This window comes from Oscillatoria nigro-viridis PCC 7112, from assembly GCF_000317475.1.
GTDB classification, from domain to species: Bacteria; Cyanobacteriota; Cyanobacteriia; order Cyanobacteriales; family Microcoleaceae; genus Microcoleus; species Microcoleus nigroviridis.
In genome coordinates this window covers 57672-115342 of sequence record NC_019731.1, presented here as the reverse complement: position 1 = coordinate 115342, position 57671 = coordinate 57672, and the positions used below count along the sequence as shown (strand labels likewise).

Sequence of the window (57671 nt, the reverse complement as noted above, 5' to 3'; positions counted from 1 at the left end):
TGTCCAAGGTGAATACCTGATCGATATCGATTTAAGTGGCTCTGATTTGCACTCAAGTATTTTCCAGGGGTGCGACCTGAGCGGTGCTAATTTAAGTGACACTAATCTAGAAAATGCTAATTTGAGGAGCACTTGCTTAGTGGAGGCAAATTTTAGCAAGGCTAATCTGACTAATGCTCAATTGAAGTATGCTGACCTGAGCGGTGCTAATTTGGAGAATACTAACTTAAACAATGTTAGCCTGGCTGAGACGAACCTAACTGGCACCAATTTTGTCTCGGCTCAATGGCAGAATATTGATACAGAATCTGCGTTGTTTTGTCATACTATTATGCCGGATGGCAGCTATAAAAGCGATCCAGTTAGAGTTCTTGAAACTCAAGAATTGCTACGGCGCTACGCTGCTGGAGAAAGAAGGTTTGAGGGCATAGTCTTGTATCGGGCCGATCTTAGAGGTGTGGATTTGCCTAACATTATTATGCCGAGTGCCCACTTTGCTAATGCTAACTTAAGCGGTGTCAATTTTCAAGAGTCCTGCTTGAAGAGAGTTAATTTTAGGGGGGCAAATTTGAGCGGTGCTAATCTGTGTATTGCTAACTTGAGAGGAGCAAATTTAAGCTATACCAATTTGAAAGATGCCAACTTATATGCAGAAATGTATGGTGTAGATTTTACAGAAGCTAACCTGAGTGGGGCTGAGCTTCTGTTCACGGAATCTGCATTCTTTCGTAACACTACCTTGCCCAACGGAGAAGTTATCATTGGTCCTAGTGAATATGCTTCTAATTGGAAAAGGTAGGGTTCTATTTGCCATCAATTTGATTTCTATAAATCATGGACGTGGCAAGTTTATATTTTGCTTGAGAGAATCTCGAATATCTCCAGGAATATTTGAAAACAGCTTAATATTTTTACCTTTAAGCAAGTTTTCCAGTTCTTCAAGACTAACTAACCAAGTGTTGGGGTCTCGCCATTCAGTCACATTTTTAATGGGAGATAAAACTCGATTTAATTGCAACCGCTCTCCAATTTCATAAAACGGGTGGACTATTCCTTGCTCCCCAGCATTAGCCCAGTCTAGCGCTGATGGTTCGGCTCTGTTAGGTGTAAGAAATGTGTAAATTTTGGTATTGCGATTAACATCAGGCACCCCTTGGCTAGGATGCTCTAAAACTAGATTTTTTTTCCATGTCCAGGTAGGAATGTTAATTCCTTGTTGCCGAAAAGCCTCAGAATTGGTAAGCCCTTGATACCTAGAATCGTTGGGGAGAGCGTTACTCTTTTTCTGTGGTTCCCAATTTGTGCCATAGGTACCCGCAACAACGTAAACTTGTTTACTACTTTCAGCTAAACCTGTTACTAACTGTTCTATATTGTACCATGCAGAGGCTTCGGCGGGATTATTAGGAGCGCTAAAAAACAGATTATTGTCAGCGTTTTGCGGGATTAAGTTGGTTCCTAAAAAAGTGGCTATGTTGTCTTTGGGATATCTTGTCCGATCTCCTGAAGGGATTATATGTCCTTTGTTAAATCCCAGACTTAACCCGTTATTATTTTCATAATTGCTACCACTAATTTGAGGCCAGCCATTAGGTAATGTAGGATCGGCGATGAAATCGTCAGCTTGGCGTTGTCCGCCAATCCATGATTTATTTACCTGCCAGCTTACCCAGTTGGGAGTTTTTGTCGTGCGATTGTAAGATGCTGTGTACTGCGGTTTTTCCAGTAACAAGTTTTCGCGATAGGGATTATTGTTTGGTTCTTCAGGACTGTACCTAGCTTCTGATGGATTGCCAAATTCAAGGTGACTACTCTTAAAGAAAACATCATCTAAATAAACTCTGGTATCTCCCTCAACTTCAAACCTCAATTTAGCGCTCTGACCTCGAAACTGATCTAGCTTACTGCTATCTACATGGAAAGTTTCAAACCCTCCTCTGCCAAAACCAATTTTGTCAATATCGCTTGCATATGTCTCTAGTTTATTTTCTGGATCTGCTGAGAGATTTATCTCTTTGAGAAGGTGACTGCCAGTACCAATAATTGGTTGCCCTTGCGAGTCTGTCTTTGGTGTAGTTTCCAGCCAGACCTTAAGTTTTCCACCACGGTTCTGAAACGGCGCGTGGAGGTTAAATCGCAAATCTCCCCATTCTGGCATCACAAAGTAGTTATGTACGATTTTCTTTGTCCCACCTACTCCCATTCTCAGGGCAAAATTAGGTCGAGCTACATCGTAGCTTATGGCATCTAAGTAACCGCTACCTATTAAGTCTTTTAAGCCGGGTGTGTTGGCTCTATTCTTTGCAACTTCCTCTCCGATGGTATACCAATCTACTAAGTGGGATTGTAAAACATCTTCAGATGAACCATTAAATAAAGACCAACCTGGGATAGTTTGAGCGCTTTTTCTGCCAGCTACAGCATCAAAATTCCCATTAAACAAAGTAGGAACTGCATAATCACCCCGCATCCTATCTGTGTAGGTATTATCCTCGTAAACCGAAACCCGATTCTTCTTCAAATAATCCTCAAAGTCACCCAACTCATTTTTAGTCTTCTTCCCACCATCAAAATAAGGCCGTAATTGAGAACCTCCCCCCAAAACAGAGTCGAACCAACCCGTACCAATTCCTTCCCAAGGAGCTTTAGTATCGCCCTGAGTAAAACTAGCATTAGTGTGCTCAGGAGTGTACCAAGTCTTAGTAACATCAGCAATATTATTTTGCTCCAAATCACCCAAGCGACGGTAAATTGTTTCGCCATTCTCCGAAGGAAACTGACTTTCATTGAGATTAGCAGTCCCCGCATACCAAGCCAAAGCAGCCCGATGGGAAGCACCTTCCCCATCATCCGGCGTAAAACCAGCCAGATTATTGAGTGAAACATTCCAATCAGATTTCCAGTTCGTTCCCGAAAGTTCCCGCCCGTTAATTGTATTCCCAATACCATTAGTTTGGTAGTAATTGTCAGCATAAGTGACATTATTCCAAACCTTAATTTCCGGATCTTGAATATTAAGGAAAGGTCCAGAAAAAGAATTATCATCGTAATCGTAAGGGTCAATAGTCGTCATCTGAAGGTCGCGATTTGCCAGACTCGTACCTCCAGCATTAGGTAAAAACGTACCCAATAAACTTTGGGTTTTTACTGTTTGTAACCAGCTACGTCTGCTCGCAGAGAAACCGTAAATTTTCTTCCCGCACTGAGTTGGTCTTGGGGTACTGCCTACTTGGCTGCTTCGGCTGGTTCATAAACAATTGTATTGTCTTGGTCGGGTAAAGGTTTTGTATGTTCTTTTCCGACGATAATAATTGGTGGAATTCCTTCAGGAAAGGCGCGACAAGTTGGAATACCGTTTATATACACGCGAAGATAGTGACGGCAGCCACGGCATCCTGCATATTCAGCCATTTGATTACTCCTCAACAACAACTACTTGTTTGGGGTCAAAAACTATATAGTATAGCATCATTTCTGGGCTTCTAGTCGCGATCGCATCATACCCCTGAGATTTGAGATCCTCTACATATCTAACCGTCCGCTCTGGTTCTTGTAGACCAGTTTCCTGACCGTAATTAGCTACCCGCTCATCAAATTCAGTTAAATCCTGATAAACTTTGGGGTTTTTTACGTTCAGCATAATCTTTAATATCGGACCCTGCGTTGGATTGCCATTCTCATCACTGCTAAAATCCTTAGCCCTCTCCTCCAGATTTGTCAAATAAAAACCTTCTCCGAAGAAACCTCTTGTGAACCTACCAGGATTTACACCAATATTCGTAATACTACTAGCACCCGCTGGGCTAGTTCCATGATAGAGCGTGCGTCCGCTGTAGTAGCTATTTTTTGTATATTCTTCAGCCTCAGCCAGAGTCATAGAAGGTTCCCACTTCTTGCCAAAAGAAATATCGTCAAGGTAAACAGTGCCGTCATTGATTTCAAACTTGAGTAAAGCTGCCTTACCGCGCAGTTCTTCCGGGAGATTTAGGTAGAAAGTTTCCAAGCCTTCAGTACCATAACCGATCTTGCGAATATTGCTGTCGAGCTCTGGACCAGAGCTATTTATTCCAGATACTCGCTCTAAATCGATAGTTCCTATTGACGTAAACTGTTCGTAACCAGCTACGTCTGCTCTCAGAGAAACCGTAATTTTTCTTCCCGCACCGAGTTGGTCTTCAGGTACGTGCAGGTCGAATTTCAAACTATCGTGTAAGCTGTTTTGATCGGGGACAAGAAATAGATTATGAATTATTTCTTTAGGTCCATCGGTTCCTCCCATCTTCAAGGTATAGTTTTTTCCCGCCAAACCCGGGTTTAATATTCTTTGCTCTTCAGTTAAAAAGGTATCAATCTCATCCCGTTCATGCAGATGTCTTTGCGACACATTAGGATTGTCGGATACACTTAAAGAGTTGTAAAAAGACCAGCCTGGAACACTCTGAGCTGTAAAACGTTTGCTGGCGTCAAAATTACCATTGAAAAGGGTGGGAACTGCATAGTCACCTCGCATCTTGTTACCTATAATTTCGTCTGTGTAGGTATTGTCCTCAGTTACGGGGACACGGTTACTTACGTTAGCATCATAGGGGCGTAATTGAGAGCCACCACCCAGTACCGAGTAAAACCAGCCAGTACCGATACCTTCCCAAGGAGCTTGCTGTTCGCCGTGAGTAAAATTAGCATCAGTATGGTCGGGTGTGTACCACGTAGGTGTAGTTGGATTGCCTGAACTATCTAGTTCCAGATCTCCAAGCCGACGGTAAATCCTCTCTCCATTCCTTGAGGGGAGTTGACTTCCGCTAAGGTTAGCTGTTCCTGCATACCAAGTTAGAGCTTGGTGAGGCCTTCCATCCGTGCTATTTTCAGTAAATCCAATCCGGCTCAAGCCATCAGAACCACCAAGGTGTACGTTCCAATCCGCCTCCGCAATTCGCCGACCAGCAGGGGTATTAATTGCCTGTGTATCTACAGCGGGAACGTCTTGATAATAGTTATCGGCATAGGTAACATTTTCCCAGATTCGCACTTCTGGATCGCGGAAGCTGTTTAAGGAGGTTACCGACTCATTTGGGTCGAAAGCATGAGGATCGATCGTTGTCATCTGGAGGTCGCGGTTTACAAGGCTAGTACCACCACCGAAGGGAAAATAACTCCCCAAACGCTGGACAATTTCATTGTTGATCGCTGCACCCTGACCAAACCCCATAAAGTGCATAGGTGAATTGAAAAGGGTGTTTACCAAATTTTGATTTAAAGCTACCAGTGAAGCAAAAAAGGCATCTGCGGCTGCCTCAGTAAAGCCAGAGTTAAATGCGGTTGCTTCTGGCGACTGTTCCCACCCAGGGATTAGTACCAGTGGTGCGCCCAATTTGTGACTTGGAGGGGAGAAGGTTGTGGAGCCATCAAAATTGAGCCATCCCCATTTGTTAGTGGCGTGATCGTAACGCATGACCAAACCATTTTCTTTAGTCAGGTGAGAAGCCATCTGCTCGAATTGGCGATCTATCAAATTAGGTTGAGATTCTAAGCCCCGCGTTAATACCGTAACGCTACTGAAAGTATTGCTACCAGTCATCGGAGCCGGCAGTAAAGTTTTAAACTGATTGGTAACAACTTTTCTTTCCCCTCCATTCGTCACAGCTTCCACAGCCCAATGATATTCCTGACCCGCCGTCAACATTCGGTCATTAGAAAGAGTAAACTCCTCAGAAGAACCAGCTTTAGTGCCGCCATCCCAAGTCCAGATACCATTGTTCCATTGAGCAGTCAGAACCCGATTCGGATTGTAATCTTGGTCGCCAGCCGAATTTAACCCATCCCACCTATCATCGGGCAACAAGCCCTTCCCTTGCGGAAAAACGCTTACATAAAGATTGACCTCCTCGACATCAGTATCAGGATTAAAACCAGGAAGACCGCATTCTTCACCGTCACCCTTCAAATCCCACTCAAAAGTAGGAGTTAGAGGATTGGTGTCACTTTCGCTAGTACCAATCGGCCCCTCTAATTCCAGCCAATTTTTTGTACTCGCGATTGCCAAACCTTTAGGATTTCCGCCGATACCAATGGGAGCGCGTTTCGTGCCATCCGGGACGCTAAACTCAAAGTTATTAATCCAATTTCCCCCCGTAATTTCGTAGTCGGCCGCAATACTGACAAGAGGGTTGATATCGTCAATGGGCACGCGGGCGAAGTCGGCTTGGGTCGCATTTCGCTCAGTGTCAGTCGCGAAACCAACGGTACCCACTCCCCTGTCTCGTGCGTCAAGCTTGTAATTGCCGGGATTCTCTATAGCCTTAATCATTTCCTGAACATCGAAAACGTAGGAACTTCCTCCCAAATTTGTGGTGGGATAGGAAGCAATCAAATATTTGCCGTCGCTCGAAAGCGCTAGGTTGTTAGTTAAGCTGTCGGGAATCGGTCGAGTCGCAGCCACCAATTGAGGATTGGGTCCCAGCGGGTCTTTGATAATGCCTATATTTCCACCCTCGCGCGTACCTATATTTGCCCTAGAGTTGCGGCCGGCAACAAACGCATATTTCCCGTCTGGCGTTACTGTTACAGCCACTGCCTCGTTGACATCAAAATAGTCATTAGCTAGGCCCAGCGACAGAGGAGCGTAGCTGACTTTAGCACTAAAGTTGAGGGGGTCATCAGACTCAATTTCGAGTACCCCAAAGCCCTGGCCGTCATTCTGAAGCTTGATCTGCTCCCCATTACTTATGGTGAGGACACTAGCAAATCCGTTGGTGAACACCATTTTCTTGGGGTCGGGAGTAGCAGCTATGCCCTCTGTCTCTGATGCGGTGGGAATTACTCCAATCTGCTGCTGCCACTTGCGATCGTTAGAACCCTCAGCCTTCGGTTTGTCGGCGGGGTCAATGTTGACAGCGTAAATGCGGCGGTTAGGTGTTTGTTCGTTATTGTCGGAACCTGTGGCAAACAGTCGCCGCCCGTCGCTGCTGATAGCCAACTGGCTCAATCCCAGCGGCGATGAGACGTTAACTGTCTGAACAACGGTATGATAAGTTGCCGAATTCGGATTGATGTCGAGAACGTAGATGTTGGGGCGATTTTGGTCGGCAATGTAAGCATAATTGTCTTTGGGGTCGATAACAATAGCTTGCGGTCTGGCTCCAGAGGGCAAGCTAATCGCATCTACAGTCGCCGTTTCAGGAGTAGTGTCTATCTCTCGCAGGGCTATCAAATCCACCACAGACACGCGGCCGGTGTCGCGCAGAGTCACGTAGCCGCGGGTAGCATTGTTGGTAGGCGCGATCGACTCCGGTCGGTCTGATGGGATATTGGGATTACCCACAGGAATGTTAATAGCAACCGCCAATTTATCGCTGGTCTGGGTTTCAACAGTTGATAAAGGGTCTTTGAGATTAATAACGTTGATTTTGTCGCCCGTGCGTTCGGTAACCAGCGCCAATTCAACGCAGGTAGGAGCGAGGCGGATATTTTCTTCACTTTCTAGTTCGACAATTTCGTAATCTCCAACGCCCAGTCCGAAGCGCTTTTTCTGCTTTCTCGACACTACAATACTGGATTCGCCGACGGGTACGGTAATCGGAATTTTGACAGCAATTTTGTAGCGATTTTCTCCTAAATCGGTGTTTTTCTCCGGCATCAAAATGGCGGGATAAGTTTTGTCGCCGACGCGGAAGCTGACAGTTAAATCCTCAAATTCACCGCCCAAATCATTGGAGTTATTCAGGAAATTGCTGCCTGTCAGGACGACGGTTGGGTCGCCATTTTCCAACTTAAATTCAGCGGATTGAAGCACTGGAGGTGCGAAGGGGTCTGCGGGGAATAATGTCGGTACATTTACAGTCGCTGTGACGCTGGGAATCCCTTCTGGGTCGAGTTCGACGCCTGCATCCGTGACTACAGGTAAACCGACTTGTGGAATGGCGATGACTTTCAATCCAGATTGCAGGTATTTAGCCAAGTAACCGAGGAGCAAGATTGTAGCGGCGAATTGGGCTCCAACGGCAGCAATACCGATTAAACCAACACTTGCTGCTAAAAAGCTGCTTTGGACACCGAAATTAGTTGCGAGGTTAATTGCCCGTGCGATTGTAGCCAGCGATCCCTTGCCTGCTTGCGATATACCGAGCTCGGTCAACTCTCCAACTGTAAGAGTCGAAACACCCGATTCCAGCGCGGTTGGCCATGCAAACATCGCATATTCGCCACTTGCCAAAACACCAGGAAATGGTGGGGAATTGGTTCGGATAATGCCGTTGGCATCGACTACTCCGGATTCTTGAATCAGCCAAGTTGGGTTTTCAATATTGTTAGCATCCGGCAGCGAACCTTTTCGCATGAATAAAATTTCGGTACCGGGAGATAAGCCGGCGGGGGCTGGAATTGCTAATTGAGCGGGCAATTTCAGAGATTCATCACCCAAGTCTAAATTGAAGCCTCCGGCAAACTGCAAACCGTCGGGAAGTTGTAGGGATAGAGCATTGCTGCTTAGAGATGTCAAGCTAATAGCTGTATTTTCGGCAAGAGCACCGGGCGGCACCATCACAATTGAACCGTCACTGCCAGAAACTGCACCGCCATTTACTCCTAAAATTGTTCCGGCGGCGGCAAGCAGGGAGACTCGTACTGGCACGACTTGTTCGGCTGCTCCGTGAATGACGGTGACGTTAGTAACTCCTTCTTCTAGGGCAGTAATAATGCCGTCTGAATTCACTTGCAATAAGTTGGAGTTTCCGGGGAAATAGCGAGTTCCTACTGAGCCGAATTTCAAATCGGGGGATTGGATGATATTTTCAATTCCGACTAACAGCGCTCGCCCCATTCCGGCTGTCATGGTGACTGCTTTGGGATAGACATTCAAACCGTTAATCTCGGCTAGTGCTCCATTGAATTCTGCATCGTTGGTGGGGGCTGGCAATTTTCCTACTCGCACCGCTGTTACTGCTTGCAGGTTGTTGCGACTCGCGCTCAAAATTGAAGTGCCGTTGACCAAACCTGTCACTTTCCCTGTTGGATCAATTGGTGCTACTTCTGGATTGAATGAAGTGTAAGTTAGATAAGAATCTGGCAGCACTACACCTTTTTGGTCGGCAAAATCTCCGAGCACAATCAATTCCGTATTTTCTCCTGCATTGAGGCTCGGATTTCGCTTCACAAAATCTAGATTCAGCAGGGGAACATCGCTGACGTTGACTGTCACCCGCGCGGGCGTTGAACTCCCAAAAGCGTCGCTGGCAAGGAAATCAAAGCTGGCAATTCCAGAGAAACCAGTTGCTGGTTTAAAGGATGCTTTGTTAGTTAAGGGATTGAAAATTACTGTGCCGTTTACTGGACCCTGGACGCTAATTGTTAGGGGGTCGCCCTCTGCATCTGTGGCAAGATTTTCTAATGAAATAGTTGTCTCTAATTCTGTATAAGTCCGAGCGCTTGTCGGTGAAACAACGGGCGGATTGTTGTCAGAATTCGGGGGATTGGCTTCGGCGAGCAATTGCTGTCCTAGAGTCGTATTGCGCCATTCTCTGTCAGGATTGATGACTGTATCTAGCAGCGGTGCGTTTCCGGTTGCGCCACTAATTTTAAAGATTAGGTCATTGTAATCTCTGTCCGAGTTAGGAGGCGACATATCTTCCAGGGCGAAGGTGTTGCCGGTGCCGGTAATGTCGGCTATTTGTAGCAGATGAGCGGTATCGTTGGGATTGGCTGTAGCGATACTGAATAAGGGGCGGTTTTCGGGGAACCAATTTCCCGAATATGAGGATTCGAGGGATGACTGCACTGTACCGTTGGGGACTAACATGACGGCAAAGGTGTCGCCTGGAGTCATGTTGAAAGTTTTGATACCCTGATATTCGCCGCTGTCCCAGTCTCCTTCGAACGGCATCGCACCGGTGAATTTGGCTCCTTCTGTAGCGTCGCTAATTACAATGTGTCCGTCGGTGGAATTGCTTAAAACTCTACGGGATGCTTCGGCAATGAATTCTGGAGTTCCGGGTATAAATGCGGACATTCCCGCCAGGCTGAAAATACCGAGTTCGCCTTCGTAGCCGCCGCCGTCAAATACATAGTCGAATCTGACTTTTCCTTGGTTATCTACAAGGAAAGTACCGGGGATTGGTAAATTGGCTGTTGTTGTTATTGATAAATTTCTTGGGGGATTGGTATTGGTTTGGAAGTTGCCGGTACTCTGTGTGGAATTGGGTTGAGTGTCTGCAATATTGTCTGAGAAGAGAGCAGATTTTTCGGTTACTGACGCTAGCAAACCGCTGGTTATCTCTGCGGATTCCGGCGCAATTTCAGTATCAGAATCCGCAGGTAGAACAGCGACAGTTTCTATTGGATTTGAATTGCTATTATAATTGTTTGAAGTCGGTTCGGGTGGGGATTTAAGAGTTGAGGGTGCAACGGTTGTTTCGACTTCGGCTTCAGTTATCTGTGTCGTAACTGCTGCTGTCTCTGATGGAGTTGAGAATAGTGCTGGTATTGAATTATTATCGGTTTGTATGTGTTGATTCGAGTTGGAAAATAGCGAGTCTGATTCGAGAGAATTAACAGTAATAGCTGGGGTTTGATCGGTTTCAAGTTTTGCTATGAAGGCAACAGTAATATCCAGTTTTATTGTACCAGCAGTGAATTCTGCGGGAGCTAGCGAATCTGTTTTTGTTGGGAATTGTTCGGTTTCTAATTCTGCTGTTATTTCAGCGACAGGGATATTATGTTCAACCGTATCATCCGCTTCGGGTACGGCAATAATTGACTCGTTTTTTGTGGGCAGTTGTTCGGTTTCAAGTTCTCCTGTTATTTGAGCGACAGGGATGTCCAGAACCACCGTACCAGAATTGATTTCTGCGGTAATAATCGACTTGTTTTTGTTGGTAATTCTTCGGATGCGGTAGAAACATTGGAGTGGGTTTCTTTTGGTGATTGTTCGCCAACATTAGAGACAAGCGAGTCTGTTTTGGCAGGAGATTGTGACGCAAGTGGAGCGATAACTGACTCTGTTTCTGCGGGGGGTTGAGAAATGCTTGCAGTTGCAGTTTGGTCGGTTTTTATTGATTCAGCATCTGCTGATTGATTGACAATAGATTCTGTTTGAACTGGCTGTTTAAGTTCCGAAACTGAGTCAGTATTGTTCGGAGATTTTTCTGGGGTTTGAACTGCTGTCGCTGTCGTCACCGCTACATTTTCACTGGCTGCTGTTTTTGGTATTGCAGCAGGTTCGGTTTTTAATGGGTCAACTTTTTCTGAATCATTCTGTTTGTCAGTTAAAGCTTGACTGGCAGTTTGTACTGGGTTTGTGGAATCGGTTGAGTTGACTTCTGGGTTGATATTAGTGTCAGGTAAAACAGGGTTAGATGCGGGTGGAATTAATGGGGCTGTTGGGGGCTGTGTTGTCAGCGGTTCTTGAGAATTTGAACTGGGTTTTTCGGTCGGTATTGCATCGACTGTTGGGGATTTTTTGTCTGAGTCTATCAGGGTGCTAGCTTCGGCAAGTGGAAGCTGTTTGTCTGAGTTTTTTGTTTCTGAAGTTGAAGGAATTGGAGCTGTTTTATCGGAGTCTATTTTGTCGGAAACTTCGGCAGTACGAGATGGTTCGCCTGAGTTGGTTTTCTCCACAATTGTGGAGTTTTGAGATTGCTTGTCTGAGTCTATCTTGTCGTCAGCTTTGGCAACTGGGGACTGTTTGTCTGTAGAGGTTTTATCGGTTGAGGGTATGTTTGGGCTAGCCGCAATAGTTTCGGTTAAATTTGTTACTGCAATAGTTTCGGATTTTTCTGATGAAGTTGTACTGCGATCTGGTATTATGTTTGATGCAGTTGCAGGTGATGTTTTGTTGGGTTCTGATTCGCTTTTGAGTGTAGCCTCTGACGATAAGGGTGTTTTTATATCTTCGGGTTTTGAACTTGTTTCAGGGGTTGCGGGTAATTGTGTTTTGGGAGAAGCTTTTTCGCTCGTTGTGGATGTAGTTATAACGGGTGAGGTTATTGGATTCGGGTTGGTCAGGGAATCTCCTGAGTCTGAGTCGAATTTGCCAATTAGGGGGTCAATTTCAGAATTTGCTGCATCTCTGGGGTTGCTGTTAGTTCTGAGCTCGCTGATGGTAGCAGAAGATATGCTGTGAATATCGGAGGCTTTGTTAGTAATAAAAGCATCGGTTTCGGCTCGACTGAATTCGGATTGTGGCGGCTTTGCGGTTTCTATTAAGTTAGGTTGTTCGGAGTTTTCAGAAGAGCCGGGAGTTTGATATAATAAGGTTTTGTGAGTCGGAATTCCCGGCAGTTGTGGGGCGAAAGTTGGGGCAAGTCCGGGAATTAAGGATTCCACTTCTATTAAAGGTTCTCCAATCGGGTCTGTTAAAGGCACTCGCTTGCACTCCTGATTTGAGGGTTAAATAATAGTTTTGGTAAGCTTGGATGCGTCACTTATCTTTTTGAGGAGATGCGAGTTGCAATTATGTTACCCGCTTTGGTCGAGTCGCCTGTTTGAATGGAGTTATAAGGCGAATCCGTACTCCTTAAACGACTGTAGCCCGCCTTCGCTATTGTTACTCGCTTTCGCTATTTATTGAGTCCTAGACTCAATTTATTCAGTCTTAGGCTCAATTTATTCAGTCCTAGACTCAATTTATTGAGTCCTAAACTCAATTTATTCAGGACTCGATTCAACGGGTCAATTTTGACACTATTTGTAGTGGTAAGGCGGGGAGCGGCGCATCATACAAGTAGAGTCTATGCGTCCAGGACTATTATTATTGATTGTTTGCTTGATGTTCGAGTTCTCAAACTGCCTGTTGTAGGGTTGACAGTCAAGGTAGGGGTTGCAAAACTTGTATTTTTGCTACTTTTTTGGGGAAAAGGCAATCGGAACGGCTTTGTTAAAGTCATGGCTGCACCCTTGATTTTTAATTGATTGATTTGGCGTTGAGCAAGTTCGAGGAATCTTTACTTACGCTTATTCCTACGACTGCGCTCGACTTGTTGCTCGTCCTTATTATCGGCTAGACTCGATTATAAATATATTAGTTACAATACTGAACTTTATAGTTTTTGCTGCTGCGAGTCAGAAAATAATTCTGTATATTTACTGAGAGTTGTTTGACTTATGTTAAGTCTTTATAAAAGTAACTGTTTTCCTGCGCGAAAATACTTAAATCAGGCCGGAAAATACTTAAATTAACTTTTCCACTCCAAGCTTCCTCTAGCTCGTTTCCTCTCGCTCGGCAGCACCGCTTGGAAAGTCATTCACTGCTCGGACACCCGACTCGACTCCGGGCAAGTCCAGCAGTGGCGGCGGTGTCAGCAACCTGACTCTCAACTAGAGCGAATTTTCTACCCGGGAGCGATAGCTCAAGAAGAGGCATCCTCGGTTCGTGGAGAGCGGGTGTCGGAAGAATGCAGCATACCGAACGGCGCTCTACGATCTCTAGCTACAAACACTTTCCTCAGAGAGCGGTATTTGGGAAATTTGGCTATCGCTATTTTTGGGGAGCGATAGCAGCGTACTTCCCCGAACAACTGATGGGGCGTTAACAGATGTTGAAGAGCAATACAGTAATGCAGTTTGAACCGGGCAAATTCTGCCGCGCCGACAACCGCCACCACATCGGCTGTTGTGACAGTTGTCGGCGTCGATCGCCTCCACAAAAGTCGCCACAACAACTGCCTGAGCAATGTGAGCGATCGGTACAGCCGAAGAGCGGGTAAAAATTAAGCGCCTTGACATCTAGGATGCCCCATTCATAAAGGTGCATTATTTTTTGTCAACACGAATTAGTCAGGGTTTGCGATCGCAAAAACATTGCTTGCTACCGAGAGAGAACAGCCATAACCAGTCCCAACAGGTCACGACACGAACAGCACAAAAAAGCAGTAATTTGACCGAAAATTTCAGGCATTTGCAGGATATTTGCAGGTAAATGCAGGTAAAGTGCAGTTCCTGCAAATACCTGCTTTCCGCCTGACTTTATACTGCACTTGCCTGACTTTATACTGCACTTGCCTGACTTTAGCGCTCCGCAACAATTAGCTAATTTTTTAGCGTTTTTAACAACAAGTGGATTGACTTAATAGTCAAGTTGTGGTGTCAGAATTGAATTAAAAATCAAGTTGAGCAAGTGTGAGAAAATTGGCAGGCAGCTAAAATTTATGAAGCGATTTTGTAGCGTAGTACCCACTATGCCAGCAATAAAGTTGAGGCTGGACTATCTGGTTTTTGCGTTCCGAGCCGGGCTGTTTGCGAGTGTAAGGCTTACCTCGATCGAGTGTCCGCTGCTGTCTATTGCTAGCAGTTAACTACTAAACTACCATCGCCAGCCTTTCAATTCTTTGCAAGAGCAAGCGAGTGCGACCTGAATTTTTAGCAACGGGTGAGAGGAAAGCAGGCGCGATGGAGCACAGATTTTCCAGCTCGGCTCGAAACCATCCTGATAAAAATGCTTTCACTTCATAGTCAGCTTGTTGCACTTCCTTGAACAAACTCGAACGCCCGTCAACCAATGCCACGATGTCTTCAATATCAGAACTAAAATAAAAGTTACCCCCGCCTCTACCCATGAAAGCTTCTATTTTGGAAGCTAGAAGGTAAGGCGTTGAAAAAATTAGGATTTGCCTACCACTTGGAAGTTGGTAGCGAATAGAGTTAGCAATGCCCGGCCTGTACCAGCGATTGGAAAACCCTAATACAGAGGAGTCGCACGGCATGACATCAATGGAAATGCCCTCGTACTGCCAGCGACATAGGGGTGCGCCTGATTCTGTACTCTCTTGAAGCCCAAGGGTTCGCAACAAGTTCGAGAAGTTGTAATATTCAGCTCTGGACGTGATTTCCACAACACAATCAACATCATCGGTAGGTCGAATGTCAGGAGCAGCCACTTCGTCCAGATACAGGGATATCGTTGCTCCTCCTGTGAAGACGATGGTAGTGCGTACTTGAGAGAGTACCCTGGCAACTATTTCCAGCATGAGTATCTGCGGGTTCATAGAGCGACGATCCTCTTTTCAAGTTCGCTAGCGGCTAAACGTTGCTCCCGCACCCGACCAACTCGAATAGCGTCAATCAAGCTGAGCAAGGCATAAAGTTTTGGATCGTTACTGGCAGCTTGGGGGACTGAACGGTACAGAGGCGCGATTGCCTGCCCTCTCACGATACCTTGAGGGTCAGGCCAGACGTAAACCTCAGACGGTGAGGCAACCAGCTTGCTTTTCAACGGCTCAGCAGAATGTGCAGTTGGCAGTCCCCGCGAGAGGGGGCCTGGCTGGGCGTAGAATACATAGCGCAACCCGTGAACCAAGAATTCCAACACCGCTTGCTTCAAAATTTTCCGCTCGGAGCCATAATACAGACCGGCAGCTTCAGAACGCTCAAGGGCAGCATGAACTTCTGATGCGCTCATGCCCAAGCTTTGAGCGAGAGAACTGTACGTCCAGTTCGTTGAATCCCAACTGTGGACTTTGAGTATTGCAAGGATATCTTGGGGTTTTAGCATAGCGGATGAGCAAGCGCATTGTTTCCTTGTTTCCTTTATTCTACATTCGCGAATAGCGAATAATCTAGGTATGGCGACTTTAATTGACTGCGAGGCGCTCGTTGAAGGGCAATCGCCATGAGTTGCGAATACAGCGCTCGCCCCGGTTGCTTGAAGCTGTTGTAGGTAGGAGCGATCGCACTATAAGTTTCAGAAAACTTAGCCACAACTTTCCTTTACCGATATAAATATATCGCTGAACATTGCTATTGCTACGACTCATTCCTGCTTTTTGTGCAAGCTTCCTCTCTGGCATAAGTTTGAGTTCTCATGCGTTTTTTGCTACGAATAAGCCCCAAAATTCAGCTAAGAATTAAGTTGAGTTTGCACAAGTTTACTCGCACATTCTCATAAAAAACAGCAAAAAACGCATGAAAACGCATGAAAAGTCAGCCCCAAAAAGTTAATTTTGAGGTTTTTTCCTGTCCCGGTACACTTAATATCAATTTAATAATTTAACAGCAAGCTCTACACTCCTATTTTAAGCAAATGTAGCAGAGGCAAGCTAACAACTGTAGCATTTTTAGCAAGCTGTACTTTCACAATTGAGCAAGCAGAACTAATAGAATAGGCTGTTAAGATGGCCTAAAAGATTGCCGCCTCGGAACTCGGTTGAGTCAGCTATTGCATATTAATGTATCGGAACAATAGCGGTAACGTTTTTCTCTTCTTGAGTTGCAGTTCAGTTTGTTTGGTAGATTGAATGCAGTGCTACCGCACTTTTGTACAAAAAAGCGAAGTGCCTCAATATTTTTTTGCTGCCAGAATGCTAATAGCATTACTTTGGCAACCCAGCAAATTTTGTAGTCAAAGGAAAAGCGAGAAAACTTGTTAAACTAGGCACTTTGAAGGCAGTGACAATTGTGGGGGCGATGGTACGGTTGTACTTGATTTCAGAGAGAGCGCGATCGCCACGCGCCTCTAAGTTTTAGGCCGTAACGATGCTACCCAAGTTGAATGGGGACAGTTGCGGTAATTGATGCCAGTGCTGCTACGAAGTTGTCACAACAGTAGGAGCAATGTTCGCGCAATCGGCACAGTCTCAGATCGGGCAAAATTCAAGCCCTTTGGCACACTGGGCTAACATAGCATCGATGGCATTTATCGGAACAGTTGAATATCGGGTAAAATTCAAGCCCTTTGACACCCCCATCCCCCAGTTTTTAGGTGTTTGTGGCGATAGCTACTATTACTAGACTAGCCGACAGCATTGCGCTTTCAAAGAATTGTCTCGACCTTAAAAGGTGCAACTCGTGACTCGGCTACCGTTACTCGAATATCCGAATCAGCCTGCAACTCGCTACCACTGGCTCCCCATTGATGCTATCAATCCAAGTACACTTTGACCAAAACAATGCAGGAAAATCGCACTTACTCATTCACAATTTTTAGCTAAAATTTGGGAGGAAAAAAGAGGAGAAACCAGCACAGTTATTACTCGTTACACCTCGTAATTCCTACTTTTTCGGTCACAATCAGTATAAATACTTATCAGTTTTTGTAAAGAATTGTTGCTTTTGACGCGATTTTTTGTAATTTAGACCCTTCTAAATCCTCCTCAATCCTCGTAGTTAGTACGGTAGTCGCCGAGCTTGCCATGTCAAATAGACGTTATAGGGGGTAAAATTGAGCACTCTTTGCAAATTAAGGGTTTTTGCAAGATTGCTATGAGAATTGTTGGTAGGCAGGACTGGCGCGATCGCACACGACAACAGCCAAGGCAAGAAAGTTTGATGGGGCAGTTTGGACAAGGATAGAACTGTGCTCCTGCCAGTCGCTCTTGAAGTCAGGAGCGAGCCTGTTGGTGTACAGGACAGCCGCCTTTACGATGGAGCCGAGCATCGCACGACGTATTCGAGTTGGTGCTGTTGAGTATCGACGGAGGACGCCCAACGCGATCGCGCCTTGCCCTCCTGTTTGCAAGCGAAGCAGCCGGCTGATGTCGAGGATCGCGAGAGAATCGTTCGTCCGATAGCTAGCAAGAGCGCGATCGCCTTGACACCTAGGATTCCCCATTCATAAGGGTGCATTGTTTTTGTTTCTGCGCGTAAAAGTCAGGTTTGTACGAACAAAACCATTGCTTGCTACCGAGAAAGAACAGCCATAACCAGCCTCAACAGGTCACGACACGAACAGCACAAAAAAGCAGTAATTTGGCATAAAATTGCAGGCATTTGCAGGATATTTACAGGCATTTGCAGGTAAAGTGCAGCCCCTGCAAATACCTGCAAATGCCTGACTTTATACTGCACTTGCCTGACTTTATACTGCAAATCCCTGACTTTAGCTGACGCAACAATTAGCTAATTTTTTAGCGTTTTTAACAACAAGTGGATTGACTTAATAGTCAAGTTCCGGCATCGGAATTGAATTAAAAATCAAGTTGAGCAAGTGTGAGAAAATTGGCAACACAGTAGCCGTTATCTAAATTGAATTAAAAATCAAGTTGAGCAAGTGCGAAAAATTTGGCAGCGTAGCAGCCGTTATGTCAGCCTTGACCAAGAAATGGGGATACAAGCCCCGTCTTTCAAGACGGCATTAATTCTCTTTGAAGTCTCTTAATTTTGTTGGTAAAGCCTAGTATAATAAAGCAAGTAAGTAACGGAAAATAATGAAAGCAAGGTATCAATACAGAATTTATCCGACTCATCAGCAACAGCAGAGTTTAGCTCAGTTGTTTGGATGCTGTCGAGTAGTCTGGAATGATGCCCTAGCGCTCTGCAAACAGTTTGAGAAAAAGCCAAGCTCTGCTGAACTTCAGAAAATAGTAATAACCCAAGCCAAAAAGACCGAAGAAAGAGCTTGGTTAAGTGAAGTTTCTAATATCCCCTTACAGCAGTCTCTAGCTGATTTGGAAACAGCTTTCCAGAACTTTTTCAACTCCTGTAAGGGAAAGCGGAAAGGTCGTAAAGTTCAGTATCCTAAATTAAAAAAAAGAACAAATAGGCAATCAGCGCGATTTAGGATGGGAGGGTTTTCCTTCAAAAATGGGGGTGTCTATTTAGCTAAAATTGGTATTGTCAATCCAGTATGGTCGAGAAATCTACCTTCAGAACCTAGCTCTGTCACAGTAATCAAAGATTGTGCAAACCGTTATTTTTTAAGTTTTGTTGTAGAGGTTCAACCAATTCAAGTCGAAGCTAAAAACCCAAGTATCGGAATTGACTTGGGAATCAAAACCTTTGCAGTAATGAGTAACAGCGAAAAAGCCGAAAGTCCTAGCTACAAAAAGTTAGACCGGAAAGTTCGCAAACTCCAACGCAAGTTAGCCCGCCAGCCCAAAGATTCCAAAAGGAGAAATATAACTCGAATCAAGCTCGCCACACTACACAATCGTATTACGGACACCCGTAAAGATTTCCTGCATAAATTATCAACCAAAATCGTCAACGAAAACCAAGTGATTATTCTGGAAGATTTGAACGTGTCAGGAATGCTGAAGAATCGGAAACTCTCAAGGGCGATTAGCCAACAAGGATGGAGAGAATTTAGAACTCTCTGTGAATCCAAATCCGAAAAATTTGGCAGAGAGTTTCAAGTAATTAGTAGGTGGGAACCTACTAGCCAAGTCTGTGCGGACTGTGGCTTTAAGTGGGGAAAAATTGATTTGTCTATTCGTTCAGTGGTTTGCATGAGTTGTGGTACTGAGCAAGACAGAGATGAGAATGCGGCTAAAATTATAGAGAAAGTCGGGATGGGGAATCGCCACGACTCTAAACGGGCGCAGAGGGTTTGTCAGGCTAGCAACGGTTAGCAGAACTCTATGAAGCGTCAAGAATCACCGCACCTTCAGGTCGGTGAGTATTTCAAAGTCGCATAAATTGCTGTTGTCGGACTCGCGATGAAGCAATCGGCTAAACAGTTATTGTCCGAGCGAGCTTGACAGTCGGATAAAAATTTACCGCCTGACTCGGTTTACAGCAGTCGGTCGGTTTACAGTAGTCGCTCGACTTCCACCTATTAATGGCGGTTATAATTCTCCACGTTATGAGTACAAGCAGTAATCTCTTGCCGTAAAGAGCGATCGCTAATATATTCCAACAAAAACATAATTCGCAGTGCCTGTCCCATACCTTACCGCTCTTATTGATGTATTTGGGCTTCAGTAGCGACTCGCGAATCGTTCCTTATTCCATATCAATAAGGTTTGAACTGCGGGTAAGCAGTATGCTGAATATTCATAAGCTGTGGAGCATTTAAACCATTAACACTTCAGGTAAGGTGCGTCAGCTAGAACACTGACTATACATGGGAAACCCTTATTTACGCTCCGCACCCTACTATCCTCCTTTAAATGCCGAACAGCTTAGGGGGTGGATATTTTTTGTCTGCACGTAAAAGTCAGGTTTGCGATCGCAAAAACATTGCTTGCTACCAAGAAAGAACAGCCATAACCAGTCCCAACAGGTCAAGGCACGAACAGCACAAAAAAGCAGTAATTTGGCAGGAAATTGCAGGTGGCAAGCAGGATATTTTCAGGTAAATACAGGTAGAGTGCAGCCCCTGCAAAAACCTGTATCTCACTGATTTTGTACTGCTTTCCGCCTGATTTTATACTGCACTTGCCTGACTTTAGGGCACCCAAAAATTAGCTAATTTTTTTGGTGGCGGCTTCTAGAGAAGCCGATCGCCTGGTTCATTCGGCAATCCGCTTGAACCGGGTAAATTCTGCCGTGGCCGCGGCCGGTGACTGGTAGCCGATCGATCGCCCGCAACCGCACCTACTGAATCAGCGCACTAAACGCCTCCCGTTCAGATTCGGTTAACCCAGAGTTCCAAACTTTCTGACGATCGGCAGCACCAGAATCGCAAACCTCTTTCAGCGAAATCAAAACATCTTTTGCTGTCTCCGCGTCATTGCTTGCGATCGCCTGCTGGACTATTTCAACCAAGTTTTTTTCGTTTTCGGTCAAATTCCGAAGCGCAGTAAACGCTTGCCAGTTCTCAATCCCAGCGACCTCGGCTAACTCAGATTCGGTAATGTCCTGATTGACGATCGATTCTTGGATATACTCAGCGATTGCCTTAGCAGTAGCCGGAGACTGGTATCCAAGCGCCTCCCCAATACGTCGGGCATAATCTTGCAGCAACAATAATTTTGACTGTGACGACCCCGTTGACAACGTTGATGTCGGCTGTTGTGCTGACAACTTTCTAATAGTCTCGGCATCAGCATCGGATATCGCTTGCTCTGATTTAGGTTTTAAATCTGAGGGCGCGATCGGCTGTGCTGGCTGTGCTGTTGGCGGTGTTGGTGCTGTTTCTGGCTCTGGATTGTGCTGACCTGAATGTAGACCTGAATGTAGACCTGAATGTAGACCTTGTGACGGCTGAATATCTTGCTCTGTATGGCTCGTGTAGACCGTGTAGACCTTGGGGGGGGGTAAAGTTTCTATAGCATCAGCAGTAATCGTTACTTGGTCAAGTGATGCTGAATCCGTGCCAGCGCCAAGAATGAGATTTGAGTCAGCAGAAGTATTTTCATTTTTTTCTGCACTTCTTGAAGTTAGGTCTACATGGTCTACATAATCCTTATGCGGTAAGGGTTCTAGGTCTACATTCAAGTCTACACAGTGTTGACCTAGGTCTACATTTTTCTGTTCAAGCAACTCCTCTACGGTCGCGATGCCTTTGTCGGTATCCGTCCGCAACCTCAACCCTTTGATTACTACCCCAACCGCCGCTCGCTCTTTGCTTACATCTTTCCAACCCAACACTTCCCGGCAGAGTTCAACTAAATCTGCTGAGAAGTTGTTTTTGCCTTTGGCGCTGTATCCACCACCAGTGCAGTAATGGTTATAGGAGCCAAACAAGGTGGAGTTAGTTGGTACGTAAGTTGCATCTTTCCATTCGTTTTTGTCCGCTCCCACGGCAGTTTTAGCCTCAGCATCATGTATCACTAATTCATTGAGCCATGCAGCCATCGGGTCAGCGCGTACCCTATCCTCCCAAAATGTGCCATTTATAGATTGGTCTTCAGGGTCTAGAATCCGCTCAATTTCTGCTACTGGAATTGAGAGCAAATACTTGGTAAATGCGCTTATTTCTGGCTCGAATTCGCGTACTAAGTTACGATTGCGCTTAGTGGGAGTATATGCAAATTCGTGTTGAATAATCCGCCGCTTTAGCCAAGAAAGCGCACTTGCCGGAAAGCAGGGTTGGTTAGCGGTTATCAGCGCCAACCCAGGGAATCGAAAAGTAACCGAACGCTCGTAAAGATTGCGACCGTTAATCAACGCACCGCCAGTCATTGACCTAAAATTTGACAGATTGCCTGTATATTTTTCTTGGTCGTCAAAAATAGCTAACCGTTTGGTTTGTAATTCAGCTATTTTGTCTTGTTTGGTGAGGTCTTCAAGTTTGCCAACCCAAACATTCTGTTCGCCTACAAGCAGTGTTACCAATTGAGTATAAGTCCCTTTCCCCGTACCTCCGTATCCAGTTCCTATTAAGAATTTTTGGAGCCCAGACATTCCTCGTAAGGTAGCGGCACAGAAGGCAAGCAACTCATCTTTCATACGCTTGTTGCCCCTAGTTGCTTGGTCTAGCCAGATTTCAATTCTTTTCCATCCAGCATGAACGGCGCTACCTTGATACTTGCGTGGTAACACCCAAGTCAATCTGAATCCTGGGGCGTGTTCGTGCCATTCATTAGTTAGAAGGTTTAGTATGCCATCCTCAAAAGGTAGAAGCTCGTTTGATGGTCGCTCTAACCATTTAAATTCAAACAATGTGCGCTGGAGCCAGCCCAAAACATTTTTGATGAAGTTGTTATTCGGCATTACTCCCCGCGCTCGACACAAATTATGAACTATGTGCCGAACATAATCATCTGCCACTTGTGTCCAAACTCCTGGGAATTCGAGACTATATTTCATCCAAGATTTATGAGAACTTGAATACAGAAGTTGGTCGCGCAAGTCCTCAGCGAGTTCGTCTCCGATGATTTCTGATGTTACTGCTTTTTCTTTCTTTTCCCCTTCGGTATCACTCTCTTTCTCACCAAATAGCTTTGCTTTGGTGAGGATTGCTCGGAATTCCTCAATCCCTTTGTGCTGAATAAAATCATCCATGCCTTTAGTATTTTTCACCTCGCCGGACTCAATCACTGAGGCAGCGGCCCAGGCTCCCGTGACACTTCTCACTGGCACATTGAATTTAGCCAATTGCTTAGCCAATTTCTTCTCGGCCGCCCGCACATTTGGATTTGTGGCCGCATCGGCATCAAAGCCAATGATAAAGCCAAAGCCAGCCTCTGCGAGCTTTCTCAGCGCGGGTACTAGAAATCGCTGATTTTCGGGGTCGCGGGCTTTGCCTGTCAGGCCTTGCTCTACTCCCAGCAAGGAAATTGTGGGGATGCCATTCGAGCACCCAGCAAGGGCTTTGAATACTCCCTCAGTAATCAGGATGTAGGGTACACCATTGATATAAAAAGCTTCTCGCTTTAGGGCTTCAATCTCCCAGTAGAGCGGGTTGTCGGGGGATGGGGGGAGGAAAGCGTCAAATTCTCCGCTTGGGGAAAGGTATTTCGGGGGTTCCTTTTTACCTCGCTTCGGCTCCCGGATATCGGGTCGGTATTGTACTTGCCCATCTTTCCCCATAAATAGGATGCCCGGTGATTTTACTGAATACCCCAAATAATGTGAAGCTTGGGCGATGCTGGCACTGTGGCAGCAGGCGCGGACCCAATCATTGAGTAAGCCTCTACCTGAGATGTGGGCTTCGTGTTCGGGGGTGAGGGATTTTTTGTCAATGCTGCATAGCGTTCCTAATCCCTTCAAATCCGGCGTGGATTGCGCGGTATCAAGTTCTTGACTTTCTTGTGTAGATTGTGTGGTACTCATTACACCGTACCCCCGATCTCCGCTTCAAAACCAACAGCAGAAAATTCCCGGTTAGTTGTCGTATTTAGCGGGGAATATAGTGAAATTGAGTTACAGCGTAGGTTTGAAGACTTTTTGAAGCTATGAAAGCTATGGGTAGTGTCAGATTTCGGGGAACCTGCGATCGTACCGCTACAGCTAGCCAGCAAGTTAGCACGAAGGCTAGCATTAACCGCCACGTCGCCAATGGGGCGCGTGTTTCTTGAAACCAGGTGTGACATAATATTGGTAAGAGCCGCCCTTTATTGCGGTGTGATTCCTAACTTTGTTTAAAAAACCCGCCAAGATTTTTGTTGGCAAAGTTAGGGTGTATAAAAAATCGTAAAAAGCGCTGGAAAGCTTACGCTGCCAGCGCTTCTTCGTTGTGTTCGTGCGAATTAGTGCCGTTCTCTCCGTTTTCTGCTAGCAACTGGCAATGTTTTTCGGCGGCGTGCCGAATGTAAAGTTTTAAAGCTTCATTGATAAAGCCAGAGCAAGACAGGGAGAAATATTCGGCATAGGTATCGCAGTTGGCGACAACTTCTGGTTGCAGCCAAACTGCAACTTGTACTTTGTTTTCCGAATAGAGCATACGGTTTGCCTCAATAATCGATCAGCAAGTAAATAGATTCTAGCACCTGAAAGTCAGTTGCGATCGAACCGTGTATTTGGGCAGCAAAACAGGTGCAAACCTTACTGGCTCGATCGTCCAGCTCCCCAAAAGAACTTGTAAGAGTTCTTGCATAAACAGTTTGGACTGTGAAGAGAGGACGAACAAATATCAGTTATTCGCAAACGCAAAGATGGTTCGGAAATTTGAGTAAAAGTACGGGGCAACCGATGGTTAGCAAGCAATTTTGACTTATTTACGACTTTACGCAAAGTGGTAAATTATACGCAAAAAAACGGCAGCTTGAACTATTAAAAACAAATAAATTCCAATAAATTCAAGTAAATTCAAGCCGATCGCCCACAACTCCCAACTCCCCAGCCCGCCATCGCCTGCACCGCCACAAATCCCCAAGGGCGATCACCCCAATCTCTAGCTCGGTTCGGTTGGTGGCAAGCCAGCGCGAAAAATCTGTTCGGCTGTCAACTTTAGTTGTGGGAAAGTTAGCGACTCAATCAGGTCATCTCCCCGAAACTGGCTGATTTGATACTCGCCGTCAACCAACTGGTAAACCGAGAGAGTGGGTTGTTTGGGATTGCCAACGAACCGCCTGCCACCTTTTGCAGCATAGTCAACAACCCAATATTCCGGGATACCCAATTTTTCATAATCGGCAAACTTGAAATGGTAATCATCCTGCCAATTAGTGCTAACGACCTCTACAGCCAGCCGTACAGAAGACCCCATCGTGATGATGGATTCCCTATCCCAGCGCGGTTCGTTTGCGAGAGCCACTTGGTCTAAGACAATTACGTCGGGCTGATAACCTGCCTCATCACGAATGGGTTTAAGCAGACAGTCACCGGGGATAAAGTAAGGCAATTTCAGTCGCCTGATTTCTGCACTGATCTCATCCCTAGTAAAACCTGTAACACGGGAATGGGGGCCAGTTCCTAAAGGCATTTCGACAATTACTCCTTTGTGTAGCTCGTAGCGGCGGACTGAGTTCTCTGGATACCAGGCCGCGAACTCGTCAAATGTGACTGTCTTGGTTTGGGTTTGGATCATGGTTGCCTGTTTCCTTTGCTAGACATTAACTAGATATTAACTAGACATTAACTAGACATTAACTAGACATTAACTAGCCTTACCCCGCTTGGCTTTCGCTGCTGTCGCTGGCTTGGGTGCTGTGGGCTCCGGTTCTGTTGGCTGCGGTTCGGATGTGCGATCGGGAGTTTATACCAAGCTTTGTTAAGAAGCCGATCGTCCGCACCGCCCCAACTCCCAATGGCGATCGCTCCTAAATTCCCCACACCCACACCTGATCGGCAGCCGCTTCAGTTTTGCCCGCCGCCGTTGCCCCGGTTGCGGAGTTGGTTGTTGAGGTACTGCCAGAGGTCGCGGATTTCTGTCTGGATGATTCGCATTTGCTCCCTCCACTCGTTTTGCTGCTGTTGAAGCAGCCTCAGCGCTCCTTGATGGTCTTGGATTACTGAAACTATGCGATCTACCCGATCTACTAAACGATCGAGTAGTTCGGTGCTTGCCTGTTGCTGCACCGCAATATTGTCAACGCGCTCTGTCAGTCGGTCAATGGCTGCGGTGTTGGCGCTGGTTTGAACGGACAGCCGCCCGATCGCCTCAGTGTTTGCCTGTTGCTGCACCGCAATCCGATCTATACGATCAGTCAGTCGGTCAATGGCAGCCGTGTTTGCCTGCTGCTGCACTGCGGTGGCGGCAAGAATTGCTTCTATTCGGTCTAGCCGATCACTTGAGTTCATTAGTTTTCTCCTTACTAGACAGTTACTAGACATCAACTAGCACCTTTACTTGCCTTGCCCCTCTTAGCTGTCGCTGCTGTTGGCTCCGGTTCTGTTGGCTGCGGGTCGGGGGGACGATCGGCAGAACTAAAGCGTTCTTCATAAGCCTGTCTGATGAGCATTTCTATCAAATTTGATAAAGTGCGACTTTCTGACTGTGCCCATTCCTCTAAACCGTCCTTAAGACTTGGCTCACAAGTAAATGTAATTTTCGCTTTTTTAGTAACTCCCATAAGCTCCGAAGATATCAGATATCTTCAGTAAACCTCAGAAGCTGTCCTCAATGGGGATTCTCCGATAACTTCAGAAGATAGTTGACAGCTTCCGAAGCTATCTGCTACATTAACACACATCGATAGAAATCGTTTTTATCGATAAATGTCGTTTTTAAAACAGGCTGAATGATGGAATCCGAAAACCTTGCTGTAATTGACGTTGAAGCCGAATTATCGATTGACTCTGAGCCAGAGGATGCTGAGGAATGGTACTCCGCCCAACAAATCCAAGGGCTTCTCCGACTGAGCAAAGCAGGACTGCAACAATCGATTTCTAAACTTCAGAGTATCTACAGGCTCGACATCAAAACCTTACGCCGGGGCGCTGCACGAGCAACCCAATACTCCGAGCTTGCTCTTAAAGCTTGCAAATTACTGAATGCTGGAAAACTGAGTGAACTGCGGAAACTGGTAGAAGCTACCCCAACCGCGTCCCCTGCTTCCCAAGTTTCAACACTGACAATCTCGGAATATACGCCCGCCCTTGACCGCCGGATTGCAGAACTCAATCAAACTGCAACGTCTAATTCCGCATCTTTGAATCAAAATGTGATGCAACTCCTAGCTCAAATTGCAACTGAAAACCAAGCTGCACAACAACGTGATACCGACTTGGATAATGCTGAAATTAATGCTGCACAGAACCGTGGGGCCACGCGTGCTCTCGCAGTGTTTCAAGCTGAACAGAAGGCACAAGCTGAAGTTCTGGCACAACTGCGGGCAATGAAGCTGGGGGCTGAATCATGAGCTTTTACAAAGTGAAAGTGCAGCGCGAAAGCAACACCCCGCGAGTGTTTAATGTCAGTGCCAAAAAGTCTCAGGACGCTGTTCTAGTGGCAGCCCAAAGCCTTCGAGAGGAAGGGATAACAGACGCGAAAGGTATCGAAGTCATCGGTCAAGTCAACAGTTTAAGGGATTGATTAATATGGTACGAATCATCAATGGCGTAGTGTTTGAAGACGGCAAACCGGGAAAACGGGTTATCAATACTAACGGCGGAAATTACGTTGAGAAAATCGAGGGTGATTTTATCGCTGGCACGGTTATCAATCACAAGCCGACTCCAACACGCCAGGACTTATCTAAAGATGGCGATGCAATTGACGTGAAATCTGAGGAGGTTTAGGCGATGCTTGATGATGACAAAGACTTCGACAAAAACGTGACACGGCTGATGATTGGCGGTGCGTTATTGACCAACGCTCTTGTCTTTGCGGTCGGCTACGACACAGGCTATCAGTCTGGAGCAAAACGAGTCCCGGAGCCGACAATCATTCACGGCAACGTCACGATTAACAACAACAACAGCAACAATTTCAGCCAGCCGTCACCCGTCGAAAAGTAGGCGGCTGGCTTTGTAAACCTCTCCTAGCTTGCGCTGGGAGAGTTCTATCTAAGGAGATTGTACTATGGATTTTGGACGCAACGACAGCAGTAGCATAGCGATACGCAATCCCGCAGCCGGACACAGCCCCTATGTTGACGAAAAAGCGGGAGATTGGGCTGACACAGAGGCTGACATTCTTTCGTACTTGTCGGATGTCACAAAGCTTGAAGCAATGGCCGATAAAGCTGCCAATGCCGAACAGCTTGCCCTAGTTTTAGAGCCATTTTTAGATAACGCTGAAACCTATCTGGAGGCGCTGGGGAAAATTGCTGACGGTCAGGTCACGTGGACAGAAATTAGGAAGAAATTCGGCTCTAAAGTCGGAAATGCAATTGCGAAAATCCGCAAACTCAATGCGGAATTTGGGTCTGAGATGGAGCAACTAGACGCTAAAGACCGTGCAGCGATGCTGAAGATTGAAACCAAGCGTCAGCACGGCTTAGCCGAGATTGCTTCCGAACTCACAGGCGACTTACAGGCTGAGCTGTGGCGACACGAGAACAAGATGGAAGCTATCGCAAACAGGGGTGAGGTGGCGTCCAAGCGTCAAACCATCCAAGAATCGCTCCGAGAACGCCGACAGAAGCTGCTCAGTCGCGCAACAGTCGGCTCGGATAAAGGGATTCAGGAGAAAGTGCCAGTGACTATTGGATCTGCCAGCAACAACAGCGCCAGCGTGTCGGCAACTGGTTCGCCTAGAGGATTTGGGGGCTGGTTTGCGAATGTAATGAATTTCAACAACCGTTAAAAGTGAGGGGACTATGCACGAAGGTTTTATCGGGGCAAGTCCCCTCTCTTTTGTGGGGGGACAGCACCAACAACAGCAACAGCAACAGCAGCAATATCAAGCTACAGCAGCACCAACAATTGACCAACCGCAACCAGAGGAAACCAACGCCGAACGCCAATACCGAGACGCTGCCAATCTTTGCGAAGTAGTAGCGCCCACGGTGTTAGGTTCGGCAGTGGTTTTTATGTTCCATTCAATGCAGGTTGCAGGCGGGTCAATTGTTGCAATTGGCATCTATCAGGTTTATCTATTAGCCAAGATTACCGGGCAGTCTAAGCATCGCTTGCCTACTGCAATTGTTGGCGGTGGCGTGACGCTTGGCATGATTGCTAGCCTCGCTGAACCAGCTACTGAATTGCAGCAAGTAAGCGAGGCAAAAATACGCCTAAAAACAGGCATCAAAGAAATTCAGGCAGTAAAAAAACCTGCTTCTAATAACTTTGATTACTTGCCGTCAATTGCTCTTGCCGCCATCGTTTTTTACTTAATCTTTAAGGTCAAGGGAGGGAGCAAGTAATGCTGCCATTAACCGAAAAACACGCTCAATTACTTAAGTCAAACCGCGCACTGCTTCTGACCTTTGAAAGACTCCCGATTGCTGGCAAGTTGTCGGCAGTTGCTTTGGCGCTTTTACTGGGAATATATAGCGGAATAAACGCAATCCAGGGAACAGCCAGCAATAGGGTGCGACTCTGCATCCGTAACAACAAACAAGCCTTGCAATGTGCTGACAAGGCAGGCAAACCCTACATCATGACCGAGTACCACGCACAACAGTGGAAGGCAAACGGCATCCCCCGTGAAGTGGTTTTTAAGGACACAATACCCGCCACAAATCCAAATAAAGCACTGTGGATGGCTCTCGCTGGTTGTAGCTTTGGTGTCGCGGGAATGGGTTTAAGAAGCTTGCAAAACTCCGAGCGACAGCTTGCAAACTATGAGGTCATTGCAGAGAAACGCGACCTAGCAAAAGGGCAACTGGCTGCTCGTGCTGAGTTACTGGAAGATTACCGCAATGTGACAATTAGGGAAGTCCAGGTGCAGGGCGATTTGGACGCTACCGCCAACGATTGCGCTGTGGTTCTCAAGCAATGCGAAGTTTTGGGTGAAGCCGATATTAAGATTGCTCAACTGGAGGCTGAGGAAGCCATTTTTGATGCAGAAACTGCGGGATTGTCGGATGAGAAGAAGCAAGAATACATCGCCTTTTTGCGAAACCAAAAGACTCCCTTCCAGTTGACAGGTACTCAAACACTCGACGGTATTAACAACCCTAGCGACAAAGTAGAATCTGATTCAGTATCAATAATTAAGTCAGCCAAAACCCCCGGAGAACAACTCTTAGATGACTTGGCATATTCCGACAAGTCAATGATTCTTGCAGGGTCTACCGGGGCGGGGAAAAGTCACACTCTGAGTGCGTGGTTAGATTCTGTGTACAGCCAAGCACGAAGCAAAGGACAAACTGCATCGGTATGGATTCTTGGACGGAAAAACGACAGTTTCTGCGGGTTGCGGGAAGCGGGGAAACTAACGATTTTTAATTCGATTGACCCGACGAAAGCTTACAAATTAATTGAGAATTTCCACAAGAATTTCTTAGCCCGACTCGAAAACATATCCGAAGATGAGCGCAAACATCTACCCCCGTTACGCTTGATTTTAGAGGATTGGTCATCCATCGTTTTGACGCTTCGGAAGGCTTACAAGGCTCTCTGGGCAAAGATTGAATTGATGTTGCTCGACATTATTACAGTCGGTCGAGATTACAATGTTTGCCTTCTAGTCTTAGCTCAGTCGCTAAACCTTGAAGCGCTGGGATTGGTTGGAGATGCAAACTTGCGGGCAAACATGGCGATTGTAGCCCAGGGGCTTTTGGTCAAGACCGCAGACGGTAAAACTAAGGGCGATTATCTGCTGGTTGAGTTGTCGATTAAGAACCAGTACATCGTCTCCGATAACGCTCAAAGGGCAATGCTCTTAGCACAGCTTAACGAGTTAATGGCTGAATCTGAAGCCAAGCAGATTCCAGTTTTTTTTACGACTTTGGGGAATGGAAACGTCGGTTTGTTGCCTCGTATCGAGAAGGCTGTTATCAAGCTTATGCCAGAAGAAAGAGACGAACAACTGGCTTTTGATATCGAGAAATTTAGGCAGTATTTAATCCAGTGTGAGGCAGGAATAGCGACTGCTGAAACCAGCCAATATTCACAGCCATCTGGCTCTGAATATTGGCAGCGAACTTACGATTTAGAGTTTAATTTGGGCGATAAAAAGCCGTCCGATAGTCCGACAGAGGATTCCCCAGAGGATTCCCCAGAGGAAGTGTCCGACTATGACAACGGACAGCCAGAACCGTTGTCAGACAAGCTGTCCGGCGAAGTGTCCGGCTTCGTGTGGACTGTCCGACGGTTTGGTCAGATGTTCCCTAACCTGGCTCCTGAGCAATTATTTGTGTCCGTGTCCGAGGCTGCTTTATCGGGCGCAAATATCCGCACAATTATCAAGTCAGTTTTAAAGTGTGGTGAAAAAAACGGTCATCCAACACGCAGCTATTCACGCCACGGAAAAAGCCTCTTGAAGTGGCTAATTCAAAATTACGATGATGGAGAGATTGCACAGTTGCCCAAAATTCAAGAGTTCCTACAAAACGAAAGGGGTAATAACAATGCTTAGTAAGTTATTAAGGGTGATTCCCGGCTCTATGCTTGATGCAATTTACGATGCCATTTTTGCAGAGTTAGTCAGGCGCGGTGACATCATCCTCTCTGATGACTTGAACAACAACGACTACAACTAACTAAGGAGAATGACTGATGCCGACTGGAAAGCAATATGACCACCCTTATGAGCATGAAATACCCAAAATTGATGAATTAGCTCTCTGCATTGCCTTCTTACAAGCTGCAAAAATCAGAGCGGAAAAGCATATAAGCAACCCCTTCACAGACCAATCGTGGCTCGAAGAACCCGAACAGCGATTGATGGATTCGGCTAGCACTGCCATTGATGAAGCTGTGGAAAATTTGGCAGCTCTAAGAAATGCTCTGAAGAGGGATAAGGAAGAAGATGAATAACCCCAGCAGTACATACCTAATCTCAGTGCGACCGACTTGGGCTGATGCCTTTTTCCTTGACCGTAACCCAAAGACGATCGAACTGCGTAAAGGCAGCTTTGGAGCATCCCTAAAACCGGGCGATAATATTGCAATTTACGCCACAATGCCGACCGCTGAAGTGCTAGGAATTGTCCGGGTTTTGAAGCGTGAGAGACTACCGCTCGATCGACTGTGGCGGGCATCGGAGCAAGGGCAACTGGCAAGGGTATCGCGCCAACAGTTTGATGCTTACTATGCCAACCAGGAATCGGGTGTTGGTGTTTGGGTAGGTGCCGCCGAACTCTTTCCCAGTCCGATCGAACTTTGCCGACTTCGCCAGAACTGGGGGCGGCGCTGGCAGCCACCGCAGCAGATTCAACAATTAACCGATGATCGGATGGCCGCACTGAACATCGATCGCTAAACATCGACAACCTAACCGAGCGCTACGCTGTTAAGGATGATTTGACGGCGTGGCGCTACCAGTAACTGATAACGCTACAGTGGTAGGGGCGACCCTAATCACCTAATGGCAATTATGCAGTTTGAGAGCGGACTAAATCATCGCTCTGTTAACCGTCTCTCAGGTGCTAGTGGGCTAATTCAATTTATGCCATCAACAGCGCGGGGGTTGGGGACTTCGACATCGGCGTTACTGGGGATGACAGAGATTGAGCAGCTAGATTATGTGCAAAAATACCTACTGCCATACAGAGGCAAACTCAACACGCTTGGTGATTTTTACGCTGCTGTTTTGTGGCCTGCGGCGGTAGGTCAACCCGATAGTTATGTTATTGCTAGGGCTGGCACAATTGTGTATCGGCAGAATAATGGCTTTGATAGAAGTAGAAAGGGGTATATTACCAAAGCCGATATTGCCCAACTTGTGAAAGAAAGGCTTTAGGTACAACAAAAATGTGCGATCGCTGCACAAACTTCAGAAACTTGGCTGCAACTTTTCTCTGTTAGTATAAATATATCTCTGAACATTGCTATTGCTACGACTCATCCCTGCTTTTTGTGCAAGTTTCTTCTCTGGCATAAGTTTGAGTTCTCATGCGTTTTTTGTTGCTAAAAAGCCCCCAAATTTAGCTAACAATTAAGCTGAGGCAAGCACAGGTTTACTCGCACATTCTCAGAAAAAACAGCCAAAAACAGCTAAAAACTCACGAAAACTCAGTCCCAAAAAGTAAAAATTGAGGTTTTTTACCGTTCCGGTACACTTAATATCAATTTAACAATTTAACAGCAAACTCGACATGGTAAAATTAAGTCAATAGCTTGACAGAAAACAAAACAAGAAACGGCGTTTGAGTAGCAACCGTGCGAAAAGTGACGCTAAGACTAAAACTCTTGTGTAGTGAGGGTTTTAGCGTTTTCGTTACATTTTTTAACGTCATGTCCTATTTTGCCCGGATCTCGGCTTAGGGGTTTTGCGCGATCGCACTTACCAAAACCCAATAACTCCAACACAGGCAGTAAGTAAGGTTTCAGCCGATTCGTACAATTTACCCGTTTTGGCACGGTGATGCCTGGTACTCATGGGGCAAAAGGTGAAACCAATTGCCAATTACCAATTACTAATACCCTTCATTAAAAAAGCCCTCGGCATCACGCTGGGGGCTCTTTGTTTTGGGAGACGATCGATCGGACTAATCCTCCTTTGATTCCAGAAACTTTCTCAGCGCGGGTATTATCCGCTTGGGCCACTTTGTATCTGGGGGTAGCGATTCTTTAAGAAAGTTTACGATTTCCCCTACTTGCTCCGGTAGGTCGATCGCTGGTGCTGGATTCTGCTGCTTATAGGCTTCTAGCTCAGCTTGTAAATCGCCAATTTCCAGCCTCAGCCGGGATTCTGCCGGATTAGGCTTTAAGCTGTACCCGCGCTCTAATTCCCGAATCTTATTGCCTTGTTTGAGGATAGTGCTTTTAGCATCTGCTAGCTCGTCTCTAGCGTCGCTTAATTCCCTCTGCCAGCGGACTTTCTCAAGCTCGATCGACCTTCCCTCCCGGTGTACTTCTGCCGCATCTTCCTTAACCTGTTTCTTGAGTTGGGCTAGGTCTTCCCGATCGGCCTGGACTGCTGCCAGTTGCGATCGCGCTTCCTCCAATTCCTGCCTGAGCGATTCGTCTTCGTTGCGATCGGCGCTCAGGCTGCGGACTCCCCCAACAGTTCAGCCTTTAATTGTGATTTGATATTAACCAGCTTGTCTGCTAGCAGTTTGTCTAGTACAGAGGCAACTGTCGCTTCTAAGTCCTCACCTGTCGGCATTGTATTAGCAGGTTCCATTCCTAACGCTGACTCTAATACCTTTACAACCCAACTGTTGACGCTAGTGCGTTCTTCCTTCGCTGCGTCTTTAATGGCTTCTAGCAAGTGTTTTTTACCATCAAGCCGGAGATTGAGCTGGATTCGATCGGAGGTTTTCGTCTGATCCGTTTCGCTTGTCATAATTTTGTCTAGTAATAAACTAGCTACAATCTAGCACCTTGTTAGCCTCTTGTCTAGTACATAAGCTAGACATATACACTAGCATTAATGCTATAACAAATACTAGACAGTAATTACTAGATAAATACTAGACACAGTGCTAGTATATAAATATAGCGAAACGGGAACGATACAAACCGCCCGCTGCATACACTTCACGCCACACATAGGACGCCACAATGATTAACGTACTCGCCGCCAAATTCAATCAAGTTGACGCTTCGATCGCTAATACTCAGTCTCAAATCGCCGCACTCCAAACCAAACTGAGCGAGCTTCAAGACTACCGCCAACAGTTGCTTTCAGTCGAGCAAGCTATGCAATCGGCACTGTCTCAAGTCGATACCGCGCTGATTATGCTGCACCACGTTGATCCGACTGAAATCGCTACATTCAAAGATGCACTGGTAGTCAAGTTTGCCACCGACGCGATCGGCATTCTGTCCCCAGCCGACACTGCACCGGCACAACCGATCGAACCGGAGCCTCACGCACCAACCGCGCCAGAGTCACAGACAGTGCCAGATGAATCAGTGATTGATGTTCAGTCCACACCAGCCGACATTACACCAGTAGAAACGATCGCACCGACAGCGCCAGAGTCACCCGCTACAGACATCGAAACGCTACTCAACAAAATGTCACTCGCTGACATTCGCAAGCTTGCCAAAGCTAAAGGCGCGGATGCAAGGGGCAACCGGGTCAACATCGCTGCGAGGTTGAAAGTTCTGGTTACAAAAGCTGAGGTGCTAGCCGTTAGCTAGCCGTTGCCCGACCGCTAGCGAACCATCAATCGCTAGCGGTATCTAGACATAAGCTAGACAAATGTACTAGCGCTGACTCATCAGAATTACTAGACACAAATACTAGCTTAACTGCTAGACAATAACTAGACAGACTGCTAGTATGTATCTAGTACAGAAAACAACCGCCGGCCCGAAGTTTGGACGCCAAAGGCCGGCGGAATTAGCCCCAAAGGTAGGACTGACATGAAAGTAACACAAACTGCTACAGCCACGACGATCGACACTGCCGCCCCCGCCACCTTCACCTGTGCGAGCGTGTCCATTCGCCAGACTGATCGAAGACAATAGATACTGCTGCCAAGTCAGCCAGACCGCAAGCGATGTCAAGCGTGGGCATTGGGAGGCGACTATTTCCTGTTTTGAAGCACTGGCTAAAGCGGAAGCCGAGCAAACTCCTGAACCTGCTGCCCCCGAAGTCGAAATGGCGATCGCACCTGCCACATCTTCAACACCTGCACCCGTAGCTACCGCACCAACTGCCACCGGGCAAAACGAAGAACTTCCGAACCGAGGCGATAATGGGCGAGGCCGGCTGCAACAAGAGCCAGTTAAGAAAGTTTCGACTGTTCAGATTTCTGGTAAGAACCGTGAGGAGCCAGCGGCCAAGAAATTGATGCTGACATTGGTTGCCGTTAAACGCATTAGCTCGCTCTGTGGCGGCCTCCAACTTCGATCGAAACGAACTAGAAATTGCTGGTGAGCTCAGTTTGGCGATCGGCGGTTTTGTTATTCCCAGGCGTAGTAGTTCGCGACAGTAGCGGATACAAAATTATCAGCGGGCATTTTCAGTACCACGCGGCGGTTGTGGCCCGACAATTAAATCCGAAAGCCGGTGAAACGATTCCGGCGATCGTCCTAGAATCCGAAAATCAAACGACAGGCGAGCGCACTACTTAAGATGCTGAAGTTCGTAGCTTAGACGCCGTGGCCCCATCCCAGAAATCGGATGGGGCGCATTTTTACCCCCATGCCATCGTAAACCTCCGCTTCAATAACTCTAATCCTGTAGCTGCACCAGGAACCAGCAACCACCAAACTGGGTTAGCGATCGACATTGAAGATGCAACAGGCTGGGAAGTTTATTTGATGCGGTATGGCTGGAATCCATTACCAGGCGATCCACCTCACTTCGACTACCAAGGCGACGCCATCCTCGATCTTCGCAGTCAATCAATACTCGCATTTCAGCAGCTTTGGAATCAGAACCATCCTAATGAAATAATTAGCGAGGATGGGGGCTTTGGTCCCAAAACCGAGGCGGCACTTAATCGTTCTCCAGCTCAAGGTTTTCCTAAAGCGCCGTGGGATGACAAACCCAGAACGTTGCGCTTGGCAAAGCCTAGAATGGAAGGCTCGGATGTACTCAAGCTTCAGGAAGCCTTGAAGAAGGCTGGCATTGTAGTTGGGTCTGATGGTGAATTTGGACCAGCAACAGATAAAGCTGTCAAGGAATTTCAGCAGAAAAAAGGTTTAATCGCAGACGGAATTGTTAGTGCCAAAACCCGCGAACAAATGGCTTAAGGGATTTGCGATCTAGTTAACAAAATCTTGAACTAAAGGATGTGTTGCTGAATTGGCAGAGCTTTCTGAAGATATTGAACTTGCGGCTCCACAACTCTGCTGATGCTGCAACACTCTGAGTTAAACAAAGATGCTGGAGTGATAAGGTGAAAATGGCTGACCAACCCGATCAAACATCGAATATCTATGCTTTATTAATTGGAATTGACGGCTATAGGCCTAATCAGTTGTACAAGGATCTGAAAGGAGCCGTGCGTGACATTAATCTTGTAGCGGACTACCTTATATTTGGGTCTACCGTAGCCAACACTTCACTAATACTTTACACCTTTTATTGTCTAAAGGTCTAATAGGTTTAACTGTTTACGCAACTGCTCAACATTCTTGATTTGGCTCCAGTCCACATCAGCCTGTTGTAACAGAGAAATCGCCACACCCATCAAATGCTGAGGATACACTCGTTCTGCTGGTGGCACAGCTTGGGCGTTGTTGTCCCTAACAAGTCTGGCTGTATCTGCTAACCATTCCTGCTGGTTGCGAGTAATTTTGAAATTGACCGCAACCAGTTTCTCCTTGGAATTAGCCAGAGTCGCAGCTTCAACCGGAGGGTCAAGAGCAGGTACCCTATCAGCTTCAATATCTACTGGTGCCGGTGACTGCTTAATTCCCGAAAACTGGCTCAGCTTTCCCATCCCCCCCATCTTACTCTTGGGTTTGTTCACGACAACCTCCACAATTTTTTGCACTCTTTAGCTAAAAACCGATAAGATGAAGCACCGGAGGACTTGGCAGCATAGGCGGTGACAGGCTTTTGCTGAGCAATGGATTCTGCCACAGCAATGTTGTCAGGAATCACCGTATGCAGCAGCCGATAGTCCAGTTCCACAGAAGCCTCAACCAGCAAACTGTCAGCTTCCTGGGTCAACAGCAAGCGCGACTTATAGCGAGTCCGTAACACCTCAATTGGCACTCCTGTTTGCTCCCCTCGAATTAATTCCACCGCTTCCGACAACCCTTTGAGAGCAGCCGGTTCGCACAGAGTCGGAATCAACACGCGATCGCACGCCAACAAAGCCTGTACCGAAACAGAGGAAAGCCCAGGCGAACAATCCATCAGGCACACATCAAACCCCTTCAGCTTAGAGAGGGCTGGGGTGAATAAATCATGAGGTGACTGCAACTGGAACAGTCCCAAATCCCCCGGAATCAGCCACAGATTTTTTACCTCTGTATTTAATGGCTCTACGTTATCCCCCTGAAGCCAATCTAAAGCTGTCGGCTGCTGACCGTCTTGACCTAACCCAAAACTGAGGGTGCGCTGCCCATCCAAGTCGAGCAGCAGGACGCGACACTTACTTGCAGCGAGGCAAGCTCCTAAGTTTAAAACTGTGGTACTTTTCCCCGTACCGCCCTTGAAATTGAAAATAGCGACCTTCAACATAAAATCCTATTAAGGTCTAATCATTGTTTAGCTTAACACTTTTATGAGCTTAAATGTTAAAATCCTAATATATTAAACGTCTAATATGTTTAACCGTTTATGGATAATTCTGAGGTCAGCCGCAGATTGGCAGTTAAAGTCTGAGGTATTTTGTCTGGCTGGTTAGACCCAACGATCGACCGGGGCGATTGCTCTTTTGAGTAACGAGTGCTCGTCGGCAAGGCTTGCGGTTATTGGTTAAACACTTAAACGTATTATACCTTTAAGTCTTTAGAGTAAGTGTCTCCCATAGCTGGCGAGTGAGGCAACTGAAGCAATGTGCTGCCGTATGCTGATAAGCTGCTACGCAGCTTAGTAGTTGACAGGGCGCGCTGGCATACGAGTGAAAAAGTGGTTGTTCCAGAAGGAATCTTTCTTGAGTATTTGCCGCCTTATTCTCCTGAACTTCAGCCAGCAGAAAGGCTGTGGTGTCTTGCCGATGAACTGAAAGTTAATAAAAGTTTTGACAGCCTTGATGATGCGAGAAGAAGTGCTCGCCTCGCGCTATCAAATTTTAGCGACGACCATGACAGAGAGAATCAAAAATCTTACCTTTTATCATTGGTGGTCAGAGCCAGAAATTTTAGCCACAGGATAACTGATAATTTTCCTCTTCTACTAACTTCATAATTGCTATCTATTCATTTCACACGCTCGCAAGTGGACAGAGGAACTTTTTTGCTGCTCGTCAATTAGCAAGCTTTATTGAATTTTAGACAATTTTCTCTTCTTCCTTTCAACTATAAAAGTTCTTTTTATTGGACGATCGCGAGCGCAAGTTTCTTTACTCCCGACGATAAAGGGGGTAACTAACCCGGATTTGGTATGACCAAGGGCTAAATCATGAAAACATCTCTAAATTTGACAGCCGCCCAATTAGAGTAACTAAAAGCGCATTTGTTCCCTGGCGACGGTCAAGAAGCTGTTGCTATTGCACTTTGCGGTCGCCTTGTTGGAAATGGCACGCATCGCTTGTTAATCCACAAAATTGTGCCAGTACCTTACGAATACTGTTCCCTTCGTACTCCTGACCAAGTGAGGTGGTCAACTAATATCCTCATACCATTCCTCTGTGAAGCTGCCAAGCGCCGCATGGGAATTCTCAAAATTCACAGACACCCTGAGAATTTCCCCCACCATTCTGATATTGACGACGAGGCTGACCGCCGCCTTTTCCCGTCTATCTACGGCTGGGTAGAGTTGCGTCAAATTTATCAGCCCACGACCGAACAGTGAAGTTAGGGCAACAGCGATCGCTGTTGCCTGGTAATAATTCCCATAATGGTAATTTCGGGAACTATTCAGGGTTTAATGGGTTAATTGCGCGATGAATTAAATTCGCTATGCTCGCCAATCCCTCCAGCCTCAACTCCTTGGTTACGGTTTCTAGCCTCCTGGAGACCTGGACCGAATTCCTCGCTCTTGATGTCGCTGCGGGGGACGCAGCACAGGATACCGCCGATACCTACCGTCGCCAGTTGCGACTGTTCCTATCCTGGTGCGATTGCGCCAGCCCCCAAATCAACCCGACCAGTGCAACCAAAGAAGATATCAAGCGCTACCGTCGCTTTTTAGTGGACGATCGTTCATTGAAGCCGGCAACAGTAGCCCTAAAATTATCGGTAGTCAGGCGCTTCTATGATGCAGCCGTGGAGAAGGGGCTAATTTTGACCAACCCTGCCCTCAGCATCAAACCACCGAGGGAAAAGCGAGATGCTGCTGAGAAGGTGACTTACCTAGAAAAGTCGGAAGTCGAGAAGTTGCTGGCGGCGATTAAGAGCGACGGCAGCGTGAAGGCGCTGCGGGACAAGGCGCTGCTGGCGATTATGGCGCTGGAGGGGCCGCGCACGGTGGAGATGCACCGGGCTAATATTGCTGATTTGGTACAGCAGGGCAATAATTTGGGGATTCGGGTGGAGGGGAAGGGCAGCATTAGGATTGTGCCGCTAACGCCGGAAATTGCGCTGGCTCTGATGAATTACTTGGAAGCGAGAAAAGCGATGGAAGTGCTTGCGCCCTCTAGCCCGCTGTTTGTAGCTGTGGGATACCGGGCAGGTGGGCAGCGGATTAGCCGCCGGGGGATACGGAAGGTTGTAGATGGCTATTTAAAGGAAGCAGGGCTGAAACATTCGCCGGGGCGCACGATATCGACCCACAGTTTGAGACATACGGCGGGAACGCTGGCGCTGCGAGCCGGGGCAGAACTGCGGCAAGTGCAGGACTTGTTGGGGCATAAAGACCCCAGGACGACTTCTATTTATACTCACGTAGCGGAGCGATGGGCCAATAATCCGGCTCTGAAGTTAGGGATTACAATTGGGCAGTAAACGACCGGAGCTTCTTTTGTCCTGTTTTTCCCACTTCACTCACAGTTAGCTAATGAACCGAAAAAACTCTGAAATAGGCGAGCAAATCGCCCAACTTATAGCCAGCTTGCCCAGCGATGACCTCCGACAGCAAGCTAAGACGACAGCTCAGATAGAGGAATGGGATAAAGCGAGAACAACCCAGCTTCTTTTGGCTAAGTGCTGGAGAGCTAAATGGCTTGTTAAGGACTATTACCCAGTTGAGGAAGCTCTGGAAAAAAAAGAGATTTCTCAACGAAAAGCTAAGTTGATCGATCAACAAGTTAATGAATACAAAGCTCGATGGGAGCTTTGCCAAGTTGCTGAAAAATACGTCAAAAAACTCCACACTTATCTTCAAAAGTTGACGGGTTATGTGGATCATTTTCCTAAGCCATTAGTCCATTATTGGTATAAGTTTTTTCACCAAGTATCCCTGAAACAATATCCATTTCAATCAGCCTATGATTTATTTGCAGAGACTTTAAAAGAAGATGTTAACGGTTCTTTCTCTGTATGCCTGGAACCCTACTATGAGGTGCCGATGAAAAAGTGGAAGCAAGTCGCTAAGCAGTACACTGAAATTTTGGAGCAATCCGAATTGGATGGCTTTTACCCAAAACTTAGGAATGCAGAAGAGCAGAAATTAAAAAGAAACTTGGTTTGGGACAAAGTTGGTTTTTCTTGGATTGGAATGGTTCTGTTGGTGTGCCAAAGTGAGGCGAAAAATGACTCGCAACTCAGGAAGAAATTACTCGCCTACAACGACTCACTACACGAAGCGCTCAGTCTAGCTGTGACAGCTAGCCGCGAATTGCACGGCTGGGCGTGGCACAAAGGGGATTTGCTTGACGCGAATGGGGCAGGCGGTGTTTACCGCAAACCTTAACAAAACTTCAAATCTGGATCGCATTTCATCTGACACCTGGGCTGATTACCTATGTTGGATTGCAATACTTTCAGATAAAGGAGCTTTTTTTCTCATGTTCGACCCTCACACCGCTATCGTTGTGTTAATCTTTCTGGGCGCGTTCATTGTTATAGCCAAGTATCGGGAAGATATAGTGATGCTTTTAGGGGGCTTGGCTGCTTCCGGTATCTATTACTTTCTGTTTTTGCATCACACCTTACTAGCCATTATCAAGACCGCAATCATGAACCAAACTGACTTTTCGGAAGCGTTGCCCTCGAAGAGGATCGTCGCCCTCGAAGCTTCCCTTGATGCCAAAATTGAGAGGTATTTCGATCCTTTAGACACTGACCCCGACGTGCTCAAACAACTGTTAGCTGACAAGCGCTCGGAAAATACCAGACGGGCCTATGAGCGTGATGTCAATGACTTTTTAGTAACTATGACGGGAAAATCCGCCGTACCTGATAACGTTTTGGAGTTCCTGCACCTGGAAGAGCGTCAGGCCGTGGCGGTGGTTCTCAAGTATAAAGCCAAGCTGATTGAGAAAGGGTTGAAGGAAGCGACTGTTAATCGCCGACTGGCGGCTGTCAAGTCGTTGGTGGAGATGGGTCGCAAGCTCGGCGCGTGTCACTATACGCTAGGGGATATAAAGGGAGAGAAAGTTACCAGCTACCGCGATACGACTGGGGTTGACCGACCAACTTTTGAGCGGGTGCGATCGGGTGCGATCGGGCAACTCTGGCGGGGAAGCGTGACTATGCTTTGCTCCGGCTGCTGTGGGGTAATGCTTTGCGGCGAAACGAAGTCTGCCAGTTAAACGTTCGAGATTTTGACCCAGCTAGTAAGAGTTTGCGGATTCTGGGGAAAGGACGCGGGACGCAAGCTGAGGTTGTGGACTTGGGAGCGGCAACAGTGCAGGCCATTACCGACTGGTTGGACGCCAGGGGCGGCAACTCCTCTCAGGACGCGCCACTATTCACGGCCCTCGACTTTGCGAATACGGGTCATCGGCTAACAGGCGACGGCTTGAGAAGAATCATTGTCCGTCACTGCGAGAATGCTGGTATCAGTAAACAGATGTCACCTCACCGCATCCGACATTCAGCTATCACGGCGGCACTGGACGCAACAGACGGGGATGTGCGGAAGGTTCAGAAACTCAGCAGGCACAGGAATTTAAACACGCTCATGATATATGACGACAACCGGGGTCGCGACCAACAGGACGTTACCGAAATGCTTGACTCTATGTTTTGAATGTTTTTATAGCGTTGCCTCAGTAATTCGTTAATTAGGGGCGTATTTTTGCCTGCCATCAAGTCTCTAATTTTGTGGCGATGACGCTGTAACGCCTAGCCGTGAGAAGGATTTAGAGTTTACAAATTGGGTGTTGTTGGGCTGGGATTCATTCAAGTGGTATATATGTCCGAATAAGAGCACCGCAAACTGTCGATGTTGGCGGCCAAGACGGGGCGCAAGAAAGTGGATATCGTGCGGGTGCCCTTGGAGGATGGATTGAAGGAGGTGGGGGAGTAGGGATCTCGTCACGTTTGTTGCGATGTTCGTTGTGCTCGCCATAAACGTGACGATCTCACGAACAGCAATTGCTCTTTTTGAAAAGCGATCGGCATTTTAAGTCCGACGCCGCTGTTACGCGGCAGACGGCAACTTTTCAACTTCTTTCACCCCCAAAAACCGCACGTTGACAATTTCCCTGTAAGCCTCTAAATCCGGCTGCCAATTTTCCAAAAGCTTGTACAAATGTTGCAGTTTTTCTCCTTCTAATTCCCCTGCAATTTCGTACTGGAAGCTGCCGGAAAACAATACTGCGGGAGTTGGCTCGGCATCTTGCAGTTGCAACAATGCTTCGGCAACGCTCAAGTTAAGTTCTCCTTGTTCCAGAGAGTAAACTAAATTGACAGCAGCTTTGACGGGAGCTTTCCCCACATCAGACCAAGTGCCTTTTGCGAGTAAAGTGGAGGTAATGTACTCGCGAGCTGCGTTTTCATCTCCCCCTTCAAAGGTGATGAAGCTTCTGGGATTGACGCTTAAAGCTTGATAGTCGGTGCGGGGTAGCGCTTCAACGTATTTGCGGATGATGTCGGGAATTTTTACGTCTTCTTGTGATTTTGTAGAGAGAGATTCGATGAAGGTGATGGCGTTCGATTGGGCGACGATATTGATGCCGTTGGTGAAGGCAACTTGAGAGATTTGGGGACTGAAAACGGGAGGGCGGGCGAGTTCCCAATCGGATGGAACGATGCCGCTGTATTTGAGGAAATCCGAGTTGAGGAGGGTGGGAGAGTGGTTTTTGGCTGTTAGGGCTAAGGCTAGTTCTTGGATGGTTACTTTCGGTGTCATGGTTGTTGGTAGAGCGGTATAGGGTTACATTTTATACTGTACAAGTTGTCTTTGTACAGGGGGAAGGTGAAAGTTAGGAGAGTGCTGAATATAAAGTCGCAGTGAGCGGAACGAGGATTGCCAGCAGTTGCGGAGGAACTTTGAGAAACTAATCTAAAAGTAAAATTTTATCCTCCGAAGTTGCCAACGGTTCAAATCGGCCCGCTCGAGTATGCTGGTGGCGCGAGCCGCTTCGCCACGATCGCGCATCAAGGTTTTTAGGGTGAGCGTAGTTATTCGCGATCGCACCGGACGTGGGACGCTCGCCCATTCTGGTTATGAGCGAAAAAGCAGCGGTTTTTTCCGGTGCGAGCGTACCCGAGTCTCCATTTTTATAATCTGTGCGCGTGCGGCGAGAGTGCGAACGCTCGATCGTGGAGCTCGAGTTGAGGTGGGATAAGTATTAGTTAAGGGTCGCTCTCGCGCTTGAATAAAAAAACAGCCCGAGAGCGACCGCAAAGAACGAGAGCACTTTTGACGATCGAGCAATTTAATTTGACAAATGGGATCTCGCTACTTTTTGAATGGTTATTTTCTTAGCGGGTGACAAGGCACCTCTAGTCTAAACAGGACAAAGGTTTGAGAGAATGGTAAGGTAAAAAAAATAAGGAGCCACACGGGCTCCCCAAAAAACAAAATGTTGCCACCATTATACCAAAAAATTCTGCTCCCTCATCTCAATGAAAGCCAATACTTAACCTTGCAACTGCTGTTGTTATTGCTTCAGGCTCATCGTCAGGTCAAGCTCTCCGTATTAGCCAGTGTCTTTCCTCAACCGATTCAATATCAAAGCCGCAAACGAAACTTACAACGATTTTTAGTGTTACCTCAGTTGTGCGTCAAACTATTGTGGTTTCCCCTGATTAAATATTGGATTCGACAAGAACAAACCGGAAAGCGTTTAAACCGAGAACAACGTCGCTGTGTACGAAAACTCAAGCATCAAAAGTATGGCTATTGGATTGTTGCAATCGACCGGACACAGTGGAAAGGACACAATATATTTATGGTTAGTCTGGTCTGGGGAACTCATGCTCTTCCGATATATTGGGAACTCTTAAAGAAGTCAGGTAACAGTGACCTCAAGACTCAAAAACGACTGTTAGGTATAGTCCTTCCTCTGTTTAAGAACTATCCCGTCTTAGTCTTAGGGGATCGAGAGTTTCATAGCCCCAAACTCGCATCATGGCTTGATGCCAGGGGTGTATCTTTTGCACTACGTCAGAAAAAAGACTTCCAATTTCAAGAGAATTTAGGTGAAGACTATCAAGTGCTCAAAAAGCTTGGCTTCAAACCTGGGATGTCCAAATTTTATCAGAATATTTTGGGAAATAAAGGAGACGGTTTAGGGCCATTTAATCTGGCTGTGTATTGGAAACGAAAATATCGTAAGCCCGGACCAAAAGAACCTTGGTATATTCTGACAAATCTCCCCAATTTGAAGCTGACTTTAGATGTTTATTGTTGTCGGTGGGGCATTGAACAGATGTTCAAAGATTACAAAACTGCTGGTTATAATGCGAGAAGATACCAAGGTCAATGAAACTCGCTTTTTATCCTTGGTCTTATTGATTGCGCTTGCTTATAGTTTGGCGACGGTTCACGGACAATGGCTCAAGAAGTTAGGTGTAGAAATTTATGCAGGACGGATCAAGGAGCATCAAGACAAAACCCCACGCCAAAGTGAATTTAGTCGCTCGCCTCTATGGACAACGGTGGATCTATGGGATGGAATTATGGAACGATTGGGTAACAAGTCTAATTGCGCTCAAACCCCATAAACGTCTCTATTTTCAGCGCGGCTTCTTGGCTCTATCCTTTATGAAGCAAGCATTATAGGTACGTTGTCACCCGCTAAGGGTTATTTTTGGTGTCATGGTTGTTTGTAGGGGGATATTTTTGCATTTTATGCTTGGTAGGTTGCTTTTGTACAGGGGGAAAGTTTTGTGAGTTAAAAAGTGTGATCGAAGAAGCAATTAACTTAGATCAAGTATAACCTTTAGCTGGTAAATGAGGTACGCGATCAAGCTTAAAAATCTTCTTGAATTTAGGTAATATTATAAATCTCATATTAGTGAAAATCGCTATATTCGTTGCTAATTTTTTTGCTGCTTGTGTTCAAAAGTGTTATTTATTTGTTTTCCTTAATATAAAAGATCCTATAAACACTCAAAAAAGAACATAAATATAAAGAGCTAAAAAATGAGTATTCTAATGTTCTGAAAAATGCAAATCTTAAAATTTGCGTGCTATCATTTATAAAATAAATAGTAGATGTGTCTAATAGTCCCGAAAGCATAATAGTTAAAATTCCTATTAGTGCTACCATCCCTCCTATACCCCCAATAGCGTCTCTTAAGCTACCATTAAACTTAAAAAGATTACTGAGAACAAATAACAATATTGCAATGACTACTGAAAATAGATTTAGTGGCATTAAATAACTTGAAACCAGTGAGAAACCAAAGGCAATTTTAGCAAAAGTGTTACCCGGGAAAAAAAATAGCTGGATTGAGGTCGAAATAAAAACTATCGTACTCGTAAAAAAAATAAATGTGGCTATTGGTGCGCACCAAGATTTTACAAATATCTGCCTAAATTTACTTAACATAACTCTTTTCCTTTTTGACAATATACTTGAAATCCAGTTGGGGCGATCGTAAAATCTGGGTTATTTAACCCAAAAGGGTCAATAAATTTTGTGTATTATATCAATTACGGTTGCATCGGTATGATATGTTCAACGCCGCTGACGCAAGTTGCATCAAACTATATAATTCCGAATCAGCCGGAAACGATATTAGTCACTTGCTGGAGTCGAAAACGATACTTCGGGGTCGATCACACGCACATGGTTACGGCTGCTCGCGGGTATGCTCGCTCATCACTATAGCAAGTCTAAATCATTTGTACAATAGGTTAATCCTGTTATAAGAGCAGCTTTGCGGATCTCGAATGCAATGCCGATTACTCGCTCGCTCGAGCGGGTATTTTCTGAATAGAGATCGAATTGCATGACTCATTTAGACGCGCTATATTCCCTAGTTGCGTAAGCCCTGGATTTTTCCCTTTGGCTTAATCTCACTGCTATCAACTAGCATTTCTGGCTAGATTAAGGAGCGGGAGGCCTTGGAGGAATAGGAGGAGGAGTTGGATGAGGGGGAATATAATTGGTGTAAATTCGTTGTCCTATTAATCCTTTCCAAGCATCCATAAATCCAGTCGGATAACTTAATGTAGCCCCAGGTACTGTTGTTGTAAAAGCATTCCGGTATCGGTAAAACTTAGTCCAGATACCTGACGCAAGATAGTTAAGAATCCCTTTGCCTCCAATCATCACCCAATCTCCTTCTCGTAATTGACTTTGTGGGGTTACGGGGTAACGCGGCGGCTGCCAATGAGCTATTAGCTGAGGGTTGTTAGGGGGAGCTTGTCCGGCTCGAATAAATAGCGCACCTCCAATCGCCCCTAAAGCTCCAGCATATCCTATATCTCTCATAAAAGCATATAGTTCAAATTTTTCTTCCTGACCAGTTGCGTAATTGAACAGCTTAAAAGTAAGTGTTCCTCCAATGCTGCTCGTTGCGCCAGTAATTATCCCACCTCCTACATTTCCTAAAGTAGCAGCTAAAGCAGGACCAATTAATGCCCCTAAACCGTAACTTGCTCCGCCAATTATTGCACCACTAACAGCCCCTTCTAAAGCTCCTTTTAGTGATCCTTCTATCATTGTTTCTTCCACCGTTTTCCCACTGGACATCGAATAGTTTTCTATGCTATTAGATGCTCCTCTAAATGCTCCTAGTATTGCTCCCAGAAAACCGGTAAAAAAGGAGCCCGTTAATACTGCTGAACCAAAAATCTTAGCCCTTGCATAAGTGAGACCAATGCTTTGCATTCCTGATAAAATGCTCTGCACTTGAATACTTGCCAACAGCTCTTGTATAGACCAATACCCGCTAGGGTCAGTATTAACAACCGGATTAGCATGAGCATACTGATAATCATGCAAACTCATCGGGTCATTCAGCGTCCCCTCATAAGCATCAGCCGAAACAAACCTCCCTAAAAACGGGTCATAATACCGCGCCCGCAAATAATCCAACCCAGTCTCCCCATCCCGCTGTTCCCCAGCAAACAAATCAGCATTATTAGAACCCCCAGTCGAGACAATCGAATTCCCGTAAGCATCATAAGAATAACTATCAGTAACCGCCCCCAAACCATTCGTCAAAACCCTCGTACTACCCAACCCATCAACGTGATAAAACGACGATTGACCACCCTGTAACTTACCAACCAAATCGTACCCGTAAACATAAGAACCCTTAGCATTCCCCCCAGCATCATACTCCTCAACAACCTGAGAATAAGGCTGCAACTCATCAATCAAATACCGAGTCTCCACCCCATCAACAACCTTACCAACCCTTATCCCCTGAGCATTATATTGATACCCAACATTCCGAGTAACACCACCCTCATTAACCGTCACCCCCATCAACCGATTCTCACCATCATTCTCCCACCGATAAACAGTAGAACTGCTTCCAGTCACCTCCGAAATCAAATTCCCATTACTATCGTAAGAATAAATAGTGGCAACACCATTAGTTGTAGACGTAGATAGCTGATTCAAATTGTTGTAAATATAAGTCGTTACCCCACTCACAGAATCAGTCTTACTCAACCGATTCCCCACAGCATCGTAAGTGTAACCAACAACCCGATTTTTCCCGCTAGGGTCATTAGTAATCTTCTCCTCCAACAACCGATTTAAATCATCATACTTGTACTCAACCTTACGACCGCTACTTTCCAATACCTCCCTGCGATTACCAACATTATCGACAGCATAATCGTAACTAGAAACAACCTGCAACTCCACCTTAGTCACCGGGTCAACCTTAACCGTCTTCACCAAATCCAAACGACCCAAACTATCGTAGATACGAGTCTCAACTAAATTGTTCGGATACGAAGTTTTCCAGAGATTCCCCAGAGAATCGTAATCATACGTCACCGTCCCCATATCCGGCGTACTAACCGTCTTCAAACGCCCCTCAGAATCATAGGTATAGCCAGTCGTGCGAGTTGGAGTCTTAACCTCACTAACTTGCCCGGATTCATACTTATATTCAATCGAATTCCCGCTAGCAAGATAAGGGCCAGTGGGGTCTTTTCGAGAAATTACCTGCCCCAAACTGTCATACTTGTAAACAGTCGCGCCCCGACTGTCAGTAATTGTTTCTTCCAACCCATTTGTAGCGTAAGTAACGCTAACAGTTGCACCGCTAACATTCTGATACTGCTTAGCAACAACTTGGTTTTGGTCGTTGTAAGTATACTTAACCGTCTTGTTATTAAAATCCGTAATCGTGACAGCGTTAGCCACATCATCGTAAACAAAAGTAGAACGCTTGCTATCCGGTCGAATTACCGCCTTGCGGCGACCTTTGTCATCGTATTCGTAAGCCGTTACCTGACCCAAAGCATCCTTAATACTTGTCAAATTGCCCGCACTATCGTAAGCGTATTCAGTACGATGAAGCAAAGCATCGACAACAGCCTTGAGTTGTCCGTTAGCATCGTATTCAAACTTAGTAGTTTTGCCATTCGGGTCAGTCGTTGCTGTAACCTGACCTTTACTATCATAAGTAGTAGTAGTCGAAGTTCCCCCAGCAAAAACAGTTTCAGTCTTGCGATTTCCAACTGCATCGTAAGTATAGGTGATGTAATTGGTAGCATCAAAACGAGTCAGACTGACGCGACCTGCTGCATCGTATTCGTACTCGGTACGGTTCCCCGAAATATCGATTTCTGCTTTGACTTCCCCAGTTTTGTAGTATTCAGTTTTAGTGCGGGAATTGGTGGCTAAATAAGCTGGGGTACTGTCGGGATAAACGATATTTGTCCAGTCAATCAATTGAGGAGTTTGACCCGGAGAAATAGCGTTCAGCAATTGCTGTACTTGATTAGCTGTTTCGTTGGGATAAATAGTTTCAGTCAGCCGTCCCGCGTCATCGTATTTGTAGTGAGTAACTCCTCCGTCACGGTCGATAGTAGCCCTTTGACGGCCGCCTTTATCGTAAACAGTAATGGTTCGGGAATTGTCAGAGTTGCTGGGAGTATCGTCGGGATAAATAGTTTCAACTAACTTACCTTCGGAGTTGTAGCGGTACTCGGTACGGCGGTTGTTCTCGATGCTGGCACTTTGGCGTCCGGCTGAGTATTCGTATGTTACGGTGCGGCCTCCTTGAGTAACTGACTTGATTTGTCCTGAGTTGTTGTAAGTCCATTCTGTTACAAATTCTTTCTCTCCAGTGGGAGTTGCTACTTTCATTGTCTCCCGCTGCATATTGCCGTTGCTGTCGTAGATGTAGGTAGCTTTGTTGCCTGATGCGTCTTCTAAATTAGTTACATTACCTCCACCATCGTACTGAAAGCGGGTGATGTTATTAGCTGCATCGGTGAGGCTTAGAATATTTCCCCTCATATCATAACTATACTTAGTAACATTCCCCGCCGCATCCTTAGTTGTCAGCAAATTACCACTGGGAGAATAGGTATAACTCGCACTATTCCCCAACGCATCAGTCTCAGTTAAAACCTGTCCGCGACTGTTATAAGTCCACCGCGAAACATTACCCAAAGCATCTTTCTCAGTTAACTTATTCCCCCGACTGTCGTAAGTCCATTCAGTAGTTGCCCTCACTGACACTGGATTGCCAGCAGCATTTAACTCGCTAGTAATTACAGTTTCAGTCAGAACGTTGTTGTTGGCATCGTAAGTCCTGTCAATCCGCTTACCTAACGGGTCAATCTCAGTTAAAACATTCCCGCGACTGTCATAAACGTAAGTAGTTTCCTTCCCGAAAACATCCTTAACCTTCTGAATCGAATTATTCGGGTCATAAACCAACTCAACCGCCGACCCATTCGCATCAATCATCTGTTTGAGGCGACCTTTCTCGTCGTACTCAGTCTTAACTCCACTCCGTCCCAACGAATCGATAACCTCAGTCAAAAAGTGCGGTCTGTCCTCATCTTCATACTCAAACCGAGTTGCATTATTCTCCCTATCCTTAACAGCAACCAAATCCCCTTTCGCATCGTATTCGTATTTAACCTTCTTCCCATCCGGGTCAACAACACCGACAATCCTCCCAGCAACATCCCTCTCAAAAGTCACCGACTTACCAGTCGAACTTGCAATCCCCGCATCGCTAAAAGTCAGCTTATTCCCATTCGCATCAGTAGCAGTCAGCAAATCCCCAGTTTTAGCATCAATCTCGTAAACCAACCCTTCCTGAGTCGTCAACACATAAACCCCACCAAAAGCAGGATTTTCAGGATTGAAGGGCTGCCCGTTCACCCCGTAATACTCGCCGTACTCGTTCCTGACCAAATTCGCATCCTTAACCGTCAGAGTCATCGTCGAACCCTTTTGAGATTCAAACGCGGGTTTGTACATCGCAGCCCCCGGCCCAGCAGCCCCTAAATACTGATTCAAATGACTCGGAGTCGGCTTAAAAGTAAAGGTTTCCCGCTTACCTCCGGGTAGGGTGATGAATACCTTAGTCTTGCTATCAAAAGCTACGGTATTGATGCCCAACTCCTCGTAAATCGGGTCAGCCTTCAAAGAAGTCTTCAAATCAGTATCCCGGAATTCCATCCGCCAGCCGTAGCCGAAATCATCGCTATTATTCGCATTCAAAGAATCGTAAGTCCGAGTCACGTTAATCGGAATACCCGCCACCGGAACCGTCAAATCAGTAAACGACAACCGGAAATTCCCCAACTTCAAATCGCCCGCAACATTCACCGTCCTTTCAGTAGTCGAACCGTTGCCGTTGGTATCGAATGCAGTGAACTTGAGAACGTAAGCGCCGTTGGCCAAAACAGTCGGGTCAAAAGTCGCAACCGTTCCGTTGCTGACAGCAGCAGTTCCCCGATAAACCTCCTTAAATCCTCCGCCATCGCCCGGAATTTGGCCGCCACCAACCGGAGCAACTTCCAATGTATAGTAAGCTAAATCGCTGTCACTAATTGTGCCGGTGATATTGACAGGCGCGGTGATTTCTGCATCATCTTCTAAACTGATGTTGATAGTTGGCGCGTTGATGTCGGTGGGGTCAATTGCTGCTACAAAAACAGTCGCACTTCCAGCATTCCCAGGTAAAGAAGCCTCCGTCCCCGAAGCATTCCGCAAATTACCAAAACTATCATAATTAAACCGAGCCATATCTCAAAAACCTTTTGCTTCAATCTTCTTTTGCTCCACACTCTAAAAGAAGTTGAATAATCTCTTGATTTTTTTCTTGTTTCGCACGGCTGAGCGCAGTATAACCCCCAATATCTTTGGCATTAATATCAGCACCAGCTTCCAGCAAAAGCTTAACTGCCCTAATACTTCCAGAAACAGCTGCGTTTTCTAAAGCCGTCCAACCTTTTTTTGTTCTTACATTCACATCTGCTCCTGCTGCCAAAAGAAGTTCGATAATTGCGACTTGGTTGTCATCTGTTGTCACTGAAGTTATGTGTGAGAATCGTGGGAGTCCCGCACCTTGAGCAGCCATTGTTAATGGAGTTTCATGCTGATCTTCTGTAAAACAATTTGCATCAGCTTTATGCTCTAACAAAAGCTTTACCACAGCTACCCAACCCCAGTATGCAGCTATAGTAAGAGCTGGATTTTCGTCGGAACCAATTGCATTAACATTAACTCCACTTTGAATAGCAGCAATAACTGCCTCAACATTGCCCATTGCAGCAGCGGATATGAAGTCTTCTGTCAAAGTATCATCTAGTCTCTGACGACGCAGTAAACCTTCCGAAAGTATCTCTTCTGCTTCTTGTCTTAACTCTGAAGAAGTTAAGGGTGCAAGATAGTCAAAAATTTCCTGTAATCCCCAGTAGGCTGCATCCCATAAAGCTGTGTATCCACCCGTCTCAGCGTTGACATCAGCCCCTGCTTCGACCAGCAATCTAACAACATAAAGATCTGCGGCTCGAACTGCTTCCATAAGCGCAGTTTTATTATCATCAAGTCTGATATTAATGTCAAATCCGCTTTGGATTAGCTCTTCTAAATTTTTGGTATTCCCCCTAAAAAAATCACAGACTGCCGATTCTAGTAAATCCTTATGTTTCAGGGAGGACGAATTTTGCATGGTTTTTAATATCCCTAAAAAATTAGTTAATCAACAAGATTAGCAAGGATCAGTAACACTCCTTTCTCGAAGGCACTCTTTGCCGCTTTTGCAATTGCTTGTTGTTCTTCTTGAGCGGAAAGTTTACCTCCTCCGCTACTTTCATGTTTGAAGGTAATATAAAGAGCCGTTTTTGGCAATACGTTTTTCTCAGCATATGCTCGAATGGCTGTCCACTGCTTAGAGGGAGAATTTTTCTTTCCTATACCAGTTATATCTTTCAGCGCCGCATGCAAAGTTAATTTGACATCTCCAATTAGATAAGCTTTATTATTTGTATCCATAGGAGAGCCTTCTTTGAAGATGAAGTCTGGTCGCGAACCCCCAATATTTTTTAATTTACCAAAAGCTTTTCTGTCTGCCTCAATGAATAATTCCTGGCAATTTAATCCTGCGTGGGTTGGTGTCCCATCTTGTAGGACGCCTGGCTCTAACCACAAGCGATTTAGAAAAGGTCCGCCTACACTATTAAAGATTCCGCAAATTTGTCCTTTAAGGAAATTCTCAAACTTAGTGCCATCTTTGAATTGCCCAGGAAGCTGGTCCAACTCAAAACCAGCGAAGGGCAGAAGACGCTTGACAATTCCAGTGAATGAATCCGCCATAGCTTCGCCTATTTTATTTTTAAAGTAGCCTTTGATTTCGTTGCTGGCATAGGTTTTTAAAGCGCTAAGTGCATCTTGTACGCTTATTGTTGCATTAAGTTCCATAATCGAAAACATCCCCGTCGGATCGCTATAAACGTGAGGGTTGTTGTAAACAAACTGATAGGGATTGCTACTCTCAGGCTCCATCTCAATCAAATCGATCGGATCGTAACTCATAAACCGCCCGGTTTCAGGATCGTAATACCGCGCCCGGAAATTGTACAGCCCAGTCGCCTCATCCAACCACTGTCCCTGGAAGCGGAAATCCCCACCTGCATTCCCAGGTAAAGAAGCTGCTGTCCCAGACGAACTTTTTAGGTTGCCAAAACTATCATAATTAAACTTAGCAACACCTTGACCGCTAGCACCAGCCAACCCAATCACCGAACCCATCGCATCCGTCAAATAATAAACCGGATTCCCGCTGCCATCAAACCGCATCAACGGCTGATTTCCCGCATAAACATAAGCACCCAAAGCATTACCATTCCCATCCATCACCAACTGTGGCGACTCCAAGCCATCACCCATAGAAGGCGCAACAATATAATCCTTTTCTACCCCCGCACTCTTGCTCTCAACTCTCCGTCCCGAACTATCATAATCGTACTCAACCAACACATTGCCCGCAGCATCCTTCACCTGCGAAATCAAATTATCAGTATTGTAATCAAAATCCCGAATCACCCCATTTCTATTAACAACATCCACCCGTCCCCCAGCATCATAAGTATAAGTCTCCACATTCGACCCATTCGTCACCGAAGCAAGCTGATTGACATTCTCGTAACTGTAAGTCCCCGCAGCCAAACCGTTTGATACAACTTGACGGTTGCCATCCGCATCGTAACCGTAATCAATCTCCTGCAACAAAACCCCAGCCGCACTGTAATAACTTTCCTTGTCCACCCGCAGCGAAGCATCGTACTCCAACCTCACGTAAGAACCATCTTCCCTGGTAATCTTAGTCGGTTCTCCAATTCCTTTTCGTTCGTAAGCAACAGATGCCAACACTGTCACTCCATCAGCAGCAAAATGAGTAATCTTTTCAACCAAATCCGTCTTATCTTGATACTGATAAACAGTCTTCACACCATTCGGCAAAGTCCTTTCTTTGAGACGATTTACTTCATCGTAAACCATGGCAGTTTCTAACACTTGACTGCCGGGAGAAGTTGCCTTCACTTTCTCCACATTGCCATTCGCATCGTACTTGTACTCGGTGATGTAAGCCGTAGAATCAGCAGCATTCTTATCAGCTTTAACGACAACCTTATCGACTCGACCCAAACCGTCGCGTTCGTAGCGAATGCTGCCGCCGTTAGGATAATCCAAGCCTGCAAACGCACCCGTATCCGGGTCATAATAATAGGCAGTCGTTCCCGCAGCATCCGTCACGCTTAAAAGCTGACCCGTTTCTGCATCCCAGTTAGAAACAACTTCCCCATCCAAGGTTGAAACCCTGCGCTTTTCCTGTCCCGCCGCATCATACTCGTAACTTACAGTTACTCCGCTGGGCAACTTCATTTGTTCCAAACGATTCGTGACGGCATTGTAAATAAATTCCTTTTCACCGCCATCGGGATAGATAATTTTCTTGAGATTTCCATCCTCGTACTGATAAGACAGCAAAGTTGCTTGATTCGGTCCGGTCACTCGTTCCAATCCGCTTTCACCGTAGTGATAGGTATAGACAGTATCGCCCAAGTCCGTAACCGTCTTCAACCGTCCCAAATTATCGTAAGTAAACTTGCGGTCATTGCCGCCCCGGTCTACAATTCGAGTCGGATAGTCTTTCGCTTCCTGCAAATTGTTGCTGAAAAGATACTCAACTTTCGACTTGGTTCCGTCGGGATAAATCGTTTCAACGGGCAAGTAATTAGGAGACTGTACTGAAGTTGTCTCTCTTCCCAAGGGGTCGATAACTGTCGTTCCATTGGAATTGTAGCGGTACTTCCAGACCTGACCGCGCGGGTCAGTCATAGTTTTCATCTGACCGTTAGAGTTGTAAGTATAGCTGGTCGTGTAGCGAGTGTTGGCATCCAAAACCACAGTTATTCCTGCTAACTTACCTATCAAATTATCTGCTACGCCTGGGTCGGGGTCAACGCCTACCAGCGCGTCGTAGTGGTAGATAGTTTCCACCCCCGTCGATTCATCTTTGACGCTTTTAACCCTGCCAATTTGGTCGTAGCCGTACCGGGTAACGCTACCGCTAGGGTCAGTTTCAGTTTCCAACTGACCTGCTTCATTGTAGGTAAATTTAATCTCGCCGCCACCGTTCGTTACCCAACCTCCCAACTTCCCGTCATCCGTAAACTTGCGTTCGATGCGGCCGATAGTTGGGGCTTCTACAGTAGTCCAATCTGCTCCAGCTCCTTCATAATCGTATTCTACCCACAGACCGTCACCGTAGTCAGCTTTTGTTTGCCGTCCCAATCCGTCATAAAAGAAGGTGGAAGTAACGCCATTTTCAGTCATGGTTTCCAACTTACCTTTAGCGTTGTAAGTCATCGTTGTCTCGTTGCCCGACGCATCTTTCGTCCAGCGGGGATTGCCAAAAGCATCGAAATTGCCGTAATAAGTAGTGCCGAAGGTATCGGTTTCTTGAACGACTCGACCTTGGGAATCGTAGACGTAGGATTGGATGATATTGCCGAGTCCATCCTGCATTTTTAGCATATTGCCAGCGCGATCGTATTCCATATGCAGGGAAGTTCCTGTGGGCATCACAATGGAGGTAGTCTGACCGTATTTGTTGTAAGTGTAGCGAGTGATTCCAGGCACCGTACCCGGACAACCGCAGTAGGGTTCGGTACGGGATAAGAGATTGCCGCTAGCGTCATAGGTGTATTTTGTTACCCCTCCGGCCGCATCTTTTGTTTCGATTAAATTGTTGTCATCATCGTAATTGAAGTTAGTTTCTTGGCCTAGCGCATTAACTTGTTTGACAACATTGCCGCGCGAATCATAGACATAGGTAGTGGGATTGCCGAAAGCATCTTTGACGGTTTGAATTGAGTTGTCTGGGTCGTAAATCAACTCTACGGGGTCGCCGTCTGCGTCAATTATTTTCTTCAAGCGACCTTTGTCATCGTATTCAGTTCTGACTCCCGTGTTTCCTAGCGGGTCGATGACTTTTTCTAAATAGTGAGATTGGTCGGTGTTGTAAACAAATTCTGTTTTATTTTGTTCTTGGTCGGTGGCGGCAACCAAATCCCCCTTAGCATCGTATTCGTACTTAACCTTCTTCCCATCCGGGTCAACAACACCGACAATCCTCCCAGCAGCATCCCTCTCAAAAGTCACCGACTTACCCGTACTGCTAGCAATCCCCGCATCGCTAAAAGTCAACTTATTCCCATTCGCATCAGTAGCAGTCAGCAAATCCCCAGATGCCGCATCAATCTCGTAAACAATACCCTCTTTAGTAGTCAACACATAAACCCTACCAAAAGCAGGATTTTCGGGATTGAAGGGCTGCCCGTTCACCCCGTAATACTCGCCGTACTCATTCCGTATCAAATTCGCGTCCTTAACCGTCAGAGTCACCGTCGAACCCTTTTGAGATTCAAAAGCCGGTTTGTACATCATCGCCCCCGGCCCAGCAGCCCCTAAATACTGATTCAAATGATGCGGAGTCGGCTTAAAAGTAAAGGTTTCCCGCTTACCACCGGGTAACGTAATGAATACCTTAGTCTTGCTATCAAAAGCTACGGTATTGATGCCCAACTCCTCGTAAATCGGGTCAGCCTTCAAAGAAGTCTTCAAATCAGTATCCCGGAATTCCATCCGCCAGCCGTAGCCGAAATCATCGCTATTATTCGCATTCAAAGAATCGTAAGTCCGAGTCACGTTAATCGGAATACCCGCCACCGGAACCGTCAAATCAGTAAACGACAACCGGAAATTCCCCAACTTCAAATCGCCCGCAACATTCACCGTCCTTTCAGTAGTCGAACCGTTGCCGTTGGTATCGAATGCAGTGAACTTGAGAACGTAAGCGCCGTTGGCCAAAACAGTCGGGTCAAAAGTCGCAACCGTTCCGTTGCTGACAGCAGCAGTTCCCCGATAAACCTCCTTAAATCCTCCGCCATCGCCCGGAATTTGCCCGCCACCAACTGGCGCTACTTCCAATGTATAGTATGCCAAACTGCTGTCACTAATCGTGCCGGTGATGTTGAAGGGCGCGGTGATTTCTGCATCATCTTCTAAACTGATGTGGATAGTTGGGGCATTGACATCGCTAGTATCAATTGCTGCTACTGTTTGAGTCGCAGTTCCGGCATTTCCAGCACTATCTTTAGCTGTTGCAATTGCCGTGAAATTGCCTAAATTATTTACCTTGACAGATGCTTGACCTTGTGCATCCAAAACTACAGGAGTGCCGTTGATAGTCAAACCCAAAGATTCAACTTTCACGTTATCGACAGCATTGACGGTAAATGTGACCGAATCTCCGAGATTAGCTGTATTTTTGCTGGCAACAATATTGAC

50 protein-coding genes and 2 pseudogenes (2 of these 52 cut by a window edge) are annotated in these 57671 nt (G+C 46.2%); 26 read left to right on the top strand and 26 right to left on the bottom strand.

The genetic code is table 11. The annotated features are described in order from the left end of the window. Positions 1 to 799 carry the 3' portion of a pentapeptide repeat-containing protein gene (locus tag OSC7112_RS33695; RefSeq protein WP_015179873.1) on the top strand. It extends 161 nt beyond the left edge of the window, so 799 of the gene's 960 nt are visible here — the last part of the coding sequence; its start codon lies beyond the left edge, outside the window; the stop codon is at positions 797 to 799. 33 nt (positions 800 to 832) lie between these two features. Here OSC7112_RS33695 and OSC7112_RS33690 read toward each other — a convergent pair whose 3' ends face one another. The 9 genes from OSC7112_RS33690 to OSC7112_RS33650 form a co-directional block, all read right to left on the bottom strand. Continuing rightward, entirely contained in the window at positions 833 to 3130 is a 2298-nt protein-coding gene (locus OSC7112_RS33690; protein ID WP_223300947.1) for a DNA/RNA non-specific endonuclease, read from the bottom strand. Between the two features lie 95 nt (positions 3131 to 3225). Continuing rightward, entirely contained in the window at positions 3226 to 3411 is a 186-nt protein-coding gene (locus OSC7112_RS33685) for a hypothetical protein (protein ID WP_015179871.1), read from the bottom strand. A 4-nt stretch (positions 3412 to 3415) separates the two neighbouring features. Further along, positions 3416 to 10819 carry a DUF4114 domain-containing protein gene (locus OSC7112_RS33680; protein WP_015179870.1) on the bottom strand — a complete coding sequence of 2468 codons (7404 nt, stop codon included), beginning with the start codon at positions 10817 to 10819 and terminating at the stop codon, positions 3416 to 3418. After that, positions 10789 to 12354 (bottom strand): hypothetical protein, encoded by a 1566-nt coding sequence (locus OSC7112_RS41520; RefSeq protein WP_015179869.1) that lies wholly within the window; start codon positions 12352 to 12354, stop codon positions 10789 to 10791. Before OSC7112_RS41520 ends, OSC7112_RS33680 begins: the two co-directional genes overlap by 31 nt. A gap of 1059 nt (positions 12355 to 13413) precedes the next feature. Beyond that, positions 13414 to 13713 (bottom strand): hypothetical protein, encoded by a 300-nt coding sequence (locus OSC7112_RS33665; protein WP_015179814.1) that lies wholly within the window; start codon positions 13711 to 13713, stop codon positions 13414 to 13416. 572 nt (positions 13714 to 14285) lie between these two features. Continuing rightward, positions 14286 to 14972: a hypothetical protein gene (locus tag OSC7112_RS33660; protein WP_015179868.1), complete on the bottom strand. Its 687-nt coding sequence runs from the start codon at positions 14970 to 14972 to the stop codon at positions 14286 to 14288. Then, positions 14969 to 15478 (bottom strand): hypothetical protein, encoded by a 510-nt coding sequence (locus OSC7112_RS33655; RefSeq protein ID WP_015179867.1) that lies wholly within the window; start codon positions 15476 to 15478, stop codon positions 14969 to 14971. The genes OSC7112_RS33660 and OSC7112_RS33655 overlap by 4 nt, the downstream gene beginning before the upstream one ends. A gap of 35 nt (positions 15479 to 15513) precedes the next feature. Continuing rightward, the gene (locus tag OSC7112_RS40565; protein WP_190274479.1) at positions 15514 to 15684 is read right to left on the bottom strand and encodes a hypothetical protein; all 171 of its coding nucleotides are present in this window, start codon (positions 15682 to 15684) and stop codon (positions 15514 to 15516) included. Positions 15685 to 17182: 1498 nt separating this feature from the next. Beyond that, entirely contained in the window at positions 17183 to 17533 is a 351-nt protein-coding gene (locus tag OSC7112_RS33650) for a hypothetical protein (protein ID WP_015179866.1), read from the bottom strand. Positions 17534 to 18128: 595 nt separating this feature from the next. Between OSC7112_RS33650 and OSC7112_RS33645 the strand changes: the two genes are divergently transcribed. Then, the gene (locus tag OSC7112_RS33645) at positions 18129 to 19271 is read left to right on the top strand and encodes an RNA-guided endonuclease InsQ/TnpB family protein (protein ID WP_015175249.1); all 1143 of its coding nucleotides are present in this window, start codon (positions 18129 to 18131) and stop codon (positions 19269 to 19271) included. 206 nt (positions 19272 to 19477) lie between these two features. Here the strand turns inward: OSC7112_RS33645 and OSC7112_RS42545 are convergent, their stop codons facing one another. Then, positions 19478 to 19588 carry a Tn3 family transposase gene (locus OSC7112_RS42545; protein ID WP_071884050.1) on the bottom strand — a complete coding sequence of 37 codons (111 nt, stop codon included), beginning with the start codon at positions 19586 to 19588 and terminating at the stop codon, positions 19478 to 19480. Positions 19589 to 19841: 253 nt separating this feature from the next. On the opposite strand from OSC7112_RS42545, the gene OSC7112_RS40560 reads away from it, so the two are divergent. Beyond that, entirely contained in the window at positions 19842 to 20000 is a 159-nt protein-coding gene (locus OSC7112_RS40560) for a hypothetical protein (RefSeq protein ID WP_190274478.1), read from the top strand. Between the two features lie 238 nt (positions 20001 to 20238). On the opposite strand, the gene OSC7112_RS33635 is transcribed toward OSC7112_RS40560, so the two are convergent. Next, entirely contained in the window at positions 20239 to 23361 is a 3123-nt protein-coding gene (locus tag OSC7112_RS33635) for a DUF3854 domain-containing protein (RefSeq protein WP_015179865.1), read from the bottom strand. Between the two features lie 122 nt (positions 23362 to 23483). Here OSC7112_RS33635 and OSC7112_RS42075 point away from each other — a divergent pair, with 122 nt between their 5' ends. Then, positions 23484 to 23606 (top strand): hypothetical protein, encoded by a 123-nt coding sequence (locus OSC7112_RS42075; RefSeq protein ID WP_263053643.1) that lies wholly within the window; start codon positions 23484 to 23486, stop codon positions 23604 to 23606. Positions 23607 to 23740: 134 nt separating this feature from the next. On the opposite strand, the gene OSC7112_RS33630 is transcribed toward OSC7112_RS42075, so the two are convergent. The 5 genes from OSC7112_RS33630 to OSC7112_RS33615 all read right to left on the bottom strand — a co-directional run bounded on the left by OSC7112_RS33630 (position 23741) and on the right by OSC7112_RS33615 (position 26042). Continuing rightward, positions 23741 to 23971, bottom strand: coding sequence for a hypothetical protein (locus OSC7112_RS33630; RefSeq protein WP_015179864.1), 231 nt, complete (start codon positions 23969 to 23971; stop codon positions 23741 to 23743). 450 nt (positions 23972 to 24421) lie between these two features. Further along, complete coding sequence (locus tag OSC7112_RS33625; RefSeq protein WP_015179863.1) at positions 24422 to 25057, bottom strand: Uma2 family endonuclease; 636 nt, start codon at positions 25055 to 25057, stop codon at positions 24422 to 24424. Positions 25058 to 25119: 62 nt separating this feature from the next. Beyond that, positions 25120 to 25302: a hypothetical protein gene (locus OSC7112_RS39110; protein ID WP_150111768.1), complete on the bottom strand. Its 183-nt coding sequence runs from the start codon at positions 25300 to 25302 to the stop codon at positions 25120 to 25122. Between the two features lie 24 nt (positions 25303 to 25326). Then, the gene (locus tag OSC7112_RS33620; RefSeq protein ID WP_015179862.1) at positions 25327 to 25770 is read right to left on the bottom strand and encodes a hypothetical protein; all 444 of its coding nucleotides are present in this window, start codon (positions 25768 to 25770) and stop codon (positions 25327 to 25329) included. Between the two features lie 32 nt (positions 25771 to 25802). Further along, the gene (locus tag OSC7112_RS33615; RefSeq protein ID WP_015179861.1) at positions 25803 to 26042 is read right to left on the bottom strand and encodes a ribbon-helix-helix domain-containing protein; all 240 of its coding nucleotides are present in this window, start codon (positions 26040 to 26042) and stop codon (positions 25803 to 25805) included. A 168-nt stretch (positions 26043 to 26210) separates the two neighbouring features. Here OSC7112_RS33615 and OSC7112_RS40555 point away from each other — a divergent pair, with 168 nt between their 5' ends. The 11 genes and pseudogenes from OSC7112_RS40555 to OSC7112_RS33570 form a co-directional block, all read left to right on the top strand. Continuing rightward, positions 26211 to 26831 (top strand): hypothetical protein, encoded by a 621-nt coding sequence (locus tag OSC7112_RS40555; protein ID WP_190274477.1) that lies wholly within the window; start codon positions 26211 to 26213, stop codon positions 26829 to 26831. Next, on the top strand, positions 26828 to 27004 hold the full coding sequence (locus tag OSC7112_RS40550; RefSeq protein ID WP_015179859.1) for a hypothetical protein: 177 nt from the start codon (positions 26828 to 26830) through the stop codon (positions 27002 to 27004). Before OSC7112_RS40555 ends, OSC7112_RS40550 begins: the two co-directional genes overlap by 4 nt. Positions 27005 to 27009: 5 nt before the next feature. Next, a complete protein-coding gene (locus OSC7112_RS33605) occupies positions 27010 to 27210 on the top strand; it encodes a hypothetical protein (RefSeq protein ID WP_015179858.1) in 201 nt (66 codons plus the stop codon). A 3-nt stretch (positions 27211 to 27213) separates the two neighbouring features. Then, positions 27214 to 27429, top strand: a complete 216-nt coding sequence (locus OSC7112_RS33600; RefSeq protein ID WP_015179857.1) for a hypothetical protein — start codon at positions 27214 to 27216, stop codon at positions 27427 to 27429. 64 nt (positions 27430 to 27493) lie between these two features. Next, positions 27494 to 28219, top strand: a complete 726-nt coding sequence (locus OSC7112_RS33595; protein ID WP_015179856.1) for a hypothetical protein — start codon at positions 27494 to 27496, stop codon at positions 28217 to 28219. 13 nt (positions 28220 to 28232) lie between these two features. After that, positions 28233 to 28778 carry a hypothetical protein gene (locus OSC7112_RS33590; protein ID WP_015179855.1) on the top strand — a complete coding sequence of 182 codons (546 nt, stop codon included), beginning with the start codon at positions 28233 to 28235 and terminating at the stop codon, positions 28776 to 28778. Beyond that, positions 28778 to 30937, top strand: coding sequence for a P-loop NTPase family protein (locus OSC7112_RS35015; RefSeq protein WP_015179854.1), 2160 nt, complete (start codon positions 28778 to 28780; stop codon positions 30935 to 30937). Before OSC7112_RS33590 ends, OSC7112_RS35015 begins: the two co-directional genes overlap by 1 nt. Further along, positions 30930 to 31061, top strand: a complete 132-nt coding sequence (locus tag OSC7112_RS42070) for a hypothetical protein (RefSeq protein WP_015179853.1) — start codon at positions 30930 to 30932, stop codon at positions 31059 to 31061. The genes OSC7112_RS35015 and OSC7112_RS42070 overlap by 8 nt, the downstream gene beginning before the upstream one ends. 16 nt (positions 31062 to 31077) lie before the next feature. Continuing rightward, positions 31078 to 31338, top strand: coding sequence for a hypothetical protein (locus OSC7112_RS33580; RefSeq protein WP_015179852.1), 261 nt, complete (start codon positions 31078 to 31080; stop codon positions 31336 to 31338). Beyond that, complete coding sequence (locus OSC7112_RS33575; RefSeq protein ID WP_015179851.1) at positions 31331 to 31783, top strand: ASCH domain-containing protein; 453 nt, start codon at positions 31331 to 31333, stop codon at positions 31781 to 31783. The genes OSC7112_RS33580 and OSC7112_RS33575 overlap by 8 nt, the downstream gene beginning before the upstream one ends. A gap of 99 nt (positions 31784 to 31882) precedes the next feature. Continuing rightward, positions 31883 to 32263: pseudogene (locus tag OSC7112_RS33570) on the top strand (transglycosylase SLT domain-containing protein); the annotation flags it as partial. A gap of 440 nt (positions 32264 to 32703) precedes the next feature. Here the strand turns inward: OSC7112_RS33570 and OSC7112_RS40545 are convergent. From OSC7112_RS40545 to OSC7112_RS33560, 3 genes are all read right to left on the bottom strand, one after another. Continuing rightward, the gene (locus OSC7112_RS40545; protein ID WP_190274476.1) at positions 32704 to 32883 is read right to left on the bottom strand and encodes a hypothetical protein; all 180 of its coding nucleotides are present in this window, start codon (positions 32881 to 32883) and stop codon (positions 32704 to 32706) included. Between the two features lie 128 nt (positions 32884 to 33011). Then, on the bottom strand, positions 33012 to 33470 hold the full coding sequence (locus OSC7112_RS33565; protein ID WP_015179850.1) for a hypothetical protein: 459 nt from the start codon (positions 33468 to 33470) through the stop codon (positions 33012 to 33014). 38 nt (positions 33471 to 33508) lie between these two features. Further along, a complete protein-coding gene (locus OSC7112_RS33560) occupies positions 33509 to 33811 on the bottom strand; it encodes a hypothetical protein (protein ID WP_015179849.1) in 303 nt (100 codons plus the stop codon). A 218-nt stretch (positions 33812 to 34029) separates the two neighbouring features. Here OSC7112_RS33560 and OSC7112_RS33555 point away from each other — a divergent pair, with 218 nt between their 5' ends. Next, a complete protein-coding gene (locus OSC7112_RS33555) occupies positions 34030 to 34614 on the top strand; it encodes a hypothetical protein (protein WP_015179848.1) in 585 nt (194 codons plus the stop codon). Positions 34615 to 34751: 137 nt separating this feature from the next. Here OSC7112_RS33555 and OSC7112_RS40540 read toward each other — a convergent pair whose 3' ends face one another. Next, the gene (locus tag OSC7112_RS40540) at positions 34752 to 34919 is read right to left on the bottom strand and encodes a hypothetical protein (RefSeq protein ID WP_190274475.1); all 168 of its coding nucleotides are present in this window, start codon (positions 34917 to 34919) and stop codon (positions 34752 to 34754) included. Between OSC7112_RS40540 and OSC7112_RS33550 the strand changes: the two genes are divergently transcribed. From OSC7112_RS33550 to OSC7112_RS33540, 3 genes are read left to right on the top strand one after another with little or no spacing between them, the layout of a single operon-like run. Continuing rightward, positions 34904 to 35356: a hypothetical protein gene (locus OSC7112_RS33550; RefSeq protein WP_015179847.1), complete on the top strand. Its 453-nt coding sequence runs from the start codon at positions 34904 to 34906 to the stop codon at positions 35354 to 35356. The genes OSC7112_RS40540 and OSC7112_RS33550 overlap by 16 nt on opposite strands. Beyond that, positions 35353 to 35553 carry a ParB N-terminal domain-containing protein gene (locus tag OSC7112_RS33545; protein WP_015179846.1) on the top strand — a complete coding sequence of 67 codons (201 nt, stop codon included), beginning with the start codon at positions 35353 to 35355 and terminating at the stop codon, positions 35551 to 35553. The genes OSC7112_RS33550 and OSC7112_RS33545 overlap by 4 nt, the downstream gene beginning before the upstream one ends. Before the next feature lie 27 nt (positions 35554 to 35580). Continuing rightward, complete coding sequence (locus OSC7112_RS33540) at positions 35581 to 36177, top strand: peptidoglycan-binding protein (protein WP_015179845.1); 597 nt, start codon at positions 35581 to 35583, stop codon at positions 36175 to 36177. A gap of 338 nt (positions 36178 to 36515) precedes the next feature. On the opposite strand, the gene OSC7112_RS33530 is transcribed toward OSC7112_RS33540, so the two are convergent. Both OSC7112_RS33530 and OSC7112_RS33525 read right to left on the bottom strand, forming a co-directional pair. Next, complete coding sequence (locus tag OSC7112_RS33530; protein WP_015179843.1) at positions 36516 to 36899, bottom strand: hypothetical protein; 384 nt, start codon at positions 36897 to 36899, stop codon at positions 36516 to 36518. Next, on the bottom strand, positions 36896 to 37618 hold the full coding sequence (locus OSC7112_RS33525; protein WP_015179842.1) for a ParA family protein: 723 nt from the start codon (positions 37616 to 37618) through the stop codon (positions 36896 to 36898). The genes OSC7112_RS33530 and OSC7112_RS33525 overlap by 4 nt, the downstream gene beginning before the upstream one ends. A gap of 318 nt (positions 37619 to 37936) precedes the next feature. Between OSC7112_RS33525 and OSC7112_RS42540 the strand changes: the two genes are divergently transcribed. From OSC7112_RS42540 to OSC7112_RS42280, 6 genes are all read left to right on the top strand, one after another. Then, positions 37937 to 38287 carry a transposase gene (locus OSC7112_RS42540; protein WP_071884064.1) on the top strand — a complete coding sequence of 117 codons (351 nt, stop codon included), beginning with the start codon at positions 37937 to 37939 and terminating at the stop codon, positions 38285 to 38287. Positions 38288 to 38554: 267 nt separating this feature from the next. Continuing rightward, positions 38555 to 38893 carry a hypothetical protein gene (locus OSC7112_RS39100; RefSeq protein ID WP_150111767.1) on the top strand — a complete coding sequence of 113 codons (339 nt, stop codon included), beginning with the start codon at positions 38555 to 38557 and terminating at the stop codon, positions 38891 to 38893. Positions 38894 to 39000: 107 nt separating this feature from the next. Then, positions 39001 to 39984 carry a tyrosine-type recombinase/integrase gene (locus OSC7112_RS33520; RefSeq protein ID WP_015179840.1) on the top strand — a complete coding sequence of 328 codons (984 nt, stop codon included), beginning with the start codon at positions 39001 to 39003 and terminating at the stop codon, positions 39982 to 39984. A 52-nt stretch (positions 39985 to 40036) separates the two neighbouring features. Beyond that, positions 40037 to 40891 carry a hypothetical protein gene (locus OSC7112_RS41510; protein ID WP_015179839.1) on the top strand — a complete coding sequence of 285 codons (855 nt, stop codon included), beginning with the start codon at positions 40037 to 40039 and terminating at the stop codon, positions 40889 to 40891. Positions 40892 to 41156: 265 nt separating this feature from the next. Further along, positions 41157 to 41732, top strand: coding sequence for a site-specific integrase (locus tag OSC7112_RS42285; RefSeq protein ID WP_317623975.1), 576 nt, complete (start codon positions 41157 to 41159; stop codon positions 41730 to 41732). Next, the gene (locus OSC7112_RS42280) at positions 41705 to 42172 is read left to right on the top strand and encodes a tyrosine-type recombinase/integrase (protein ID WP_317623974.1); all 468 of its coding nucleotides are present in this window, start codon (positions 41705 to 41707) and stop codon (positions 42170 to 42172) included. Before OSC7112_RS42285 ends, OSC7112_RS42280 begins: the two co-directional genes overlap by 28 nt. Positions 42173 to 42565: 393 nt before the next feature. Here OSC7112_RS42280 and OSC7112_RS33505 read toward each other — a convergent pair whose 3' ends face one another. Beyond that, positions 42566 to 43276 (bottom strand): hypothetical protein, encoded by a 711-nt coding sequence (locus OSC7112_RS33505; protein WP_015179838.1) that lies wholly within the window; start codon positions 43274 to 43276, stop codon positions 42566 to 42568. A 676-nt stretch (positions 43277 to 43952) separates the two neighbouring features. Here OSC7112_RS33505 and OSC7112_RS33500 point away from each other — a divergent pair. After that, positions 43953 to 45154, top strand: a pseudogene (locus OSC7112_RS33500) (IS4 family transposase). 1273 nt (positions 45155 to 46427) lie between these two features. Here the strand turns inward: OSC7112_RS33500 and OSC7112_RS33485 are convergent. The 3 genes in view from OSC7112_RS33485 to OSC7112_RS40535 are tightly spaced (at most 26 nt apart) and all read right to left on the bottom strand, a layout consistent with a single transcriptional unit that may run on beyond the window. After that, entirely contained in the window at positions 46428 to 51560 is a 5133-nt protein-coding gene (locus OSC7112_RS33485) for an RHS repeat-associated core domain-containing protein (protein WP_015179836.1), read from the bottom strand. A gap of 19 nt (positions 51561 to 51579) precedes the next feature. Beyond that, entirely contained in the window at positions 51580 to 52488 is a 909-nt protein-coding gene (locus tag OSC7112_RS33480; protein WP_015179835.1) for an ankyrin repeat domain-containing protein, read from the bottom strand. A 26-nt stretch (positions 52489 to 52514) separates the two neighbouring features. Continuing rightward, positions 52515 to 57671, bottom strand: partial view of a putative Ig domain-containing protein gene (locus OSC7112_RS40535; RefSeq protein ID WP_015179834.1) — the 3' portion only. 1071 nt of this gene lie beyond the right edge of the window; only the last 5157 of its 6228 coding nucleotides appear in the window; its start codon lies off the right edge, out of view; the stop codon is at positions 52515 to 52517.

Excerpts from the sequence above, each read along its gene's own strand:
- OSC7112_RS33630 (WP_015179864.1), bottom strand. The coding sequence starts at position 23,971 with ATGCTCTATTCGGAAAACAAAGTACAAGTTGCAGTTTGGCTGCAACCA.
- OSC7112_RS42075 (WP_263053643.1), top strand. The coding sequence starts at position 23,484 with ATGAAAGCTATGGGTAGTGTCAGATTTCGGGGAACCTGCGATCGTACC.
- OSC7112_RS40550 (WP_015179859.1), top strand. The coding sequence starts at position 26,828 with ATGAGCTTTTACAAAGTGAAAGTGCAGCGCGAAAGCAACACCCCGCGA.
- OSC7112_RS41510 (WP_015179839.1), top strand. The coding sequence starts at position 40,037 with ATGAACCGAAAAAACTCTGAAATAGGCGAGCAAATCGCCCAACTTATA.
- OSC7112_RS33505 (WP_015179838.1), bottom strand. The coding sequence starts at position 43,276 with ATGACACCGAAAGTAACCATCCAAGAACTAGCCTTAGCCCTAACAGCC.
- OSC7112_RS33520 (WP_015179840.1), top strand. The coding sequence starts at position 39,001 with ATGCTCGCCAATCCCTCCAGCCTCAACTCCTTGGTTACGGTTTCTAGC.
- OSC7112_RS33525 (WP_015179842.1), bottom strand. The coding sequence starts at position 37,618 with ATGTTGAAGGTCGCTATTTTCAATTTCAAGGGCGGTACGGGGAAAAGT.
- OSC7112_RS33615 (WP_015179861.1), bottom strand. The coding sequence starts at position 26,042 with ATGGGAGTTACTAAAAAAGCGAAAATTACATTTACTTGTGAGCCAAGT.
- OSC7112_RS33590 (WP_015179855.1), top strand. The coding sequence starts at position 28,233 with ATGCACGAAGGTTTTATCGGGGCAAGTCCCCTCTCTTTTGTGGGGGGA.
- OSC7112_RS33650 (WP_015179866.1), bottom strand. The coding sequence starts at position 17,533 with ATGGGGAATCCTAGGTGTCAAGGCGATCGCGCTCTTGCTAGCTATCGG.
- OSC7112_RS33480 (WP_015179835.1), bottom strand. The coding sequence starts at position 52,488 with ATGCAAAATTCGTCCTCCCTGAAACATAAGGATTTACTAGAATCGGCA.
- OSC7112_RS33485 (WP_015179836.1), bottom strand. The coding sequence starts at position 51,560 with ATGGCTCGGTTTAATTATGATAGTTTTGGTAATTTGCGGAATGCTTCG.
- OSC7112_RS42285 (WP_317623975.1), top strand. The coding sequence starts at position 41,157 with ATGAACCAAACTGACTTTTCGGAAGCGTTGCCCTCGAAGAGGATCGTC.
- OSC7112_RS33685 (WP_015179871.1), bottom strand. The coding sequence starts at position 3,411 with ATGGCTGAATATGCAGGATGCCGTGGCTGCCGTCACTATCTTCGCGTG.
- OSC7112_RS33600 (WP_015179857.1), top strand. The coding sequence starts at position 27,214 with ATGCTTGATGATGACAAAGACTTCGACAAAAACGTGACACGGCTGATG.
- OSC7112_RS33620 (WP_015179862.1), bottom strand. The coding sequence starts at position 25,770 with ATGAACTCAAGTGATCGGCTAGACCGAATAGAAGCAATTCTTGCCGCC.
- OSC7112_RS33575 (WP_015179851.1), top strand. The coding sequence starts at position 31,331 with ATGAATAACCCCAGCAGTACATACCTAATCTCAGTGCGACCGACTTGG.
- OSC7112_RS35015 (WP_015179854.1), top strand. The coding sequence starts at position 28,778 with ATGCTGCCATTAACCGAAAAACACGCTCAATTACTTAAGTCAAACCGC.
- OSC7112_RS40555 (WP_190274477.1), top strand. The coding sequence starts at position 26,211 with ATGATGGAATCCGAAAACCTTGCTGTAATTGACGTTGAAGCCGAATTA.
- OSC7112_RS33555 (WP_015179848.1), top strand. The coding sequence starts at position 34,030 with ATGATTAACGTACTCGCCGCCAAATTCAATCAAGTTGACGCTTCGATC.
- OSC7112_RS33635 (WP_015179865.1), bottom strand. The coding sequence starts at position 23,361 with ATGAGTACCACACAATCTACACAAGAAAGTCAAGAACTTGATACCGCG.
- OSC7112_RS42545 (WP_071884050.1), bottom strand. The coding sequence starts at position 19,588 with ATGGGACAGGCACTGCGAATTATGTTTTTGTTGGAATATATTAGCGAT.
- OSC7112_RS33605 (WP_015179858.1), top strand. The coding sequence starts at position 27,010 with ATGGTACGAATCATCAATGGCGTAGTGTTTGAAGACGGCAAACCGGGA.
- OSC7112_RS33660 (WP_015179868.1), bottom strand. The coding sequence starts at position 14,972 with ATGAACCCGCAGATACTCATGCTGGAAATAGTTGCCAGGGTACTCTCT.
- OSC7112_RS33645 (WP_015175249.1), top strand. The coding sequence starts at position 18,129 with ATGAAAGCAAGGTATCAATACAGAATTTATCCGACTCATCAGCAACAG.
- OSC7112_RS33560 (WP_015179849.1), bottom strand. The coding sequence starts at position 33,811 with ATGACAAGCGAAACGGATCAGACGAAAACCTCCGATCGAATCCAGCTC.
- OSC7112_RS33655 (WP_015179867.1), bottom strand. The coding sequence starts at position 15,478 with ATGCTAAAACCCCAAGATATCCTTGCAATACTCAAAGTCCACAGTTGG.
- OSC7112_RS33595 (WP_015179856.1), top strand. The coding sequence starts at position 27,494 with ATGGATTTTGGACGCAACGACAGCAGTAGCATAGCGATACGCAATCCC.
- OSC7112_RS33580 (WP_015179852.1), top strand. The coding sequence starts at position 31,078 with ATGCCGACTGGAAAGCAATATGACCACCCTTATGAGCATGAAATACCC.
- OSC7112_RS33625 (WP_015179863.1), bottom strand. The coding sequence starts at position 25,057 with ATGATCCAAACCCAAACCAAGACAGTCACATTTGACGAGTTCGCGGCC.
- OSC7112_RS33665 (WP_015179814.1), bottom strand. The coding sequence starts at position 13,713 with ATGTCAAGGCGCTTAATTTTTACCCGCTCTTCGGCTGTACCGATCGCT.
- OSC7112_RS42070 (WP_015179853.1), top strand. The coding sequence starts at position 30,930 with ATGCTTAGTAAGTTATTAAGGGTGATTCCCGGCTCTATGCTTGATGCA.
- OSC7112_RS40540 (WP_190274475.1), bottom strand. The coding sequence starts at position 34,919 with ATGGACACGCTCGCACAGGTGAAGGTGGCGGGGGCGGCAGTGTCGATC.